General features: G+C 69.5%; 41 protein-coding genes, 2 pseudogenes and 1 riboswitch (2 of these 44 running past the window's edge). Of the genes and pseudogenes, 14 read left to right on the forward strand and 29 right to left on the reverse strand.

Translation table 11 applies throughout. The annotated features are described in order from the left end of the window. Positions 1–3888, forward strand: the 3' portion of a protein-coding gene (locus EJC77_RS01690; RefSeq protein WP_125609845.1) for an endo-alpha-N-acetylgalactosaminidase family protein. The gene continues 729 nt to the left of window position 1, outside the view; only the last 3888 of its 4617 coding nucleotides appear in the window; its start codon lies beyond the left edge, outside the window; the stop codon is at positions 3886–3888. Positions 3889–4072: 184 nt separating this feature from the next. On the opposite strand, the gene hutI is transcribed toward EJC77_RS01690, so the two are convergent. After that, positions 4073–5284, reverse strand: a complete 1212-nt coding sequence (hutI, locus tag EJC77_RS01695; RefSeq protein ID WP_125609846.1) for an imidazolonepropionase — start codon at positions 5282–5284, stop codon at positions 4073–4075. Positions 5285–5443: 159 nt separating this feature from the next. On the opposite strand from hutI, the gene EJC77_RS01700 reads away from it, so the two are divergent. After that, complete coding sequence (locus EJC77_RS01700; RefSeq protein WP_125609847.1) at positions 5444–6085, forward strand: LysE family translocator; 642 nt, start codon at positions 5444–5446, stop codon at positions 6083–6085. A gap of 77 nt (positions 6086–6162) precedes the next feature. Here EJC77_RS01700 and EJC77_RS01705 read toward each other — a convergent pair whose 3' ends face one another. The 12 genes from EJC77_RS01705 to tdh all read right to left on the reverse strand — a co-directional run bounded on the left by EJC77_RS01705 (position 6163) and on the right by tdh (position 22946). Beyond that, entirely contained in the window at positions 6163–6789 is a 627-nt protein-coding gene (locus tag EJC77_RS01705) for a hypothetical protein (protein WP_125609848.1), read from the reverse strand. A gap of 135 nt (positions 6790–6924) precedes the next feature. Further along, positions 6925–8073: an o-succinylbenzoate synthase gene (menC, locus tag EJC77_RS01710; protein WP_125609849.1), complete on the reverse strand. Its 1149-nt coding sequence runs from the start codon at positions 8071–8073 to the stop codon at positions 6925–6927. Further along, entirely contained in the window at positions 8063–8869 is an 807-nt protein-coding gene (locus EJC77_RS01715) for a GNAT family N-acetyltransferase (RefSeq protein WP_205786759.1), read from the reverse strand. Before EJC77_RS01715 ends, menC begins: the two co-directional genes overlap by 11 nt. Then, positions 8866–10053, reverse strand: a complete 1188-nt coding sequence (locus tag EJC77_RS01720; protein WP_205786761.1) for a M20 family metallopeptidase — start codon at positions 10051–10053, stop codon at positions 8866–8868. The genes EJC77_RS01715 and EJC77_RS01720 overlap by 4 nt, the downstream gene beginning before the upstream one ends. Beyond that, entirely contained in the window at positions 10043–13405 is a 3363-nt protein-coding gene (locus tag EJC77_RS01725) for a serine hydrolase (RefSeq protein ID WP_125609850.1), read from the reverse strand. Before EJC77_RS01725 ends, EJC77_RS01720 begins: the two co-directional genes overlap by 11 nt. Then, entirely contained in the window at positions 13402–14232 is an 831-nt protein-coding gene (locus EJC77_RS01730) for an ABC transporter ATP-binding protein (protein WP_125609851.1), read from the reverse strand. Before EJC77_RS01730 ends, EJC77_RS01725 begins: the two co-directional genes overlap by 4 nt. Next, entirely contained in the window at positions 14229–16010 is a 1782-nt protein-coding gene (locus tag EJC77_RS01735) for a dipeptide/oligopeptide/nickel ABC transporter permease/ATP-binding protein (protein ID WP_125609852.1), read from the reverse strand. The genes EJC77_RS01730 and EJC77_RS01735 overlap by 4 nt, the downstream gene beginning before the upstream one ends. Position 16011: 1 nt before the next feature. Beyond that, the gene (locus EJC77_RS01740) at positions 16012–17025 is read right to left on the reverse strand and encodes an ABC transporter permease (protein ID WP_205786763.1); all 1014 of its coding nucleotides are present in this window, start codon (positions 17023–17025) and stop codon (positions 16012–16014) included. An 18-nt stretch (positions 17026–17043) separates the two neighbouring features. Next, entirely contained in the window at positions 17044–18648 is a 1605-nt protein-coding gene (locus EJC77_RS01745) for an ABC transporter substrate-binding protein (protein WP_125609853.1), read from the reverse strand. 270 nt (positions 18649–18918) lie between these two features. Continuing rightward, the gene (locus EJC77_RS01750) at positions 18919–20631 is read right to left on the reverse strand and encodes a PucR family transcriptional regulator (RefSeq protein ID WP_125609854.1); all 1713 of its coding nucleotides are present in this window, start codon (positions 20629–20631) and stop codon (positions 18919–18921) included. Positions 20632–20678: 47 nt separating this feature from the next. Next, positions 20679–21872 carry a glycine C-acetyltransferase gene (locus tag EJC77_RS01755; protein ID WP_125609855.1) on the reverse strand — a complete coding sequence of 398 codons (1194 nt, stop codon included), beginning with the start codon at positions 21870–21872 and terminating at the stop codon, positions 20679–20681. A 21-nt stretch (positions 21873–21893) separates the two neighbouring features. Then, on the reverse strand, positions 21894–22946 hold the full coding sequence (gene tdh / locus EJC77_RS01760; RefSeq protein WP_125609856.1) for an L-threonine 3-dehydrogenase: 1053 nt from the start codon (positions 22944–22946) through the stop codon (positions 21894–21896). 106 nt (positions 22947–23052) lie between these two features. Here tdh and EJC77_RS01765 point away from each other — a divergent pair, with 106 nt between their 5' ends. Beyond that, on the forward strand, positions 23053–23991 hold the full coding sequence (locus tag EJC77_RS01765; RefSeq protein ID WP_125609857.1) for a LysR family transcriptional regulator: 939 nt from the start codon (positions 23053–23055) through the stop codon (positions 23989–23991). A gap of 106 nt (positions 23992–24097) precedes the next feature. Here EJC77_RS01765 and EJC77_RS01770 read toward each other — a convergent pair whose 3' ends face one another. The 5 genes from EJC77_RS01770 to EJC77_RS01790 form a co-directional block, all read right to left on the reverse strand. Next, positions 24098–25264, reverse strand: a complete 1167-nt coding sequence (locus tag EJC77_RS01770) for a Gfo/Idh/MocA family protein (protein ID WP_125609911.1) — start codon at positions 25262–25264, stop codon at positions 24098–24100. 87 nt (positions 25265–25351) lie between these two features. Then, a complete protein-coding gene (locus EJC77_RS01775) occupies positions 25352–26422 on the reverse strand; it encodes a LacI family DNA-binding transcriptional regulator (protein ID WP_338069448.1) in 1071 nt (356 codons plus the stop codon). Positions 26423–26521: 99 nt separating this feature from the next. After that, complete coding sequence (locus EJC77_RS01780) at positions 26522–28159, reverse strand: twin-arginine translocation signal domain-containing protein (RefSeq protein WP_125609859.1); 1638 nt, start codon at positions 28157–28159, stop codon at positions 26522–26524. 65 nt (positions 28160–28224) lie between these two features. Further along, entirely contained in the window at positions 28225–29148 is a 924-nt protein-coding gene (locus EJC77_RS01785; RefSeq protein WP_125609860.1) for a carbohydrate ABC transporter permease, read from the reverse strand. A 27-nt stretch (positions 29149–29175) separates the two neighbouring features. Beyond that, complete coding sequence (locus EJC77_RS01790) at positions 29176–30054, reverse strand: ABC transporter permease (RefSeq protein WP_420820287.1); 879 nt, start codon at positions 30052–30054, stop codon at positions 29176–29178. Positions 30055–30509: 455 nt separating this feature from the next. On the opposite strand from EJC77_RS01790, the gene EJC77_RS01795 reads away from it, so the two are divergent. Continuing rightward, positions 30510–31523 carry a formylglycine-generating enzyme family protein gene (locus EJC77_RS01795; protein WP_240629646.1) on the forward strand — a complete coding sequence of 338 codons (1014 nt, stop codon included), beginning with the start codon at positions 30510–30512 and terminating at the stop codon, positions 31521–31523. Here the strand turns inward: EJC77_RS01795 and EJC77_RS01800 are convergent. Next, positions 31520–34672, reverse strand: coding sequence for a glycoside hydrolase domain-containing protein (locus EJC77_RS01800; RefSeq protein WP_125609863.1), 3153 nt, complete (start codon positions 34670–34672; stop codon positions 31520–31522). The genes EJC77_RS01795 and EJC77_RS01800 overlap by 4 nt on opposite strands. A 760-nt stretch (positions 34673–35432) precedes the next feature. Next, a complete protein-coding gene (locus tag EJC77_RS01805; RefSeq protein ID WP_125609864.1) occupies positions 35433–35624 on the reverse strand; it encodes a hypothetical protein in 192 nt (63 codons plus the stop codon). 279 nt (positions 35625–35903) lie between these two features. Between EJC77_RS01805 and EJC77_RS01810 the strand changes: the two genes are divergently transcribed. Beyond that, positions 35904–36317 carry a hypothetical protein gene (locus EJC77_RS01810; protein ID WP_125609865.1) on the forward strand — a complete coding sequence of 138 codons (414 nt, stop codon included), beginning with the start codon at positions 35904–35906 and terminating at the stop codon, positions 36315–36317. A gap of 9 nt (positions 36318–36326) precedes the next feature. Here the strand turns inward: EJC77_RS01810 and EJC77_RS01815 are convergent, their stop codons facing one another. Continuing rightward, positions 36327–38483, reverse strand: coding sequence for a sensor domain-containing protein (locus EJC77_RS01815; RefSeq protein ID WP_164520276.1), 2157 nt, complete (start codon positions 38481–38483; stop codon positions 36327–36329). A gap of 379 nt (positions 38484–38862) precedes the next feature. Continuing rightward, a riboswitch (glycine riboswitch) is annotated at positions 38863–38960 on the forward strand. Positions 38961–39188: 228 nt separating this feature from the next. On the opposite strand from EJC77_RS01815, the gene gcvP reads away from it, so the two are divergent. The 9 genes and pseudogenes from gcvP to EJC77_RS20840 form a co-directional block, all read left to right on the forward strand. Continuing rightward, positions 39189–42023: an aminomethyl-transferring glycine dehydrogenase gene (gene gcvP, locus EJC77_RS01820; RefSeq protein ID WP_420820288.1), complete on the forward strand. Its 2835-nt coding sequence runs from the start codon at positions 39189–39191 to the stop codon at positions 42021–42023. A 14-nt stretch (positions 42024–42037) separates the two neighbouring features. Further along, the gene (gene gcvT / locus EJC77_RS01825) at positions 42038–43201 is read left to right on the forward strand and encodes a glycine cleavage system aminomethyltransferase GcvT (RefSeq protein ID WP_125609868.1); all 1164 of its coding nucleotides are present in this window, start codon (positions 42038–42040) and stop codon (positions 43199–43201) included. A gap of 115 nt (positions 43202–43316) precedes the next feature. Further along, on the forward strand, positions 43317–43700 hold the full coding sequence (gene gcvH / locus EJC77_RS01830; protein WP_125609869.1) for a glycine cleavage system protein GcvH: 384 nt from the start codon (positions 43317–43319) through the stop codon (positions 43698–43700). 5 nt (positions 43701–43705) lie between these two features. After that, the gene (gene glyA, locus EJC77_RS01835) at positions 43706–45025 is read left to right on the forward strand and encodes a serine hydroxymethyltransferase (protein WP_125609912.1); all 1320 of its coding nucleotides are present in this window, start codon (positions 43706–43708) and stop codon (positions 45023–45025) included. 109 nt (positions 45026–45134) lie between these two features. Then, the gene (locus EJC77_RS01840; protein WP_125609870.1) at positions 45135–46532 is read left to right on the forward strand and encodes an L-serine ammonia-lyase; all 1398 of its coding nucleotides are present in this window, start codon (positions 45135–45137) and stop codon (positions 46530–46532) included. A gap of 31 nt (positions 46533–46563) precedes the next feature. Continuing rightward, positions 46564–47489, forward strand: a pseudogene (locus EJC77_RS01845) (lipoyl synthase); the annotation flags it as partial. Between the two features lie 37 nt (positions 47490–47526). Then, a complete protein-coding gene (locus tag EJC77_RS01850) occupies positions 47527–48360 on the forward strand; it encodes a methylenetetrahydrofolate reductase (protein WP_125609871.1) in 834 nt (277 codons plus the stop codon). Next, positions 48350–49801: a D-serine/D-alanine/glycine transporter gene (gene cycA, locus EJC77_RS01855; protein ID WP_125609872.1), complete on the forward strand. Its 1452-nt coding sequence runs from the start codon at positions 48350–48352 to the stop codon at positions 49799–49801. The genes EJC77_RS01850 and cycA overlap by 11 nt, the downstream gene beginning before the upstream one ends. A gap of 118 nt (positions 49802–49919) precedes the next feature. Further along, positions 49920–50189 (forward strand): annotated as a pseudogene (locus EJC77_RS20840) (formyltetrahydrofolate deformylase); the annotation flags it as partial. 143 nt (positions 50190–50332) lie between these two features. Here the strand turns inward: EJC77_RS20840 and gatB are convergent. The 8 genes from gatB to ligA form a co-directional block, all read right to left on the reverse strand. Continuing rightward, complete coding sequence (gene gatB / locus EJC77_RS01865; RefSeq protein WP_125609873.1) at positions 50333–51841, reverse strand: Asp-tRNA(Asn)/Glu-tRNA(Gln) amidotransferase subunit GatB; 1509 nt, start codon at positions 51839–51841, stop codon at positions 50333–50335. Further along, positions 51841–53427 (reverse strand): Asp-tRNA(Asn)/Glu-tRNA(Gln) amidotransferase subunit GatA, encoded by a 1587-nt coding sequence (gene gatA / locus EJC77_RS01870; RefSeq protein ID WP_125609874.1) that lies wholly within the window; start codon positions 53425–53427, stop codon positions 51841–51843. Before gatA ends, gatB begins: the two co-directional genes overlap by 1 nt. A 2-nt stretch (positions 53428–53429) precedes the next feature. After that, positions 53430–53726, reverse strand: a complete 297-nt coding sequence (gene gatC / locus EJC77_RS01875; RefSeq protein WP_125609875.1) for an Asp-tRNA(Asn)/Glu-tRNA(Gln) amidotransferase subunit GatC — start codon at positions 53724–53726, stop codon at positions 53430–53432. A 41-nt stretch (positions 53727–53767) separates the two neighbouring features. Next, complete coding sequence (locus tag EJC77_RS01880; RefSeq protein ID WP_125609876.1) at positions 53768–54307, reverse strand: GNAT family N-acetyltransferase; 540 nt, start codon at positions 54305–54307, stop codon at positions 53768–53770. A gap of 286 nt (positions 54308–54593) precedes the next feature. Continuing rightward, on the reverse strand, positions 54594–56027 hold the full coding sequence (locus EJC77_RS01885) for a CoA transferase (RefSeq protein WP_125609877.1): 1434 nt from the start codon (positions 56025–56027) through the stop codon (positions 54594–54596). 4 nt (positions 56028–56031) lie between these two features. Then, positions 56032–56541: a DUF2087 domain-containing protein gene (locus tag EJC77_RS01890; protein ID WP_125609878.1), complete on the reverse strand. Its 510-nt coding sequence runs from the start codon at positions 56539–56541 to the stop codon at positions 56032–56034. After that, positions 56538–57365, reverse strand: coding sequence for an inositol monophosphatase family protein (locus EJC77_RS01895; RefSeq protein ID WP_125609879.1), 828 nt, complete (start codon positions 57363–57365; stop codon positions 56538–56540). The genes EJC77_RS01890 and EJC77_RS01895 overlap by 4 nt, the downstream gene beginning before the upstream one ends. After that, positions 57362–57671 carry the 3' end of an NAD-dependent DNA ligase LigA gene (gene ligA / locus EJC77_RS01900; protein WP_240629647.1) on the reverse strand. It continues 1946 nt past the right edge of the window, so 310 of the gene's 2256 nt are visible here — the last part of the coding sequence; its start codon lies beyond the right edge, outside the window; the stop codon is at positions 57362–57364. Before ligA ends, EJC77_RS01895 begins: the two co-directional genes overlap by 4 nt.

A 57671-nucleotide genomic window follows, 5' to 3' on the forward strand; every position in this document is an offset into this window, starting at 1 on the left:
AAAATCAGCAACGGCAAGGGCCTGGATGTCCTGGTGGGCAAGGAATTCCCGCAGGTAATCTCCTACTCCCTGGGCGGCAAGTCGCTGGCCGGCCAGGCGGACAAGCTGAAGGACTTCACGCTCAACGGCAAGAACCACGCGGCCGCCACCACCATGACGGCCACGCCCACTGCGGCCACGTACACGTCAACGTTCGCGGACTTCCCGAACCTGGCCATCGAGTCCTCGCTCACCGTCACCCCCAAGAACACGGTGGAATTCGCCGTCACCAAGATTTCCGGCAGCGCCGCCACCACGCTGGACCAGCTCGCCATCCCCAACCAATCCCTGGTATCGGTTGACTCGGCCGACCCGCGGGCCCAGCTGGCCCGCACCAGGATCTCCACCGACTCCACCACCACGGCCGACCAGTTCGTCTCCGTCACCGGCACCACGAAAACAGACGCGGCCGACGTCGGCACCCCCTACGGTTTTGTCAGCAACTCCCAGCTCTCCGCCGGCCTGATGACGAACGCCACGGACGACTCCGCCCAGGACTCCAACGTCAACTGGAACACGCGCCTGCAGTCGAGGATCGTCGATGCCGGCAACGGGGCCAAGCGGGCCGAACTGTCCGTGGGCAACTACACGTACGCGGCGGCCGGGGCCACCGACCCGCGCGTGCTGTTCTACCAGCTGCCCAAGACCACCGTGGTGCTCTCCGCCGACGCCAACAACGACGGCAAGGTCACCTGGGAGGACGGCGCCATCGCGTTCCGCAACGCCATGACAGCGCCGCTGGGCGCAAGCCGCGTCCCGGAACGCGTGGTGCAGCACATCCCGTTCAACTTCGCCTCCGAGGCCGCCAACCCGTTCCTGAAGACCCTGGACAACGTCAAGCGGATCTCGCAATCCACGGACGACCTGGGCCAGTGGGTGCTGGAAAAGGGCTACGCCAATGAAGGGCACGACTCCGGGCACCCAGACTACGGCGGGGACTACAACACACGCGCCGGCGGCCTGACGGACCTGAACACCTTGGCCTCCAAGGGCGCGGCGTACAACGCCGACCTGGCCGTGCACGTCAACGTCACCGAGGCGTACCCGCAGGCCAAGAGCTTCAGCTCCGGCATGATCTCCGGCCAGGCCAACGGCTGGGACTGGCTGAACCAGTCCTACCACATCGACCAGCGCAAGGACCTCGGCACCGGGGCCATCCTGGACCGCTTCGCCGAGCTCCACAAGGAAGCCCCCGGCATCAAGACGGTCTACATCGACGCCTACTACTCCAGCGGGTGGCTGGCCGACCAGCTCGCCACCCAGCTGCACAAGATGGGCTTCGAGGTGGCCTCCGAATGGGCGTACAAGTTCGAAGGCAACTCGATCTGGTCGCACTGGGCCAATGACAAGAACTACGGCGGTGCCACGAACAAGGGCATCAACTCCAGCATTGTCCGCTTCATCGCCAACACCCAGCGCGACGTCTGGAACACCGACCCGCTGCTCGGCGGCGCCCAGCTCAAGGAATTCGAGGGCTGGACCGGCCAGGACGACTGGAACGCCTTCTACAACAACATCTGGGTCAACAACCTGCCCACCAAGTTCCTCCAGCACTTTGACGTCACCAACTGGGACTTTGGCAAGTCGGCCACGCTGACCGGCGGGGTCGCCATCAACATGGTCAACGGCCAGCGCCAGATCAGCATGGGCAACGCCGTGGTCCTGGACGGCGGGACGTACCTGCTGCCGTGGCAGGACGCCGTGGACAACAGCAAGACCACCTCCCCGCTGCAGGCCGACAAGATGTACTTCTACTCGGCCACGGGCGGCACCACCACGTTCACGCTGACCAGCCAGTTCGCCAACACGCGCAACTTCACGCTGTACAAGCTCAGGGACCAGGGCCGCACCAAGGTGGCCGACGTCATCAACACCAACGGCACCGTCACCCTGACCGGCGACAAGGGCGTCCCCTACGTGCTGGCTCCCAACGGCGACAAGCCGGTCAACAAGGACGCTGGCTACGGCGACGGTTCCATGCTGGTTGACCCCGGCTTCAACGCCGGCAACCTCGACGCCTGGAACCCGAGCGGTGGCGCCGCCATCTCGCGCACCGCGACAGGCGACAATGTAGCGGTCCTGGGGACCTCGGCGTCGTCCATCTCCCAAACCGTGAAGAAGCTGGAGAAGGGCAAGAAGTACACGCTCAGCGCCAACGTGGAAATCACTGCCGGCAACCGCCGCGCCGTCACCCTCGGCGTCACCGGCAAGGGCGTGGACGCCTCCAACACCTTCGACATCACCCCCGCCAAGAACCAGGTGGCCGCCGATGCCAAGCAGGGCACGTACTCCCAGCGGGCCTCGGTGCAGTTCACCGCTCCCGTCAACCAGAAGGTGGACGTGTTCATCAGCGCCGTGGCCGGATCCGCGGCCGTGACGCTGGACGACGTGCGCATCATGGAGGACACCACGACGCCGGTGGCCGGTGCGCCGGATGGTCCCGGGACGCTGGTGGCCAGCGCCAACTTCGAAGGCAACCAGCCCGGCTGGGGCCCGTTTGTGAAAGGTGACGCCGGCGGCGCCACCGATCCGCGCACCAGCATCAGCAACCTCCACGCCCCTTACTCACAGAAGGAATGGAAGAACACGTACAGCCCCTACAACTCCGGGACGCTGAACGGCCAGGCGGTCGATGACGTGCTGGACGGCAACAACTCGCTGAAGTCGCACGAGGAGAACACCGGCCTGGTGTACCGGACGGTGCCGGCCACGATCCCGTTCACGGCCGGCCACTCCTACGCGGTGTCCTTCAAGTACCAAACGAACATCGCCGGTCAGTGGCAGTGGGTGACCGGTGCCGACACCGTTTCCGGCGGCACCGTGACGTCCCGCGACCTCAAGGACGAAGCCATGGCCCCGGCCCTGAACACCGCCACGTACTCACGGACGTTCACCGCCGGCTGTGGCGACAACTGGGTGGGCCTGCGCAAGACCGGGGCGGCCAACGGCGCCGACTTTGTCATTGACGACTTCACCGTCACCGACCTCGGCGTCGTGACCGGCGGCGCAGCCTGCGCCTCCGTGGCAGGGCCCGCCAACGCCGACCTGAACCCGGGCACCACGAACAGCTTCGTGACCACGTTCACCAACAACGAGGCCACCGAAGCGACCAACGTGGCGATGTCGCTGGGCACCCTGCCCGCCGGCTGGTCCGCGCAGGTCGCGGCCAAGGACGGCAACCTGGCGGGCACCGTGAAGCCAGGTGCCACGGCCAAGACCACGTGGATCATCACCACCCCGGCCGGCGCCGCGGGCACCACCACGGTGATCCACCCGGCCGCGACGTATTTCAACAACTGCGCCACCAAGACCGTGGATTCGGACTCGAACCTGGCGGTCAGCAGCCAGGCGATGGTGCCGACGTCGGCCATGACGGCGACGGCGGACTCGGAGAACCTGGACTCCGGTCCGGGTGAAGGCCCTGCGGCCAACGTGCTCGACGGCGACCCCAGCACCATCTGGCACACCCAGTACGACCCCACCATCACCAACTACCCGCACTGGCTGCAGCTGAACCTCAACAGCACGTACACCGTCAACGGCTTTGGCTACCAGGGACGGCAGTCCGGCGGCCAAAACGGCAAGGTGAAGGGCTACACCATCTTCACCTCGATGGACGGGACAACGTGGACCCAGGTGGCCACCGGAAACCTGGTCGACACGACCGCGATGCAGAACATCACGTTCCCCGCCGTCCAGGCCAAGTTCGTGAAGTTCCAGGCGAACAGCGCCATCAACGGGCTGCAGTTCGCTGCGGCCGCGGAGATGCGGGTGTACGGCACCGGCGGGACCGCGCTGGCCGGGTTCGACCCGTCGCCGCGGCCCGCGGACACGGCCTGCACGCCGTAACCTGACGGCGTTCGCGACCTCGGTGGTCGAGCTCGTCGAGACCCGGTGGTCGAGCTTGTCAGACCTTGATACCAACGATCTCGACGGGCTCGATCACCGGCCGTCCCGGTGGTCGAGCCTGTCGAGACCTGATTTCGACGGGCTCAATCACCGACGGGCTCGATCACCGGCCGGCCCCTGCTCGTTACACCGCCCGCACGCCCGCCCGCCACACGGCCGCCGTCAGCGGGATGCCGGGCCGGTAGGCCAGGTGCGTGGCGGACGGCGCCTTGAGCAGGTGCAGGTCGGCCCGGTGGCCGACGGCGATGGACCCGACGGCGCGTCGGTCGTCCGCGTCCGTCCCGGCCTCCCGCCCCAGCGCGAGCGCCCCGCCGTACGTCGCCGCACGCACCGCCTCGTGCACGGACAGGCCCATCTGCAGCACGGCCGTCGTGACGCAGTACGCCATGGACGACGTGTACGACGTCCCCGGGTTGCAGTTCGAGGCGATGGCGACCTGCACGCCGGCGTCCAGCAGCCGGCGCGCCGGCGCCAGCGGCTGGCGCGTGGACAGGTCGCAGGCGGGCAGGACGGTCGCGACGGTCCCCCGTTGCGAACCGACGGCGGCCGCATCCCAACCGGACCATGACTGCGCAAGGCGCGCGACGTCGTCGTCCGTCAGGTAATTCACGTGGTCCACGCTCGCGGCACCGAACTCGACGGCGAGCGCCACCCCCTCCCCCGGGCCCAGCTGGTTGCCGTGCACGCGCAGGCCCAGCCCGGCGTCGCGGCAGGCGGCCAGCACGCGGCGTGACTGCTCGGGGGTGAACGCGCCGCGCTCGCAGAACACGTCGGCCCAGCGCGCGTAGGGCCGGACGGCGGCGAGCATGGGGCCGCAGACCAGGTCCGTGTATTCCTCGGGATCGGAGCCGGCCGGGACCAGGTGGGCGCCCAGGTACGTGACCTCGTCGGCGATGGTGGACGCGATGCGGGCGCTGCGGGCCTCCTGCTCGACGTCCAGCCCGTAACCGGTCTTCGTCTCCAGGTACGTGGTGCCCTGCGACACCGCCTCGGCGACACGGCCCAGGCCCAGCCGGGTCAGCTCGAAGTCGGTGGCGGCCCGGGTGGCCTCCATGGTCACGCCGATGCCGCCGGCGCTGTACTGCTGGCCGGCCATGCGGGCCTCGAATTCGGCCGTCCGGTCGCCGGCGAACACCAGGTGCGTGTGCGAGTCGACCCAGCCGGGCAGCACGGCACGGCCCTCCGCGTCGGTGCGGGTGTCGGCGGCGGGCGCGTGCACGGCGTCGCCGATCCACGCGATCCGCTCTCCCTCGATCACGACGGCCGCATTGCGCCGGGTCCCCTGCTCGCGGTCCTGGGTCATCAGTTCGCCGATGTTCGTGATCAGTTCGCTCATGGCCCCAGCGTACGACGGCGGCGGGCCGGGTGGCGCGGGTCGGTGCCAGTTGCGTCTCGGATGCCAGATAGGGGTCTCGACAAGCTCGACCACCGGTGGTCGAGCTTGTCGAGACCCCGAGCTTGTCGAGACCCCCAGCGGACCCGGACAATGGCCTGTATGACGCTTCTTTCGCTGCTGGCCTTCGCCGGCCTCTGCCTGGTCCTCTCCCTCACGCCGGGGCCGGACACGTTCCTGGTGCTGCGCATCGCGATGAACCGGGTGGGCGCGGGAGTCGCCGCGGCCACCGGGTCCGCCGTCGCCGCACTGCTCTGGGCGGCGCTGGTGGGCGTGGGTCTGGCCGCGATCCTCGAGCAGTCGGCGGAGGTGTTCCGCTGGATCAAGATCGCCGGCGGGCTGTACCTGCTGTATCTGGGCGTGTCCTCGTTCCTGAAGGCCCGCAAGGCCGCCAAGGAGGGCGTGGCCGCCCCCGACGGCGAGGCGCCGCTGGGCTACGGGCTGTGGCAGGGCTTCGGTGCGGGCGCGCTGTCCACCATCCTGAACCCCAAGGTGGGCCTGTTCTACCTGGCCGTGGTCCCGCAGTTCATCCCGCACGGCGGCAACACCCTGGGCACGGCCATGATTCTGGGCTCGATCGAGGCCGTCATCGCCTTCTCGTACCTGGCCGTCGTGGCGCTCGTGGCGTTCAAGGCCATGCAATGGCTGCGCCGGCCGCGCGTGAAGAATGTCATGGAGCGCGGCAGCAGCGGCATCATCGCGGCCCTCGGCGTGGGCGTGCTCGCCTCCGGCGCCGCCAGCTGACCCAACTCCGGTGCAGAAGCGCACCCTTTTGGGCCGTTCCGGGCCGTTCCATGCCTGGAAACGTGCTCTTCCGCACCTCAGTTTCGCGGACCTGGCCAGCCACGTTCCGTCAGCGCACGGCGGATTTCGCCACGGCGACACAGTATGGCCGGAACGACTGGTCCGGTGTGCGCACGATGCCCGGACTGAGCCGGACGGGCATATTGATCTCCGGTTCCGGCAGCCCGGCCCGGGATTCCTGGGCCGAGGCCGAGCCGACCCGCGCCAGTTTCCGATGCCAGGCGCGCCTTCCGGATCCCCGGCGTCCCCTTGTGCCGGTCCAGCAGCGCGGCCAGCTGCTCCAGCGTGGCGTACGGTTCGCTCCGCCCCTCGAACTCGGGCCGGGGTATGCGCACCAGGTGGTCGGCCATGACCACCAACTCCTCGACCGACATCCGGCGCGCGCGGGTGGTCAGCCACAAGCCGTCGATGAACACGACTTCGTCATTCCAGGACTGGGTCTTGTGCCCGATGACCCCGCGACGGCGTGGCATCTTGTGTGGATCCTGGTGGGAGATGTGGATGGCGGGGGCGCCGACGTCGGGATGGAAGCCCGGGAAGCCCCGGATCTCGAACGGGGTGGCATGCGATGCGGCGGAGTGACCGGCGATGACGGTGAAGGGGACGGAGCGCAACGGTGCGGGGAAATTCTCTGCATGGAACATCCCCTCATAACCGATTCGGGCCGAGGCCGCAGATGTTATCCACCGGCCCCTGCCCGCAGCCCAACTGGGGTGCGGGAGCGCACCAGTTCGCGCCATTCCGGGCCGGTTTCCGTGCTTTTCAGCACCACAGTTGGGTCAGGAGGGCGTGAGGACCTCGGAACCCGTGGTGAACGAGGCCAGCACGTCCGGGATCGGCTCCACGCCGATGCCCGGCCCCTGCGGAATGTCGATCCGCCCGTCCCGGAGCACGAACGGCTCCGTGATGTCCTGCGCGTAGAACCGGTCCGAGGCGGAGATGTCGCCCGGCAGCGTGAACCCGTCCAAGCCGGCCAGCGCGGCGTTCGCGGCCCGGCCCAGCCCGGTCTCCAGCATGCCGCCGCACCACACCGCCTTGCCGTGCGCCTTGGCGAGGTCGTGGATGCGCCGGGCCTCCAGGTACCCGCCCACCCGGCCGGGCTTGATGTTGATGACATCCACGGCACCCAGCGAGATCGCGTCCGCCGCGGACTTCGCGCTCGTGATGGACTCATCCAGGCACATCGGGGTGGTCATGAGCTTGGCCAGCTGGGCGTGCTGGAACACGTCGTCCTCGCCCAGCGGCTGCTCGATCAGCAGCAGGTTAAACGCGTCGAGCCGGCGCAGCAGCGGCGCGTCGACCAGCGTGTAGGCGGCGTTGGCGTCCACCTGCAGCAGCAGCTCGTCGCCGAACCGCTCGCGCACGGCCCGCACCGGGGCCAGGTCCCAGCCCGGCTTGATCTTCAGCTTGATCCGCACATACCCCTGCTCCACGTAGCCGGCCACGGCATCCAGCAGTTCCGGCACGGTGTCCATGATGCCCACCGACACGCCGGACGGCACGGACGTGCGCACAGCACCGAAGTAGTGCGCCAGCGATTCGCCCCGGGCCCGCAGCTGGGCGTCCAGCACGGCCATCTCCACGGCCGACTTCGCCATCGGCTGGCCCACGATGTGCCGCAGCAGGTACCCCACGGTCTCGGCCGTGACGTCGGTTCCCGCGTCCTGGGCGGCGTACAGCGTCGGCAGCAAGTACCGCTTGATGACGTCGGCGCAGCCGTCGATGTACTCGGGCGAATAGAACGGGTCGGCCAGCGCCACGCACTCCGCCCACCCCGTCACCGACGCCAGCGCGCCGGACGCGTCGGCGGCCGTACCGTCCAGGCGCAGCACCAGGGCGTGCCGCCGGGTCTGGGTGCTGAACGACGTGGTGAACGGGCTCACCAGCGGCAACTCCACGTGGCGCAGCTCAACGGACTCAATCCTCATGCGTGGGACCCTCCAAAAGGTAGAAACCTGACTTGTCGAAACCCGTGATCCGCCACCCCGCCGCCAGCCGCGGCGCCAGCGCCTCCCGCAGTGCCAGCCGCCAGCGTCTGGCCAGGACGGGATCGGATGCCCGCACCGCCTCGATGTCGTGCGGGAGGCCCAGTGCCAGCGGTGAAGCATGGACGACGGCGGTGACCGGCTCCCCCTCCCGGCCCACCGCCAGCGCGCACGGCAGCCCGGCCGCCGAACCGGATGAGGGCGTGGGTGCGTCGACGGACCAGCTGGCCAGCATTCGGTCGCTGGGCTGTCCGGCGTTGACCAGGTCGGCCATCTCCCCATAGAAGTCCACCAGGTACGTCACGCCGGCGGCGCCGAGCCGGGCGATGTTGAAGTAGGCGTTGCGGGCCACGAGGGGGTCGAACGTCCACGTGATGGTGGCTATGCCGCGCTCGCGGCACCACTGCCGCTGGTGCTCCTTCAGGAGCCGGCCCAGGCCGAGCCCGGCATGGTCGGTGCGGACGCCGGCGATATGCGAGTGCAGCACCGCCCCGGCCGGGGCGGCGAAGAAGCCGACGCACACGCCCACCATCTCGGCGCCGTCGTACAGGCCCACCACATAGTTGCCGGCGTGGGCCAGCGCCATCAGCAGGGCCGGGTCGAAGTGGCTGTTGGGTTCGGAGCGCCAGATCGAGTCCAACACGGCGTTGGCCTGGACCATCTGTTTCATGGTGTGCAGGTCCTCGAACCGCAGCCCGGCGGCCTCCGGCGGGAGCGCGTGGGCGAGTTGGGCGGTCATGGGTGCGCCCCGTCCGCCAGCAGGTCGACCACTAGGGCGGCCACCAGGGCGGTGCGCTCGGCCATCGTGTCCAGCAGCACGTACTCGCCGCGGGCGTGCGCGCCGCCGCCCACGGCCCCCAGCCCGTCGAGCGTGGGCACGCCGAGCCCGGCCGCGAAGTTGCCGTCCGAACCGCCTCCCACGCGCAGGGCACCGGGCGCGTCCAGGCCCAGCGACCCGGCCGCGGCCACGCACCGGGCGTACAGCGGAGCGGCCATGGCTTCCTCCAGCGGCGGCCGGTTGACGCCGCCGGTCACGGCCAGGGCGGCCCCGGCCAGCACCGGCTCCAGCGCACGCAGCGCCGCATCAACGCGGGCCTGTTCGGCCGCGCTCCACGCGCGCACGTCGACGTCGAGCGTGCCGGCCGCGGCCACCGTGTTGATGGTGGTCCCGGCCGCGGCGACCGTGGGCGTGAGCGTGGTCCCGGCGGCCGGGTCCGCGAGCGCGGCCACGGCCATCACCTGGTGGGCCAGTTCCACGACGGCGTTGACCCCCTTCTCCGGTTCCAGCCCGGCATGGGCGGCCCGGCCGGTGATCTCCACCCGGTACATCGACACCCCCTTCCGTGCCGTCTTCAACGCCCCGCCGTCGGCGGAGGCCTCCAGCACCAGCACGGCGGCGCAGCCGGCCGCCTCCGCCTCGATGAGGGCCCGCGACGACGCCGATCCGGTCTCCTCGTCGCCGGTCACCAGCACGCTGATACCGTCCAACGCTACGCCCTGCGCCCGCAGCAACGACAGGGCGTGAAGGCCCTGCACCAGCCCGGCCAGCATGTCGAACGTGCCCGGCCCGGTCAGCGCCGCCCGCCCGTCCACCTGCGTCGGCGTGCACACCGGGGCCGGGCCCCAGGAGCCGAGAGGCCACACCGTGTCGTGGTGACACAACAGCAGCAGCCGCGATCCGGGGTCGTCGGCGTGCTCCCGGTCCCGCACACCGAGCCGCCAGCGCAGGTGGCTGACACCGTCCACCGTGATGCGTTCCGGCGCCGTGCCGAGCAGCCGCTCGCCCAGCACGGCCACGGCGTCGGCGCTGCGGGCCACGGCGGCGAGGTCCGCCGTGGGCGATTCCACCTCCACGAGCGTGCGCAGGTCGGCCTCCAGCCCGGCCTGCCGCGCCCGGGCGGCCGCCAGCAAGTCAGCGGCCACGGCCGGTCACCTGCGGGTAGGCGCGCGTGCCGAAGTGCAGCAGCGGCGCCCCGTCCACCGTCTCGAAGCTGAGCCGCACCCAGTCCTTGGCGTCCGGCAGCGCCGCGCCGAACTCGCCGTCGGGGCCCGGGACCAGCGCGAACACCCGCTCCTCGCCGTCCGTGACCAGCCCGCTGGTGTCGGTGGTGACGGCCTGCCAGGACGGCGCATCCGGATCGGGCCCGGCCGGCGCCGGCCGGACGTCGATGCGCAGCCCGGCCGCCTCATACACGCCGGCGTACTCATGCAGCCTCTCCGGGGCAAGGGAAGGCGCTGCGGGCGCGTAGGCCGCCGGCATACGGGCCCCGGCCAGCAGTAGCGCCGCCTCGGTGAACAGCTCGCGGTGGATGGCCTCCGCCCGGCCGCCGTTGACGGACAGGAACAGCACCAGGCCCTGCTCCGGGAACAGGCGCAGGTAGGAGTTCTGCCCGAACGTGGCCCCGTTGTGGTTGACCGTGGGCACGCCGTCCCAGTCCTGCAGGCACCAGCCCAGCGCCCACGCGTCGGCGATCGTGCAGGCATGGCCCATGGCGACCTGCGGGCTGAGCATCCGCGCCAGCCAGGGCTGCGGCAGCAACCCCTCCCCGCCGGGCAGGAAGCTGCGCGCGTACGTCAGCGCGTCGTCGGCGGAGGCCGTGACAAGCCCGGCCGGACCGGCACTGCGCGGAATGAGGAACGACGGCGTCACCCGGGTTTCGCCGCCGGCGCCCAGATGGCCCACGGCGAACCGGTGCAGTGCGGTTTGCTCCGGCAGGGTCGTCGTCTCGGTGAGGCCCAGCGGTTTCAGGATGTGCTCGGCCAGGGCGGCGTCCCAGCTCATGCCGCGCAGCACCTCCACGACGCGCCCGGCGATGACCAGGCCCGTGTTGCAGTACGACCACGTCTGCCCGGGCGCGAACACCTGCCCGGCGTCGGCCAGGGACGCCACGTACCGCTCCACGCAGTCGTCGCCGCGGCCGGTGTCCGTGAAGATGTCCCCGTCCAGGCCGCTGGTGTGCGTGAGCAGGTGGCGCATGGTGATGGTGGCGCTCGCGTGCGCGTCGGCCACCCGGAAGTCGGCCAGCACGTCCCGGATCGGCGCGTCCAGGTCCAGTTTGCCCTCCGCGGCCAGTTGCAGCACCAGCGTGGCCGTCCACGTCTTGCCGATGGAGCCGAGCTGGACCAGCGTGTCGGCCGTGAACGCCTCTCCGGTGGCCAGGTTGGTGACGCCGGCGGCTGCGACGACGCGTTCCTCGCCGCCGCCTGCGGCGGTGCGCAGCATGCCGAACACGGCGCCGGGGACGCCGTACTTGGCCGCCAGCGTGTCGAGCCGGTGCCGCCAGTGCGCGGCGTCCAGCGCCGGGACGGCCGCCCGGGTGGCGGGCACGTGCCGCTCCAGCCAGTCGACGACCCGGTTGCTGTAGTCGATCCGGTGGCGCAGCGGGCCGTCCAGCACGAACGGGTGGCCCTGCCCGGGGTAGAGCACCAGCCGGGTGTCCACGCCGGCCAGTCGCAGCGCCGCGAACCACTGCTCGGCCTGGTTGACCGGGCAGCGCTGGTCGTCGGCGCCGTGCAGCACCAGGGTCGGGGTGCGTACCCGGTCCGCCCGGGTGATCGGCGAGAGGCGGGCGGCCGTGTCCGGATCGGTGTCCGCGCACAGTTCGGTGTGGGCCAGGAACACGCCCTGGTCGCTGGCGCCGGGGAAGTTGCGCAGGTCGCAGACCAGCCCGCCGGCGACGGCCGCCGCGAACCGGTTCGTGCGGCTGGTCATCGAGCAGGTGGCGAACCCGCCGTAGCTGTAGCCGGCCACGGCCAGCCGGGCCGGGTCGGCCAGGCCCTCGGCGACCAGCTGGTCCAGCGGTTCCATCCAGTCGGCGTGATCGGCCTCGCCCCATGCGTTGTGGACCCCGCGCAGGAACGCCTCGCCGTAGCCGTCGCTGCCGCGTACGTTCAGCAGCAGGATGGTCCAGCCCTTGGCCGCGAGCATCTGGTGGTAGGGGTGCATGGCGTCGGCCGTGCCGGTCCAGGCATTGTGCGGGCCGCCGTGCACGTCCAGCAGGACCGGGCCGGGTCCGGTCGTGGTGGCGGCGCGGATGAGCCAGCCGGGGACGGTGCCGCCGTCGGAGACGGTGAACGTGCGCGGCGCGGCGGCCACCAGCTCCACGTCCGGCAGCGCGTCGGCGCTCAGCGTGGTCAGGATTTTCAGGGTGCCGTCGGCGGCGACGACGCCGACCTCGCCAAAGCTGTGTTGGCCGGCCACGACGACGGCGATCGTCCCGGCCGCCGCCGACAGGCCCGACACCACGCGATGCCCGCCGGTCAGCACGGGCCGGCACACGCCGTCGGTGCCGGCGCGGTACACGTGCGTGTTGCCGCCCTCGCGCAGGCAGAACAGCACGTCGCCGCCGGGCAGCACCCGGGCACGGCCGCCCGGGTAGCCGGGACCGCCGGGCATGACGTTGCGGTCCAGTCCGGTCGTCAGCGACGCATCCGGCACGGCCGGGTCCAGCGCCAACCGCCACAGCGCCGCATTGCGGATGTCCATGCGCGCCAGCCCGGTGGCGATGACGGCGGACCCGTCGGCCAGCCATTCGACCGGGCCGGTCACGGCATCGGCGTGGCCGATCCGGCGCGCCGGTTGCGTGTCGTCGGCCAGGTCCACGTACCAGGCCTGGCTGGTCTGGGTGAGGTCGCGGTCGGCGTCCCGGGCGGCCGTGAACGCCAGCTTCGTCCCGTCCGGGGACACGGCCGGCTCGCCGGCGTCCCAGTCACCGTCGGTCAGGCGGCGGGAGGCGCCCGTCGCCGTGTCCAGCGCCACGAGGTGGCGGCGCAGGCTGCCCGCGTAACCGCCGTCGTCGCTCTTGTAGTCCAGCCGGTCCGCGACGATCGGCGCGGCGCCAGGCAAGGCAGGCGCGTCATCGCCCCCGGGCGGGGGCGCGGCAATGTCCACGGGGGCGCTGAAGTACACGGTGCGGCCGTCCGCCGCCCAGGCGGGCGTGCCGGCGCCGTGCGGGAAACCGGCCGGCGTGGTGAGCGGTTCCGGCTCGCCGCCGTCGGCCGGCACCAGCCACAGCTGGGCGGCTCCGCCGTCGACGGAGCGCAGGAACGCCAGCGCCGCGCCGTCGGGCCGCCACACGGGCGAGCCGTCCCGCCCGGGTCGGGTGAGCGGGAGCGGCGTGCCCCCGGCCGCGGACGCCAGCCACAGTGCCGAGCGGGCGGCGCCGCCCTCCGTGGTGGCCAGCGTGTAGGCGATCCGGGTGCCGTCCGGGCTGACCGCCGGCTCGGCGGGCAGGGCCAGGGCGGCCAGGTCGGTGGCGTTGAATGTGCGGCTCATCGTGCTCCTTCACTGATCTGGATCATGCCGGTGGCCGGTGCGAACAGCGGTTCGCCGATGCGCGGGACGGCCTGCAACAGGGTCTTCGTGTAGTCCTGGCGGGGATGGTCCAGCACAGTCATTGTCTCCCCGTGTTCGACGAGCCGGCCGGACTGCATGACCGCCACCTCGTCGCACAGGTAGCGGACCACGGCCAGGTTGTGGCTGACGAACAGGATGCCCAGGCCCAGCTCGCGCTGGATGTGCCGGAGCAGGTTCAGCACGGACCCCTGGACGGAGACGTCAAGGGCCGAGGTGATCTCATCGGCCAGAATGACGCCCGGCGCCGCGGCCAGGGCACGGGCCAGGGCCACGCGCTGGCGCTGGCCGCCGGACAAGGCCGCCGGCAGGTCCGCGGCGCGGGCGGCCGGCAACTGCACGGATTCGAGCAGGCGGGCCGTCTCGGCGGCGCGCTGCGCCCGCCCCGTCCGGGTGCCGGCGCGTTTCGCGGCCGCGTCGAGGGCCTCCGCCACGGACTGGCCGATGGTCAGCTTGGGGTTCAGGCACGACGATGGGTCCTGGAAGATCATCTGGATGCGCTGACGCAGCCGGGCGTTGGCGCCGCGGGCGTGGGATACCTGGACGCCGTCGAGCAGGACGCTGCCCGCCGACGGTTCGCAGAGTCCGACGGCGGCGCGCGCCAGTGTTGACTTGCCGGAGCCGGACTCCCCCACGAGTCCGACGATCTTCCCGGCCGGGACGCTCAGCGACACGTCGTCGACGGCGACGAACCGCCGCGGCCCGTGCCCGAACGCCACGCTGACGTTCCGGAATTCAAGGTGGTTCATGCCGGCACCTCCGCGATGGTGGCCATGGGTTGGGAGCGGTCCGTGTCCATGGTGGGCACGGCGGCCAGCAGGGCCCGGGTGTACGGGTGCCGGGCCCGCCCGGCCACCAGGTCCGCGGTGGCGATCTCCTCCACGATTTCCCCCTGGTACATGACCAGCACGCGGCTGCACAGGCCGGTGACCACGGCGATGTCATGGGAGATCAGCAGGATCGCCGCCGCGGAGTCAACCTGCACGTCGTGGAGCACGGAGAGCACCTCGCGCTGGACCGTGACGTCCAGGGCCGTGGTGGGCTCGTCGGCGATGATGAGCGCAGGGTTGCCCATGAGGCCCATGGCGATCATCGCCCGTTGGCGCATGCCGCCGGACAGCTCGTGCGGGTGTTGGCGCGCCCGGCGGGCGGGGTCGGGGATCTTCACGTCCGCGAGCCGCCGCACGGCCTTCGCCCACGCCTGCCGCCGGGTCAGCCCGCCATGGATGAATCCGGCCTCGGCGACCTGGCCGCCCACCCGCAGCGACGGGTTCAGCGAGGACATCGGGTCCTGGAAGACCATGGCCATCCGGGTGCCCAGCAGCCTCTCGACCGCCCGGGCGGATACGCCGGCAGGGCGGTGTTCCCCGCGCAGGGTTTCCACGCCGTCGAACACGATGGTGTCGGCGGTGACCTTCAGCGGGAAGTCGGTCAGCCCGGCCACGGACAGGCAGCTGAGCGACTTGCCCGAACCGGATTCGCCGACGATGCCCACCACCTCGCCGCGTCCGACGTCGAAGCTGACGCCCTTGACCGGCTCGCGCCAGCCGTCGGCGTGGGGCACGGCGACGCGCAGGTTGCGCACGCGCAGCACGGCGTCACCCGACGCGTTGCCAGACACATCGTCCAGCACGTTGCCGGCCGGGAGCGCCGGGCGCGGGATCCAGCGCGGCAGCCTGTGCGTCAGGCCCGGGTTGACGCCGGTGGCCCGGGCCAGGGTCTCCCCCGCCAGGGTGAAGACGATGCCGGCCAGCACGACGGCGATGCCGGGCGCCAGGGCCGTGGCCGGGTTCACGAAGATCTTGCTCAGGCCCTCGTTGAGCATCCGGCCCCAGTCGAACTCCGGCGGCTGGACGCCCAGGCCCAGGAAGGACAGGCTGGCGAAGGCGATCAACGCCCCACCGGCCGTGACGGACGCATTGACGATCAGTGGGCCGGCGATGTTCGGCAGGATGTGCCGGGCCACCACGCGCACCTTGCCCACGCCCAGGATGCGTGCGGCGGCCACGAAGTCGCGCCCGCCCACGGAGGAGGAGAGCGTGTGGGTGAGCCGGGCGTACACGGGGATGATCGACACGCCGATGGCGAACAGCGCACCCGTGGCGCCCTGGCCGAAGATGACGGACAGGAAGATGGTCAGCAGCAGGCCCGGGAACGCGATGGCGAAGTTGAAGATCGACACCACCGCCCGGCCCAGCCGCGGCGGCATCACTGAGGGCAGCGAACCGACCACCACGCCGCACAGCACGCCGAACACGCTGGCCGCCAACGCCATGAGCACGGACAGGCGGGCCGCCGTCATGGTCCGGGCCAGCACGTCACGCCCGCCGGCGTCGGTGCCGAACAGGTGCACGGCGCCGGGCGGCTGCGACAGCGACAACGGGTCGGCGGTCGTCGCGTCGGCCCCCCAGATGACGGGCCCGAAGATGACCAGGAGGACGAGCACGGCCAGGCCGGCGGCGGCGGCCAGGCCCGTGGGCGCCAGCAGCGCGGTGCGCCAGGGCGAGCCGGTGGAACGGGCGGCCATCTCAGCTCTCCTTGATGGTTGAGCGGGGGTCGAGGATGGCCAGCAGCACGTCCACGACCAGGTTGATGCCGAGCACGATCGCACCGTAGACCACCACGAGCGTCTGCGCCAGCGGGTAGTCCTTGCTGCGGATCGAATCGACGATCGTCATGCCCAGCCCCGGCCAGGCGAAGATGCTCTCCACCAGCACGGTCCCGGCGATCAGTGAGCCCAGGAACAGCCCGGCGATCGTCAGGGTGGAGGTCATCAGGTTCGGCAGCGCATGGCGCAGGTAGAGCCGGATGGCCGGCATCCGCTTGGCGCGGGCCGTGCGGATGTAGTCGTTGCCGAGGACGCCCAGCGCCTCGGCGCGCACGATCCTGGCCAGCGCCGCGGTGCTGCCGATCGACAGGGCTGCGACGGGCAGCACGTACGACGTCGGGCCGCCGCGCCCGGCCACCGGCAGCAGCTGGGTGGACACGGCGAACAGGTAGACCAGCCCGACGCCCATGAGGAACTCGGGGACCACCGAGAAGAAACCGGTGACGGATGTGAAGCCCAGCTCCAGGCCACGACGGCGCCCCCCGCGCGTCAGCGCGGCGGCGAGCAACCCGAGCGGGATGGCCAGCACCAGGACCACGACCAGCGTGATGACGGCCAGTTCGGCCGTTGCCGGGAACCGCGAGCCGATGACGTCCGCCACCGGCATGCGCAGCGTGATGGACGTGCCCGGGTGGCCGGTCAGCAACCCGCCCCAAAACCGGAAGTACTGCACCCACAACGGCTGGTCCAGGCCCAGTTCATGCCGGCGCAGGTTCACGGCCTCCACGGGTGCCGTGGCCCCGACCGATTCGCGCGCCGGGTCGCCCGGAATCAGTTGCAGCATCAGGAACGCCGCCGTCACCAGCACCACGATGGCCACCAGGAAGCGGCCGCCGCGGCGCACCGCGAACAGGCTCCAGCTGCCCGGTGCGAACCAGCCGGTGGCCGGGCGGCGCGGCGCCCGGGCCGGGAGCGCGGACATGGTCGTGGTCATGGTGTCGCCTTCCGCCTGCTACTTCAGTACCCGGATGCTGGGGCCGGTGAGGGATCCCGCCAGCGCCAGGGCCGCCTTGTTGAGGTACATGGAGGTGGGCTGGCTGGCGAAGGGAACCACGTCGGCCGTGCGGAACAGCGCCGTCTCCGCCTCACCCCAGGCCGCACAGGCCGGCTCGCCGACCAGCGCGGAGGCCTTCGCGACCGCGGCATCGTAGCCGGCGTTCGAGATCGAGGCGAAGTTGGCGCCCTCGGCGGGCGCCGGGCCGGAGACCAGCGGCACGATGGTGCTGGGGGTGCTGATGTTCACCGGTTCCCAGGCCACGTCCCAGTCGCCGTTGTTCGCCCCGCCGAGCAGCTTGGTGCCGACCGTGTTGGAATCACCGCCGTTGAGCGCCACCGTGACGCCCAGCTTGGCCCACTGCTGCTGCGTGTATTCCGCCGCGGCCGTGGTGGTGTCGTTGAGGATCTCGTACAGCAGGGTCAGCTTGAGCGGCTTGCCGTCCTTGCTGCGCTTGCCGTCGGCACCCAGCCGCCAGCCGGCGTCGTCCAACTTCTTCGCTGCAGCAGCGGCGTCGAACCCGGGCAGCGCCTTGGTGGTGTCGAGCTGGCAGGCCAGCGGCGCGACGCCGGACAGCTGGGTGGAGCGGGTGCCCTTGCCGGCCGTCATGATCTTCGTGACGTTGTCCAGGTCGAGGCCGGCCGTCAACGCCTCGCGCACGGCCGGGTCCGCCGTGGGCTTGCCGGCCAGCTGGTTGTAGAACATCTCGCCGACGGGTCGCTGCTTGGTAAAGGGCGTGAGGTTCGCCGCCTTCACCCGTGCCTCGTCCGGGCCGTTGACGGGGGCCGCGTTCAGGGCGCCGGAGAGCAGCAGGTTGGCGGCAGTGCTCTCATTGGCGACGATCTTGAACGTGATCGTGGCCGGGACACCGGGGGTCTCGGACGTGGTCTTGCCGTCCGGACCCCAGGTGTAACCGGCGCGCCGGACCAGCGTGTAGTGGTCGTTGGCGACCGCCTCCTTGAGCGTGAACAGGCCCGACCCGATGGACGCGGCGTCCGCGGCCTTGGGGTTCTTCAGGGCAGCCTCGCACACGATGTTCAGATTGGAGGCGTTGGCCAGCAGAAACGGGGACGGTTTGGGCGTGGCCAGCGTGACCTTGCCGGTGGCAACGTCGGCCGTGGCCTTCACGTTGCCGGGCACCCAGGCGCCGCGCAACGGGGAGTTGTTGGCCTTGTCGGCCACGAAGTTGAAGTTGTCGGCCACCGTCTGCGCATCCAGCTTGGAACCGTCCGAGCACGTGATGCCGGGCTTGAGCGTGAACGTGACCTCGTTCGGCTTCTCCGTCCAGGAAGCAGCCAGCCAGGGCTTGAACTGGCCGGTGACCGGGTCCTGGAACGTCATGCGGTCGTACAGGAAGTTCACCACTTGGCGGGCGTCGCTGCTGACGGTCATGAGTGGGCTCAGGCTGCCCGGGTCACTGACCATCGAGGCCGTGAACGTGCCGTCCGTGGCGTAGTCGGCCGCCGATGGCGTCCTCGCCGCATTCCCGCCGCCACCGCACGCGGACAGCGCGAGCGCCGTGCCGGCGGCGAGCGCCAAGGCGGCCTGCATTTTCCTTGACATTGGTCCTCCACACCGTAGGGCGGGACCGGGCGGCCCGCGACGTTCGGCCCGTCCGGTGTCCGGGCCGGGTCACTTACCAGCGTCGCAGCACGGGTAAGGCCGGTCATCGTCGGAAACAACGAAAGTTGGCGTGGCACTGGTCGGTTTCAACAATTGAGGCGAGAAGGGGCCGCCACCGGCGCGCCCGTGACAACCCGGCTACGGTGCACAAGCGCACCGAAACGGGCCGAAACAGGCCCGGAATGGTGCGCTTGTGCACCGCAATTGGGTTCAGCGTGCCCCGCCGAACAGCCGCAGCTGCAACAGCAGAGCGAAGCGCTGGTCCGGGTCGGTGGGGTCGATGCCGCCGATCTCGCACAGCTTCCGCAACCGGTACCGGAACGTGTTCTGGTGCACGTGCACGGCCGCGGCCGCCGCGGTCACGTCGCCGAACGCATCGAGCCAGGCGGCCAGGGTGGCCACCAGGTCCCCGGCGTGGTCGCGGTCGTGGGCGGCCAGCACGGCCAGCGGCCCACTCACCTCCTCCCGGCCGGCGGCCAGCATGTCGGCCAGGCGCATCATGAGCGCCTCTACCTGCACGTCGGCCCCGGCGGCCACCCGGGTGCGGGCCGGCCCGGGTGACCTGGCCAGCAACACGCGCAGCGCCGAATCGGCCTCGGCACGTGAACGGTTCAGCCGTCCGGCAGAGGACACCACCGCACCCAGCCCCACGGCCAGCGTGTCACGGCCCAACCGTGCCACCAGGTTCTCCGCCGCCCGCCGCACCGGATCGGCGCCGTGCTCCGCGGCGGGCGGCCCCTCGGATCGGGCGCCGGCCGGCCCCGCTGCGGCCCCGGTCCGGGTGCCGAAGCCGCGGCGGGGCACGGGCAGCACGCCGTAAACCCGGCCGCCGATCCGCGCCGTGACGGACAGCGGATTGACGGTGTCCAGGTGCAGGCCCATCGCCCCGGCCACCCGGTCCAGCTCGGCCTCGCCCTCGGCCGTGCCGGCGTCCACGCCGTGGAGCCCGGCCGCCAACACGGCCACGCCGTGCGCCGCGAACCCGATCCGGGCCGCGGCCTCCTCCGCGGGCGCGCCGCCCTCGAGCAGCATCACGACCAGTCCGTAGCGCAGCCGGGCGGCGGCGTCGGCGGCCGTGCGGACGCGCAACATGCTCAACGCCACCATATCCGCGGCCTCGGTCAGGGCTCGGTCACGGTGCGGGTCCAGGGGCGCGTCGACGACAGCCCAGATGGAGCCGACCGTCTCGCTGCCGGCACGGATACGCATGCCCACGCGGGGACGGATGCCGGGGCCGATTGAGGGCAGGAACACGGGGGTGGACGAATCGTAGATGGCCTTGAACGCCCCCTGGGAGCGCAGGAGGCGCGAATACTCGGCCGGCACCTGGTGACCGAGCACCGACTGCTTGCGGGCCTCGTCGGCGGCGGCCTGGTCGGCGGAGAAGGCCAGGATGCGCGAATCAAGGTTCTCGATCGTGACCGGGCCGCCGATGATCGCGGCCACCGAGTTGGCTACGTCGAACAGGTCGGGCGCCACGCCCTCCGGCGCATCCGCGCCCGGCCCCGCCTCGCCCACCGTGACGCTCTGCAGCACGGCGGCCAGTCGCAGCCACGACGCCCCCTCGGCCAGTCCCAGCACCGCCACCCCGGCGGCCAGCGTGCGCTCCAGCAGCGCCGGGTCCGGCCTCACCGACGCGTGCAGGACGACGCCGGCCGCCCTCGCGCGGGCGAGATCCGCCAGCAGCCGGTCCAGTTCGGCGGCCTCCGGCCGCCCGGGCGCCAGCACCAGCATGCCCTCGGCCAAGTCCGCCAGCGGGCCACCCCCCGATTCGGCCAGCCACACGCCGGTGACGGTACGCGGCGCGGCCGGCAGCGGCGCGTCGAAGCGCAGCAGCGTGGCGCCCAGCCGCCGCTGCAGCCCGGCCAGCGTGGCCCCGGCCCCGGCGGTGTGGCCGGGCAGGGGCGGATGGGTCGCTCTCATGCCACCAACCTATCGGGTCGCGCGGGGCTGCCGGCGCCCGCCGCGGGTCAGTCTCCTACTGTCGCCGCGCGGGCGGCGACGAAGGCACGCACGCACGTTTCGACGTCGTCCGTGCTGTGCGCGGCGGAGAGCTGGACGCGGATCCGGGCGGCGCCGCGCGGCACCACCGGGAAGCTGAACGCCGTCACGTACACGCCATGGGCCAGCATCTCATCGGCGATCCGGGCCGCCACGACGGCATCACCGAACATGACGGGGACGATCGCGTGCTCGCCGTCCAGCAGGTCGAAGCCCTCGTCCTGCATGCGGCGGCGGAACAGGGCGGCGTTCTCGAACAGCTTGCTCCGCAGCTCGCCGGAGCCGGCCACCAGGTCCAGGGCGGTCAGCGTGGCCGCGACGATGGCCGGGGCCAGCGAGTTGGAGAACAGGTAAGGGCGCGCCTTCTGCCGCAGCATGGCCACGATCTCGGCCCGGCCGGACACGTACCCGCCGGACGCGCCGCCCAGGGCCTTGCCGAACGTGCCGGTGTAGATGTCCACGCGGTCGGAGACGCCGGCGTGCTCGGGCGTGCCGGCGCCGGTGGCCCCCATGAAGCCGACGGCGTGCGAGTCGTCCACCATGACGAGCGCGTCGTACGCCTCGGCCAGGTCGCAGATGGCGGCCAGCGGGGCCAGGTAGCCGTCCATGGAGAACACGCCGTCCGTGACGACGACCCTGCGCCGGGCGCCGGCGGCCGCCTTCAGCTGGGCCTCGAGGTCGGCCATGTCCTGGTTCGCGTACCGGTACCGGGCGGCCTTCGACAGCCGGATCCCGTCGATGATCGAGGCATGGTTGAGGGCATCGGAGATGATGGCGTCCTCCGGGCCGAACAGGGACTCGAATACGCCGCCGTTGGCGTCGAAGCAGGACGAGAACAAGATGGTGTCCTCGGTGCCCAGGAATTCGGCGACCCGCCGCTCCAGGGCCAGGTGCAGGTCCTGGGTGCCACAGATGAATCGCACGCTGGCCATGCCGAAGCCGCGCGCATCCATGGCGGCCTTGGCCGAGGCGATGATGTCCGGATGGTCGGCCAGGCCCAGGTAGTTGTTGGCGCAGAAGTTCAGGACGGGCACGCCCTCGTGGTCCCCGGCCCGGACGTGGCTAGACTGCGGGGAGGTGATGCGCCGCTCGGTCTTGAACAGGCCGGACGCGCGGATCTCGTCCAGTTCCGCGGCGAGCTGGTCCTTCATGGCGGTGTACATGGTGCTCCTTTGTTCTGGCGATCAGGCGGAAAAGACGGACCAGTCCAGCACGACCTTGCCGCCGCGGCCGGACTTCGCGATCTCGAAGCCGCACTCCCAGTCCGTGGCCGGCAGCGTGTCCGTGACGACGGAGGAGATGGCCGCGTGCAGCACCGGGTTGGAGGACAGCATGGCACTCATGGCGTACCAGGTCTCGAACATCTCCCGGCCGTAGATGCCCTTGAGCGTGAGCATATGCGTGACCACCTTCCCCCAGTTGATGTCGATCGGCTCGCTGGGCAGCCCCAGCATGGCGATGCGCCCGCCATGGTTCATGTTGTCGATCATCTCCGGCAGCGCGCCCGGGTGGCCGGACATCTCCAATCCCACGTCGAAGCCCTCGCGCATGCCCAGTTCCCGCTGGGCTTCCCGCAGCCGCGTGGTGGCGACGTTGACGGCCAGGTCGGCGCCCATCGCGGCGGCCATCGCCAGCCGGGGTTCGGAGACGTCGGTGATGACGATATGCCGGGCCCCGGCGTGCCGGGCGACGGCGGCGGCCATCAGCCCGATGGGGCCGGCGCCGGTGATGAGCACGTCCTCGCCGACGAGTCCGTAGCTGAGCGCCGTGTGGACGGCGTTGCCGAAGGGGTCGAAGATGGCGCCGAGCTCGGGTGTGACGGACGGGTCATGGTGCACCCACACGTTCGTTTCGGGGATGACCACGTATTCGGCGAACGCCCCGTCACGCTGGACGCCGACGGAGACGGTGTTGATGCACATCTGCCGCCGCCCGGCCCGGCAGTTGCGGCACATGCCGCACACCACATGGCCCTCGCCGGAGACCTTGTCACCGACCCTGATGTTGCCCACCTCGTCGCCGACCGCCACGACCTCGCCGTAGAACTCGTGGCCGGCGATCAGCGGGGCGTTGATGTTCTCCGCAGCCCACGCGTCCCAGGCCTGGATGTGCAGGTCGGTGCCGCAGATGCCGGTGGCGCGGACGCGGATGAGCACGTCGGCGCGGCCGGGGGCCGGTTCGGGGCGGTCGACGAGCTCGAAGCCGGCGTGCGGGCCGGACTTGTACAGTGCCTTCAATGGTCCAGTGCCTTCATGGCTTCCATTACAGCCCCGATTACCATTTAGCACAATTGAAAATTCCTCCATCTTCAAATTAGCCGAGACTAACTGGTAGCGTGGGCGGGTGGAGATCCACCAACTGCAGATGCTGCGCGAACTTGGCGAGCTCGGCAGTGTCAAGGCCGTGGCCGAGGCACTGTCCGTCACCCCGTCCGCCGTCTCCCAGCAGCTGGCGGTGCTGCAGCGCGGCATCGACACGCCGCTGACGCGCAAGGACGGGCGGAACCTGGTGCTCACCGAGGCCGGCCAGGTGCTCGCGGACGCCGGCGCCCAGGTCATCAGTGCCATGGCCGGGGCGCGCGCCGCGATCGGCAATTACGAGCAGGACCGCCTGGGCACGGTCACCATCAGCGGCTTCCACAGCGCCGGGCAGGCCCTGTTCGGCCCCCTGGTGCGCGAGCTCGCCGCCCAGCGCGCGGCGCCGGCGGACGACGACGGCGCGGGCGGCGCGCCGCAGGTCCGGTTGAGCGACGAGGACGTGGCGCAGCACGACTTTCCCGCGCTCACGGCCCGCTACGACCTGGTCCTCGCCCACCGCATGGACCACAGCCCCGCCTGGCCGGCGTCGAAGGTGCACGTCATCCCCCTGGCCCACGAACCGCTGGACGTCGCCCTGTCCGTCCACCACCCGCTGGCGGGCCAAACGGCCCTGTCTCCCGCCGACGTCGTCGATCAACCGTGGGTCACGAGCCGCGCCGGCTACTCCCCCGCCGACGTGCTGGCGGCCATTGGCGCCATGGCGAGCCGGCCGGTCAACGTGGTGCACCGGATCAACGACTATTCGACCGTCGCGGCGCTGGTGGCGACCGGCGACGTCGTCGGGCTGCTGCCGCGCTACACGTCGGCGCCCGCGCTTGACCCGGGGGTGGTGCTGCGCCCGTTGAGCGGCATCAGCACGCGCCGGCGCATCGACCTGCTCGCCCGGCCGGAGAGCCTCAAGCGGGCATCGGTGCTGATCGTCGCCGAGGCGCTGCAACACGTCATGGCGCGGCTGGCGGCCTGATTCCGCCCCGGTGGTCGAGCTTGTCGAGACCCGGGATTTCGGCAGGCTCAATCACCGAACCGGTGGTCGAGCTTGTCGAGACCCCCGCGGATTTCGGCAGGCTCAATCACCGGGCGGGCTGGCCGGCCTCGAAGTAGGCGATGAGGTCCTGGGGCAGGGCCGGGACATCCAGCGACCCCCCGCCGGTGCGCAGGGACTGTGCCGCCAGGACGCCGGCCGCCACAGAGGCGCGGGCCGCAACCGGGGAGGTCGCGGTGGCACCACCCTCGCGGGCAAAGCGGAGGAATTCGGCAATCAGCAGCGGATCCGCCCCGCCATGGCCGCCGTCACCGTCGCGAATCTCCACCTTCTCATCCGGCTCCACCAGGCCACCCTGGGAACGGGTGGTCCACACATGGATGAAATCGCCGGGCCCGTCGCCAAAGTTCTCAATCCGGCCCTTGGTGCCAATGACCGTGTAGTTGCGCCAATAGTCAGGCGTGAAGTGGCACTGCTGGTACGAGGCCAGGGCCCCGTTGTCCAGCACCATCTGCATCATCGAAATGTCCTCGACGTCGATGACCGGGTTGAGGTCCGTCTGCTCCGTGGGCGGCCAGTTGTCCAGCGAGAACCAGTCACCCATGCGCCGGTCCGAGTTGTCCCTGCGGCTGGTGACGTCGCCGTAAACGGCCAGGCCACCGATAGCCGAGACCCGCTTGGAATAGCCGCCGGCGAGCCAGTGGATCACGTCAATGTCATGGGCGCCCTTTTGCAGCAGCAGACTGGTGGTGTTGGCGCGCTCGGCGTGCCAGTCCTTGAAGTAGTAGTCCCCGCCGTTGCCCACAAAGTGGCGGCACCAGACGGCCTTCACCTCTCCGATCGCCCCGGAGGCGATCAGCTCACGCATCTGCACCACCACCGGCATGTGGCGCATGTTGTGCCCCACATACAGCCGCGTCCCCGTTTCGAAGGCGGTGGCCAGGACGGCGTCGGCCGCCTCCAAGGTCACGTCCAGGGGCTTCTCGCAGAACGTGGGAATCCCCGCTTTCAACGTCCGGACCGCGATCTCGGCATGGCGGTTGTCCGGGGTCAGCACCAAAACCGCATCCAGCCCGGCACCCAACAGATCCTCCAGGTCAGCGGTGACAACCGCCGTCGGGAGCTTCTCCGCCGCGTCGGCCCGGCCGCGCTCCGAAGTGTCGCACACCATGACCACCTCAGACCCCTCACCGGGCTTGTGCACATGACGCCACAGCGACGCCCGCAAACCGAAACCCACAATCCCCACACGCATGTCACGCGTGGCCCCGGCCTGCTCAGGCACGGCCTCTACCAAATCAGTCACAACACTTCTTCTCTCTATTTCTTCAATCTCAAAAAGTCAGGGGGCGGCCGGCGCGGTGTCGCGCACCAAAAGCTGCCAGGGAAATTCCAGGACCTGCGGCGGGCCGGACTGGTCCTTCGCCCGGCGCACCAGGAAGTCGGCCAGCCTGTCAAAGAAGCCGGACGGGCCAACGCTGGTCAGTGACGGCGCCATCGCCTCGCCCTGCAGGGTGTTGCCAATGCCCACCACCGCCAGGTCCCCAGGCACGTCCAGCCGCAGCCGCTGGGCCGCATGCACCGCGGCAATGGCCACGAAGTCAGAGGTGGCGAAGATGGCCGTGGGCGGGTCGGGCTGCCGCAGCAGGGTGACGGCAGCTTCATAGGCGCTGATTTCGTCGCCGTCGAACGTCGCCACGTAGTTCTCGCGCAGCTCGAGGCCCGCTCGTTCCAGCCCCCGCACGTACGCGCCGTACCGGACCGAGTTCAAGGACCTCAGGCTGTTCGCAGACGTCAGGCACGCCACCTTGGTGTGGACTGCCGTCAGGTGGTCCATGGCCTGGTCCATGGACGTTCCCGCCAGGGAACGGACTACGTCGAAGCCGTTGGGTTCAAGGGTTTCGCTGAAGACGACGAGCCGGTTGCTCCGGGCGAGTTCGGCCAGGAGTTGGGCGTCCCCTTCCTCATCCGCGGCATCGATGAAGACAACATCGGCCCCCTGCCGCTTGATGGCGGTGCGCCAGTCGGTGTCGGCGAGGATCATGGGCGTGATGCCGGCCGGGGCAACAGCAGCGCCCACCGCCTTGCTGACGGACAGGGACCACGGGTCGGAAAGCATGGTCAGTGAAAGCATCATCAGGTTCGACTTGCCGGTCCGGATGGTCCGGGCCGCCTGGTTGGGGCGGTAGCCCAGCCCCAGCGCAGCCTCCCTCACCCGCAGCTCCGTTTCGGTGGACACCCCGGGGGCATCGGTCCGTCCCGACCGGCCGGAAAGGACATAGGAAACCGTCGCCGTGGAGACTCCCGCCGCCTGGGCGACAGTACGAATGGTGGCACGCCGTGGCGACACACTTGCCGAATTCATTGAACTCCCCTGCTTTCCTTCCAATGGTCCGTGCAAAGCAATCCTCATGAAGTGCCTGACGGCGCATTGCTTGAGCCTATAGGCGCCGTTGCGGCCGCATCCTGCTGCCGCCACGGCGCCTGTGGCCCAAGACCCGAACTTACAGTCTTACACCAGCGCCTTCTGGTACTCCTCGCGCATTTTGTCGCCGCCGCCGCTCTTCCACTTCGCCACTGCCGCATCCCAGGTGTCCACGCCGGCACGGCCGGTGAGGATGTCGGTGGCGGTGTCCCGGGCGGAGGTGGTGAGCTTGGCGCCCACCTTGGAGCTGGTGTCCGAGTACGTGCCTGCGGTGGGGTTCCGGCTGGCGTACTGCAGCAGCTGCTTGGAGGCGTCGTAAATGGCCTGGGTGTCTTCGGTGAAGGAGGCGCTGTAGATCGGATTCTCCGGGCTGGACATGATTTGCAGCGCACTGACCAGACCGGGGGCGTTGGTGTTTCCGGCCTTGGTGAACACGGGGTTGCCGTTCTTGTCGAACGTGAAGTCCTGGCCCTCGGTGCCGAAGTTCTTCTGCAGGTACTCTGCGCTGCCAAAGGGCGCGGCCATCCAGTTGTAGAAGTCCAGGATCTCGCGGATCCGCTTTTCGTCCGTGGTTTTCTTCAATGGCGTGAAGCCGACGGTGCCGTAGCCCATGTCATAGACCGGCGTGGCCTTGCCGTCATGGCCGAAGGGGATCAATACTTCGCCGTGGCGGGTGGGGTCGGCCGCGCGGACCTCGCTGATGCCGGTGGGGCCCACCGAGACGTAGGCGGCCAGCTTGTTGGCCACGAACGGCGCGTTGAAACTGGAGAGCGTGGTGTCCGGGTTGAAGAAGCCTGCCTTGAACACCTTGGCGGCAAATGCCAGCATGGCCTTGTATTCGGGGGTCTCATACATGTGGGTCAGGGTGCGGTCCTTGTTCAGGCGCCAGCCGGTGGGCACACCGAACCATTCGCCAAACATGTGCATCTCATTGATGTAGTCGCTGCCCAGCACAAAGCTTCCGGGGAAGGCTTTGAGCACTTCGGCTCCCTTGGCCATGAAGTCGTCGGTTGAGGTGAACTTGAAGCCGCCCACCTTGCTCCACATCTCCGGATTGCCGATCATGACCTGGCCCATGGGGGTGGACGGAATCGGGGCTCCCCAGATTTTGCCGTTGACGACGGCGGTTTTCCAAGAGTCCGGCTTCAGCGCGGCCAGATTGGGGTACTGAAGCACAGCATCACCGGAGAGGTACTTGGTCATGTCGGTGAACTTGGCTTCCAGCATGGGCCCGACGTTGGGAATGCCCTGGTTCGGCGGCAGCCACATCAGGTCCGGCAGGTCGCCGCTGGCCAGCATGGTGGCAAACTTGTCCGGGTAGCCCGGGTCAGTGCCGATGGTCAGGTTCAGCTTGGCGCCCAGGGCAGTGTTCAGCCGCTGCCAGAACGGGTTCGAGTCCATGCCGGGCGGCGGCGTGGCGAACGTCTCCGTGTACGCCGACAGGTCCTGCGTCAAAGGCGCCTTGGAGGTCGTCTTGACGAAGCTCTTGGGCATCGAGAGGAATGCCGGCTGGAGGCCTTGGGCGTTGCCCGGCAGATCGGGCTTGATGCCTGTGAATTCCTTGTAGGTGGGCAGCTTGACCGCGGCCGAGGCGGCAGCGTTGCCGCCCGATCCGGACGAGCTGCACGCCGACAATGAGGTGCCTATGGCAAGGGTTGCCGCGCCGACACCGAGCATGCCCAGGAATCCCCGCCGGCTGAAACCGGCAGTTGTGGCTGAAGACATGGTGCGTCCTTTCGTTGGTGATTTTTGTAGTTTTGGCTATTTGGTTCAGGAAAGTCGGGAGGGTTTCACCCCTTGACGGCACCGGTGATGACGCCCTTGGTGAAGTGCCGCTGAAGGAATGGGTAGACGAGCAGGATCGGCACCAGGGCGATGACCACCACCGCCATTTGCAGCGATTGCGGCTGGGTCTGCACGGCAACTCCCAGCTGGTCAGCCGTCATCGACTTCCCCTGCAGGACATAGGAGCGCAGCACCACCTGGACGGGCCACTTGGACGTGTCGTTGAGGTAGAGCAGCGCGTTGAAGAACGCGTTCCAGATGCCCACCGCATAGAACAGCCCGACGACGGCGGTGACAGCCTTGGACAGCGGCAGCACCATGGTCCACAGGATCTTCCAGTCGCTCGCGCCGTCGATGCGCGCGCTCTCAAGCAGCTCGGCCGGGATGTTCATAAAGAACGAGCGCATGACAACAAAGTTGAAGCCGCCCAGGGCACCGGGAAGGATCAGCGCCCAGAGGCTGTCGATCAGCCCCAGCTGCTTGATCATCAGGTACATGGGGATGATGCCGGCGCTGAAGAGCATGGTGAACAGCACGGCCAGCACCACGGGGCGGCCGAAGAGCACCGGACGGCTGGTGGCATAGGCCAGCAGGATGGTGACGAACAAGGCAATGGCGGTGCCGACGATGGTGATGAAGGCACTGACCCCCAGCGCCCGGATCATCAGGGTTCCCGAGAACAGTGTCCGGTACGCGTCAAGGTTCGGGTGCGTGGGCCACAGGACGTAGCCGCCGGACTGCAGGATCTGGGTGTTGTCGGCGAACGACGTCGAGAACACAATCAGCACCGGCAGGCCGATGCAGACGGTCACGCCGACGACGATCAGCGCCTTCATCGCCGAATAGAGCGCGGAGGGCTTCTCCTTCCAGGCGGGCCTGTTCGAGGAGTAGGTCAGTCCGGGAACCTTTTTGGATTTCAACAAAGTCATGAGAGTTCTCCTTGCGGCCGGCGGAGCCTAGCCGACCTTCTTCTGGAAGAGCCCGGCCTCGCCGAACTTGTGAGCCAGGGAGTTCGCCCCCCAGATGAGCAATGCGCTGATGACGCCCTTGGCGAGGCCGGCGGCAGCGCCGGCACTCCAGTCGCCGCCGATGACGCCCGAGTAATAGACGTAGGTGTCGAGGACCTCGGCGGCGCCCGGGCCGACATTGTCCCGTTGCAGGATGAACTGCTCGAACCCGACGCTGAGGATGTCGCCGATGCGCAGGATGAGCAGCAGGATGATCACCGGGCGCAGCGAGGGCAAGGTGACGTGCCACAGCCGGCGCCACCGCCCGGCACCGTCGGCAGCCGCGGCCTCGTAGAGGGAGACGTCGACGGTGGACAACGCCGCCAGGAAGATGATCATGGCCCATCCGGCGTCCTTCCAGACGAGCTGGATGGTGGCCATGAGAGGGAACGTGGCAGGGTCGGTCATGAACGGGATGGTGCCCAGCCCCATCAGCTTGAGCGTGTTGTTGATGAAGCCGGCGCCTCCCAGAAACTCCTGGAAGAAGGTGATCACCAGAACCCAGGACAGGAAGTGCGGCAAGTAGACGATCGACTGGAAGACCTTGCGGACGCGCCCGTTCGACAGTGAATCAACCACCAGGGCCAGGATGATCGGGATCGGGAAGAAGAGCACCAGCTGGGTGGTGGCCAGCACCATGGTGTTGCGGAATGCGCCGAGGAAGTCCGGGTCGTCGAACAACCCCACGAACTTCTCAATCCCCACGAACGGCGCCTCAAAGATGCTCAGGTAGGGCTGGTAGTCCTGGAACGCGATCACGTTTCCAAGGATGGGGATGTAGGCGAAAAGGAGCATGACCACCACGCCGGGAACCATCATGAGGACCATCTGCCAATCCCTGCGCCAGCGGACCTTGAACGGAACGTGGTGCACGGCGGTTTTGCGCCTGGCCGGCTTGCCGCGGTGACCTGCGGATGGGCGGGTGGAACGTGCGCCGGACTGCACGGTGGCAGCCGACGTCTCCAGGGTTTCCTGACGTGTCGTCGGGCTCATGGGTGCTCCTGGTGGTGGGTTCTGGGGATGCGGCGGCGCCGTGGCGGATAGCACGGATTGTGAGGCCCGCCACATGTTGTTAACCGTTTAACAACCATAGGTTACGCACCGACTCCGTGCAAGATCTTGATTCAAATTTCCCAAATACGTCATGTTCTCTCATGGGTGCGGGGTGGAGGCAACAGTCGCCGGGCGCGGGATTGCGGCCACAGCCGCACCGTGCGCCACAATTGAGGCAAGCCACGGCAGGGATCGGTGACTGTCCCCACCGCATCCGCGAAGGAGTAGTTGTGTCCAGTTGTTGCAGCCCGGAAGGCCGCCCTGCGTCCGCGCCGGCGCGCGCAGACGTCGCCGCCGATGCGCAGGCGGCGGGCGCCCCCGGGGCGTTCACCCCGGCAGATCCGGCGCCGGGTGCGGGTGCCGTCCATGACGACGTCGCCGTCCCGGCCGGGACCTTTGCCATGGGCGACCCCTTCGGCGAGGGCTATCCCGCCGACGGCGAAACGCCCGTCCATGAGGTCAGCGTCTCCGCCTTCCGGATCGATGCCACGGCCGTGAGCAACGCCCAGTTCGCCGCCTTCATCGATGCCACCGGGTACCGCACCGAATCCGAGGTCTACGGCACCTCGGCCGTGTTCCACCTCGCCGTGCAGGCAGACAAGGCGGACATCCTGGGCACGGCGGCCGGCACCCCGTGGTGGCTGAATGTGCGCGACGCGGACTGGGCGCACCCCGCCGGGCCGCTTTCGAGCTGGGAGGACATCCCTGACCACCCGGTGGTGCAGGTCTCGCACTCCGACGCGCTGGCATACTGCGCCTGGGCCGGGCGTACCCTGCCCACGGAGGCGCAGTGGGAGTATGCCGCACGCGGCGGGTTGGCGCAGGCGCGCTATCCGTGGGGCAACGAGCTGCACGGGGTGGCGGCGGACGGCACCGACGTCCACCGCTGCAATATTTGGCAGGGCACCTTCCCCACGGAAAACACGTGCGACGACGGCTTCCTCACCACCGCGCCCGTGCGCACCTTCGAGCCAAACGCCTACGGGCTGTTCCAGACCAGCGGCAACGTGTGGGAATGGTGCGCCGACTGGTTCCTGCCCAAGTACTACAAGTCATGCCTGGCCAAGGGCACCGTGGAGGATCCCCCCGGACCAACCATCGGCCGGGGCCGGGTCATGCGCGGCGGCTCCTACCTGTGCCACGACTCTTATTGCAACCGCTACCGGCTCGCCGCGCGCAGCTCCAACTCCCCCGAATCGGCGAGCGGCAACTGCGGCTTCAGGACGGTCGCCCCCAGCCGTTAGGCCCGCCGGACACCCCGGCCGTTAACCACCAGCACGGCACCCCGCCCGGGTTCCACCGTGATGGCGTCCCCGGACTGGTAGACGGCGCCGGGCTGGAAACCCGCAATCGGTGCAGCGACAACCGCCGATTCGGCCAAGTGCCCGAACCCGGTCGCAAACTCCAGGGTCACAGAGACGGTCTCCGGCGCCCAGCTCGCCAAGGCCGTGACCAGCCCCGACGGCGTGATCCACGATGTCGCCAGCACGTCGGAGTGGCTCGTCCGCACCGGCGCACCCGGATCCCAGTGCCCCACCATCGGCGCCGCGTCCAGCCCGTGTGTGGCCCAAAAGTCCCACAGCGGCCTATTGTCCACCCGCGGTGCCCGGCCGGTCATGCCGAACACCAGCCCCCGCCACGGGTTGCCTCCGCCTTCGAGCATCTCTCCCATGAGCCCGAACGGGATGCCGGAAACTTCCACGAGCCAGTACGCCGGGTCGGTGCCGTCGTAGTCGAAGTATTCGCCCAGCCACAGCCGGTCCGTGTAGGGCAAGTGCTCCAGGTACATGTTGGCCGAGGAGGCGAAGCCGTCCTTCGCGTTGAACTGGTTGGCCGAGTGGAGGTCGATTTCCGGGTCCGCGCACCGCCGCTGGAGCACCTTGCGGACCCGCTTCATGGCGTGCCGGTCGAAGGCGATGTCGTCGAGGTAGATGCCGTCCGCGCCGGTCCGGCGCAGCAGCTCGTCCAGCCCGCGGATGTACCAGTTCTGCAGGCGCGACTCCCCCGTCGTGACCACCGCGACGTCGTCGACGTTGGGCGCGTACCAGGCGGAAACGTAGTTCTGCCCTGCGTGTTCCTGCGGCCAGATGTGCCCTGCGCCCGGCCCGGGGCTGAAGATCTCTCCGTCCAGCGACAGCAAGGGCAAGATGTCCGGGCTGTGCGCGGTCAGCTCCCGCACGGTGTCGTACACCTTGACCTTCAGCCCGGCCGCATGGGCCTCTTCCACGTAGCCGGCCAGCGCGGCGCTGCTCAGCAGGGGGTCGTTGATGTAGGGCGCCAGGGCCGTGGCGTGATGGACGTTGACCACGGTGGCACCGGTGGCCGCAATCTCCGCCACGCTGCCTTGGTCATGGAAGTACCTGTTGGCCAGCTGGCGTTGCGGATTGATCGGCTTGAAGGGGGTCAGCAGCAGCCGGAAGCCATAGTTGAGCCCGTCCCCGGGCGCCATGGTCCGCGGCCCGCTGAAGGCCTCAAGCACGACGCCTGTTCCTCCCTCCGCAGCCCCGTCCCGAAGCGTGACCCCCGCGGCACCGGGGGTGTCCGGATTGGCCCAGGACGTTGGCGCATTCAGCGGCTTTTCACGGTAGAAGTTCGTGTTCAGCGGGCGCGCGTAGTTGTCGTCCCGCAGGACCAGCTGCACCCCGATGTTGGCATCGCCGAGCCAGAGCGCGTCCTGGTTGCGGGCGGCCACGTCCCAGTCCCAGTCGAGGCGCTTGGGACGCAGGCCGCCGGGCACGCCCAGGCCCATGGCATACGGCACGGCAGCCGCGTCCAGGGCCATCGCCAGCCGCACGTCGTCCAGCTCCATGTCGTCACCGACGCCGCCGGGAAGGTGCAGCCGAACGGCGAAGTCCGCGGCGCCGTCGGCCTCCAGCTGCCCCTCGACGGTGACCACCAGGGATGTGACGGGGCTGGTCCACGTGCATTCCCAGCCGATTCGGGCCGGCCCGTGAATGGTGAACCGAACAGGCGAGTGGTCCCAGCGGACGGGGCCGGCGCTGAATTGCGGTTCCACTGACAGTGGACGCCGCAGAAGCCTGCGATCCGGGCCATCGGTGTCGGTCACCGCGGCCGTGAAGGAGGACGAAAGCTGGGCCGGCAGGCCGTTGGCGGCAAGCACCATGGTCCGTCCGAGGATGCCCAGGGTCCGGGTGCCCTCGTCGAGGGTCACGGGTGTGAAGGGGCGGACGAGTTCGTCGTCCTGGGCCAGTGTGGAATCGAGCCACGCGAGACGGTGCAGCGACCCGGGGTCGCTGTCGGCGGCACCATCCGGTTCCGCGCAATCCGTGTCGGCGGCGGCCACCTCCAGACCAAGCGCCACAGCGGCGCTGCCGGCCGGCCCGGCCACGGTGACGACGGCCTCAAGCGTGGTTCCTGCAGCCTCCCCGGGGACCGGCACCACCACGTAAAGGGCCTGGACGGAGCCGTCGGCCAGCACCAGCGTTTTGGTGAACGGGCGGCCGAGCCGGTCCACGCCGGCCGTGTTCACACAGCGTGCCCCGGCCTGCCCGCCGGGGACGTGTACGGACACGCCGATGCCGTCCAGATCCGCCAGCGCATACAGACCCAGCTGCAGCACGTAGTCCTCGCCGGGCCGCGCCTGCGCGGTCAGGCGCCCCGCGGGGGCGTCCGGCGATGCCGCGGCGACGGGTCCCTCCAACGCCCAGTGCGCCGGTATGGCGGAGCGCATCGACACCGGGTGCAGCCGGTCCTGGGCGAAAAGCAGGAACGGCGCGCCGGGATGTTGTGCACGCAGCGCTGACAGCTCGCCCGCTGTCGCGGTGAAGTTCATCGGGGCGAAGGAATCCCAATCACTGGCGGCCTCGTACCGCACGGCCCTCGCCTCGGAGTACCCATGGTCGGCGGGCCACACGCCGCCGGCGATGTCCCGCACCCAGGCTGGATCCGCCGTCGGGCGGGCCGGCAGGTATTGGGCCTGGGGATAGTGCGCGGGCCCCACCAGGGCGTAGGGCAGGTAGTAAAAGTAGTACGTGCCGCCGCCGTCCACGGGTTCAAAGGTGAAGTGGCCGGCGGCGGCGCTCTGCGGGCCGGCCACCACATTGTGCACGCGCGTGCCGGTGGCCGCGGACACCACGATCACGTCCACCGCGGCGGGATCGGGGTCCTGCCTGCGCCAGGGCAGGGTGACGGTGTTGGCGCGGGGACCGGCTGCACCCTCCGGGACGCCGGGCGCCACCACCACGATCCTGTGGTTGCCGTACAGGAGCTTGTCCCACTCCCCCGTTCCGCAGTCAAGCTCCGGGTGCAGGCGCGATGGCGGCGCGATCGGGCGGGCGGCGGGCATTACGGTGGCGGGGTTGTGCATGCGGTTCAGCTCCAGGGCGGTTCGGCTCCACTGCGGTTCGGACGGCAGTGACAATGGCACATCCATGCTTTCGTGATTCTTGATGATCGGAAAGCAGTATTGTGATTCTCAATCACTCATATTACGGACATTGGGAGGTCACCTCACCACGCCGGCACCTCGGCGAGGGACCTCCCCCTCTCATCGTGCGGAAGGGAGCCGGAGCGCCAGCCAGTGGAGCAGGGCGTCGGCCTCCCGTCGCTGAAACGCGCGTTAGCGTAGGGATCCCCGGACGGAGTGGGGTGGCGCGACATGTCCATGAAGTAGCCGGCGAAACCGGCGAGGACGGCGCCCACATCCGGTGCGCTCACCCCAGCGAATACGGGATGATTCGCCAGGTGCAGCTCCGGCTTACTTTCCCCATCCAGAGTCTCGGCATTCATCAACACGCCAAGCGCACCTACCCACGGGGCCCCGACGGCGGCCCGCCGTTCAGGTTCGCTGCAACGCACGGATCGATTTCCTCGAAGGGCCGCTTGAGCAGTTTCTCCCTCCCCCGGAACGCCGCCCTGATCGAGTCTTCATAGCGCGGCAAGCCAGGGGCTCCTGCCAGGCCGACACGCCCATGACGGCGAGCGTGTCCAGCACGTGCACCAGCTCCGCGTCCCGCCATGGTTCACCCGGGTGCCGACCGTCAACGTCGGTGAGGGCCAGGGCAACCCGGGTTCCGCACAGTGGCAGCTTGGCGTCGCCACAAAGTGCCCGAAAAGTGAGGAAGCGTCACCGGCAAGTGCCCCTAACTGAGGGAGCGTTGGTGGAAAACGACCCATTGCTGAGGGAGCGTCGCTCAGAGGGCCGGGGCCAGGGCCAGTACGGTGGCGTCGTCGGCGTCCTCGCCGATCCACGCCTGTTTGCGGCGCAGCGCGGCCATCAGGTCCAGGGCGCCAACGGGCGTGCTGACGCGATCCAAGAACTCCTCGGCGGACTCGACCAGGCCCAGGTCGACGGCCCGCCACGCCCCGTCCGTGGCGAGGACCACGATTTGTGGGCGGTCCAGCTGGACGACGAGGGCGTGGTCGGCGGCCTCGGGCTCGCGCCGGGCGACCCACAGGTTGCCGTCCGTGTTGCGCAGCTCCCGATCACGGCGAAGCAGGGCCAGGCGTTCCCCGTCGTCGTCGGTGCGCCGGGGCGTCTGGGGCCACGGCCGCGAGGGGGCCCCGGCCGAGCCTGCGAGGTTGGGGAGCGGTGTCTGGGGCCCCGGCCGCGAGGGGGCCCCGGCCGAGCNTGGGGATCGACCCGCGCGTCGGCGAGCTCGGCCATGACGACGTGCGTGCCGCCGTCGTGCGTTTGCACCACGACGCGACAGTCGGCCAACGACGCGACCTGCACGCCGTCGTCGTTCAACTGGGCGATGGAGATCGCGGCGCTCGGAAACCGTGTGAGCTCGTCACCGACCAACTGCCGCGCGGCCCCGTCGACGGCCGCCAGCGCCGAGGCAAGCCGGGCCCGCACGCCGGTGCGCCCGGCCGTTTCGACGCAGGGACCGGCCAACAGCATGGACAGCGACTGCGCAAGCCATTGCGGATCCGAGGCGGCCGGCAGCCCCAGCGGGTCGAGCAGCGTCGTGGCGCCGTCGATGATCCACGCGTTCGGGCCGGCGAACCCGCAGGCGTCCTCCTGGACGTGCGCGTCCCCCTCGGATTGCACGCGTGAGCGTATCTCCCAGCCGTGAGTCATGGACTCATCCTGCCACGCGCCCCGCCGACGAAGGCACCGAGTCCGGCCGGTTGGCCTCGCCTGCGGACGTGTTCTGTTCCGTGAGATGGCGTCGAAGATCGGCCGCGGGCATCGGCCGGTTGAGAAGAAATCCCTGGACGGCGTCGCAGCCCAGTTCGCGTAGTTGGGAGAGCTGGGCGGAGGTCTCGACCCCTTCCGCGATGACGCGCAGGCCCATGCCGTGGGCCATGGCCACGACGGCGTTGATGATGATGTCCTTCGTATCGGTGTCGGTGAGTTCGTCGACGAAGGATTTATCGATCTTGAGCGTGGTGAAGGGGAGGTTGCGTAGCCGGCCGAGCGAGGAGTGTCCGGTGCCGAAGTCATCGACCGCCAGCTTCACGCCGAGGGCGCGCAACTCCCGCAGTTGGGCGGCGATGGCGGCATCGGGCCCGGCGAGCAGGCTCTCGGTCACTTCCAGCGTGAGGCGATGGGCGGGCATCCCCGCTTGGTCGAGGGCGTGGGTGACGATGTCGATGAATCCAGGTTCGGCGAGTTGCCTGATGGACAGGTTCACCGAGACCGTGATCTCGCCTGCGACGGCAGGCATCCGGGCGATCTGGCGGCATGCTTCGGCGAGTACCCAGGCGCCGATGGGCACGATCAGCCCAGTCTGTTCGGCAAGCGGGATGAACTCCGCTGGAGAGATGGGGCCGAGGGTGGGGTGCTGCCAGCGCAGCAGGGCCTCCACGGCGCGGGTCCGGCCGCTGGCGAGCTCGCAGATGGGCTGGTAGTGCACTGCGAACTGGCCGGCCTCCAGGGCGGTGCGCAGGTCGGCCTCAAGTTGCACCCGCGCGGTGAGCGCGTGGTGCATGCCGGGCTCAAAGGCGCACCAGTGGGCTTTGCCCGCTGTTTTGGCCGCATACATGGCCAGGTCGGCGTTGCGGAGCATTTCCTCAGGGCTGACCGGGTGCGTCGCGTCGGTCGCGGCGAGCCCGATGCTGGCGCGGGGGATGATGCGCCGGCCGCCGATCTCCACCGGTCTGGCCAGCGTGTCCACGATCCGCTGAGCCAGCCTTTGGCCGTGATCGGCCGAGGTCTGCTCGGCGAGGACCGCGAACTCGTCGCCGCCGAGTCGGGCCACGGTATCACCGGCTCGAACGATCGCACCCAGCCGTTCGGCGATCTCACAGAGCAGCTGGTCGCCGATGTTGTGCCCAAGGGTGTCGTTGACGAACTTGAAGTCATCGACGTCGATCATCAAAAGCGTAATGGTGGTGCCGACGCGCCCGGCTTGTGCCAGCGCCAGGCCGAGCCGGTTCATCAACAACGCCCGGTTCGCGATCCCGGTCAGTGGGTCATGAAAGGCCCTGTGCTCCATCTCGGTGGCCTGCCGGGCCAAGACGTCCTTGGTTTCGCGCAGCCGCCGATCGACGGCCTTGGCGGCGGTGATGTCGCGCCCTACATAGGCCAGCCGCAGCACCGTTCCGGCCGAATCGCGTACAGGCGAGATCGTCAGCGACACGTCCACCGTTGTGCCGTCGGCTCGCAGCCGGACGGTCTCCAGCTGTTCGACCCGCCGCCCCGCGGCCACCTGGGCCAGGATGTGCTCGAACTGGGCCGACAGGTCCGCCGGCACCAGCCGTGCGAACGAATGACCGATCATGTCGGCCGCCGCGTAGCCATAAATCTGCTCCGCGCCGGGGTTCCAGGTCCGAATCGTGCCGTCCAGATCGGTGCTGATGATCGCATCGGACGAGGCCATGACAATGGCCGCGAGCTGTCCGGCGGACTCCGTCGCGGCGACCCGTTCGCTGACGTCGCGCAGGAACGCATACAGGGACACTCCGCCAGGTTCGTCCTGGGCCCAGATCGTCAGATCGATCGGGAATTCACGGCCCTCTCGGTGCCGGGCGGTGACCTGCACCGGGCGGCCCACCAGCCGGGCCTGGCCGGTGTCCAGGAACCGGCGCAGTCCTGCCTCGTGCGCGGCCCGGTCCTGTTCACGCATGATCAGCTCGCTCACGGTACGCCCGACGGCCTCGCCTTTGGTGTAGCCGAACAGGTCCTCGGCCGCCCGATTCCAGTCGGTCACCACCCCGCCGCCGTCCATCCCCACGAAACCATCGGCCGCGGTGTTGATTATCCGCTCCGCACGGGAATCTACCTCCAGCTGGGTCACCGGCATCTCTCCTCGAGGCATTTCTCCGCGCAGGCGGCGGTTTCTGGTCGGGTCGAACTGGCGAACAGCCGCAGTTCGAGGCCGGGTGGCGGCAACGTCAGACGTATCTATCGGTCGCCGAACGTCCGTCGTTAGGGAAACGCCTGACAAGCCCGGACCACCCGCGGCGCACATCGCCCGGCTCGCGGAACCCACCATTCATCAGGCGCCCTGGCCTCGATGAAAAGGGTTGCCGGGGTTGTTGTGGTGTCGGCGGTGCAGGCTTGCGGGAGCTGGAAAGGATAAGGACCCGGATCACTTTCAACGTGGTTCCCTTGCATGCAGGCCAGACAACCGCTAGTCTGTGAGGCGTGTCTCACTGACAAGTGACACATGCTTACGATCTGTGGCGGGAGAGTCCTGCCGGTACGTTCGGCAGGCGCCGTAGGAGCAAATCCTCCCCAGGAATCTCTCAGGCCCCCGTACCGCCACGGCGAGGCAACTCTGGAAAGCAGTCCGGTAACCGGACTCACCGACGGTGCAAGCGGTTCCCCTCACGGGTGCCGCGGAATCTCTCAGGTCCAATACAGAGCGGGGAGGAACCCGGTCCGCTCCGGCGCATTCAGCGCCGGCCATACCCTGGAGTTCCTCTTGACAGTCCAAGCAACCCCCGCCGCCTTCATTGACCGCCACATCGGTGCGCGCCGCCAGGCCGACATTGACACCATGCTCAAGTCCATCGGCTATGACACGCTGGAATCCCTGGTGGACACGGCCGTGCCCGGCGACATCCGCCACGACACCCCCCTGGCCTTGCAGCGGGCCCTGAGCGAGGTCGAGGTGCTGGCCGAGCTGCGCAAGCTGGCCGCCAAGAACACCACGGCCGTGCAGATGATCGGCCAGGGCTACCACGACACCGTGACTCCCCCGGTGATCCGCCGCAACATCCTCGAATCCCCCGCCTGGTACACCGCGTACACCCCCTACCAGCCGGAAATCTCCCAGGGCCGCCTTGAGGCCCTGCTGAACTTCCAGACCATGGTCCAGGACCTGGTGGGCCTGCCCATCGCCAACGCCTCCCTGCTGGACGAAGCCACCGCCGTGGCCGAGGCCGTCCTGCTGATGCGCCGCGCCAACAAGAACAAGACGGCCGTCGACGGCAAGACCGTCCTGGATGCGGACTTGCTGCCGCAGACCATCGCCGTCGTCCGGGGCCGCGCCGAAGCCCTCGGCTTCGAGGTCGAGGTTGCCGACCTGTCCCAGGGCCTGCCCGACGGCGACATCAACGGCGTCGTGCTGCAGCAGCCGGGCGTGTCCGGCCGGGTGTTCGACCACGCCGGCGTGATCGCCGCCGCCAAGGAGCGCGGTGCCCTGGTCACGGTGGCCGCCGACCTGCTGGCCCTGACCCTGATCACCCCGCCCGGTGAGCAGGGCGCGGACATCGCCGTCGGTACCGCCCAGCGCTTCGGTGTCCCGCTGTTCTTCGGCGGCCCGCACGCCGCCTACATGGCCGTCCGCCAAGGCCTGGAACGGTCCCTGCCCGGCCGCATCGTCGGTGTGTCCAAGGACAACACCGGTGTCCCGGCCTACCGTCTGGCCCTGCAGACCCGCGAGCAGCACATCCGCCGCGAGAAGGCCACGTCCAATATCTGCACCGCGCAGGCGCTGTTGGCCATCGTCTCCTCCATGTACGCCGTCTACCACGGCCCGGAGGGCCTGAAGGCGATCGCCGAGACCGCCCACGGCCACGCCCGCACGCTGGCGTCCGCCCTGGCCGCTTCCGGCAACGAGGTGCTGCACACCTCGTTCTTCGACACCCTGACGGTCCGGGTCCCGGGCCGTGCCGCGGCCATCATCGCCCGGGCCGCCGGCCGTGGGATCAACCTGCGCCCCATCGACGCCGACCACGTCGGCATCTCTGTCGATGAAACCACGACGGCGGACATCGTCGCCCGCGTGGCCGAGGCGTTTGGCGCCTCTGCTGCCGGGGACGGCATGGACACGGTTGGCACCGGCACCGCCGGGTCCGCATTCGGCCTGGCCGCGGGCGTGGAGCGCACCTCCGACTACCTGCAGCACCCGGTGTTCAACACCCACCGCTCCGAAACCCAGCTGCTGCGCTACATCCGCAGGCTCAGCGACCGCGACCTGGCGCTGGACCGCACCATGATCCCGCTGGGGTCGTGCACCATGAAGCTCAACGCCACCGCGGAGATGGAGGCCATCTCCTGGCCGGAGTTCGCCTCGATCCACCCCTTCGCCCCCGATTCCCAGACCGAGGGCTGGCGCGAGCTGATCGGTGGCCTGGAGGCCGATCTGGCGGAGATCACCGGCTACGACCAGGTCTCCCTCCAGCCCAACGCCGGGTCCCAGGGCGAACTCGCCGGCCTTTTGGCGATCCGCGGCTACCACCACTCCCGCGGCGAGGCCCAGCGCACCGTCTGCCTCATCCCGGCCTCGGCGCACGGCACCAACGCCGCCTCGGCGGTGCTGGCCGGCATGAAGGTTGTTGTCGTGGCCACCGCGGCCGATGGCACCATCGACCACGCGGACCTGAACGCCAAGATCGAGGCCCACCGGGACGTCCTCTCCGCGATCATGATCACCTACCCGTCCACGCATGGGGTGTACGACGCCGATGTGCGCGAGGTTTGCGACGCCGTGCACGCCGCGGGCGGCCAGGTGTACATCGACGGCGCCAACCTCAACGCGCTGGTGGGCCTGGCCAAGCCGGGCAAGTTCGGCGGCGACGTCAGCCACCTGAACCTGCACAAGACCTTCTGCATCCCGCACGGCGGCGGCGGCCCGGGCGTCGGCCCGGTGGCGGCCAAGGCGCACCTGGCACCGTTCATGCCCGGCGACGCCGCTGCCCCGGTGGTCGAGCTTGTCGAGACCGGGGTCTCGACAAGCTCGACCACCGGCGTCCCGATCTCCGCCTCGCGCTTCGGCTCCGCCGGCGTGCTCCCGATCTCCTGGGCGTATGTGAAGCTGATGGGCGGTGCGGGTCTGACCGAGGCCACGAAGTCCGCGCTGCTGGCCGCGAACTACATCGCCTCCCGCCTGAACGAGCACTTCCCCGTCCTGTACACGGGCGCCGGGGACCTGGTGGCGCACGAATGCATCCTGGACCTGCGCGAGCTGACCTCCCGCACGGGCGTGACGGCCGAGGACGTGGCCAAGCGCCTGATCGACTACGGCTTCCACGCCCCCACCCTGGCGTTCCCGGTGGCCGGCACGCTGATGGTGGAGCCCACCGAGTCCGAGGACCTGGCGGAGATCGACCGGTTCATCACCGCCATGATCACCATCCGGGCCGAGATCGAGCAGGTCGCCGCCGGCGACTTCACCGTGGAGGACTCCCCGCTGCGCAACGCACCGCACACCGCGGCCGCCGTCGTGTCCTCCGACTGGAACCGCGAGTACCCGCGCGAGCAGGCCGTCTTCCCCGTCCACACACTCAAGCAGGACAAGTACTTCCCGCCGGTGGGCCGGATCGACGGCGCCGCCGGGGACCGCAACCTTGTCTGCTCCTGCCCGCCCATCTCCGAGTTCGAGAACTAAGGACTGTTTCGACAATGACTGAGAACCACACCGCGCTCTACGAGCAGCACAAGAAGGCCGGCGCCTCCTTCACCGATTTCGGCGGCTGGCAGATGCCGCTGAAGTACTCCTCCGAGCTGGCCGAGCACCACGCCGTGCGCCGGTCGGCCGGACTGTTCGACCTATCCCACATGGGCGAGGTCTGGGTCACCGGCCCGGACGCCGCGGCCTTCCTGGACTACGCCCTGGCCGGAAAGCTCTCCGCGATCGCCGTGGGCAAGGCCAAGTACTCGCTGATCTGCCAGGAGGACGGCGGCATCATCGACGACCTCATCACCTACCGCCGTCCGTCGTCGGAAGAGGGCAGCGAGAAGTTCCTGGTGGTCCCCAACGCCGGCAACGCCCCCGTGGTGGCCGCGGCCCTCGCCGAGCGCGCCCGTTCCGGCAAAGCGGGAGGCTTCGACGTCGTCGTGGAGGATGCCTCCGCCGAGACCTCGCTGATCGCCGTCCAGGGCCCCAACGCCGAGGAGATCCTGCTGACCCTGGTCCCGGCCGAGGCGCACGCCCTGGTCACCGGGCTGAAGTACTACGCCGCCGTCGAGGTGGGGATCACAGTCAACGGCACTGCCCAGGACCTGCTGCTGGCCCGCACCGGGTACACGGGCGAGGACGGCTTCGAGATCTACATCCCGAACGAGGACGCCGCAGGCCTGTGGGATGCACTGCTCGAGACCGGCGCGATCCGCGGGCTCATCCCCGCCGGCCTGGCGGCCCGTGACTCGCTCCGCCTGGAGGCCGGCATGCCGCTCTACGGCAACGAGCTCTCCCGCGAAGGCAACGCCTACGCCGCAGGCCTGGGCCCGGTGGTGTCGCTGGCCAAGGAAAGCGACTTCGTCGGCAAGGCCGCCCTGACCGAGATCAAGTCCGCCGGCGCAGGCACAACCACCCGCCGCAAGCTGGTCGGCCTGAAGGGCCTCGGCCGCCGTGCGGCTCGCGGTCACTACCCGGTCCTCAAGGACGGGGCCGTGATCGGCGAAGTCACGTCCGGCCAGCCGAGCCCGACCCTGGGCTACCCGGTGGCGCTGGCGTACGTCGACGTCGAGCACGCCGCCTTGGGCACCGTCCTGGACATCGACCTGCGCGGCAAGACCGAGCCCTTTGAGGTCGTCGCCCTGCCGTTCTACAAACGCGACAAGTAAGTGCCTTGGTCTCGACAGGCTCGACCAGCGGTGGTCGAGCCCGTCGAGACCCCACTTGAACTCGACAAGCTCGACCAACGCTCCCGCAAACCCACCAGACCCCAAGGAAGCACACATGGCACAAATAGCACCCGAACTGAAGTACTCCGCAGAACACGAATGGATTGCTGCTGACGGCGCCGGGCCGGCCACGATCGGCGTCTCCGCCGTCGCCGCGGACGCCCTGGGCGACATCGTCTACGTCGACCTGCCCGAGGTCGGTGCGGCCGTCACTGCCGGGGAAACCTGCGGCGAGGTTGAGTCCACCAAGTCCGTCTCCGACCTGTACTCCCCGGTGACGGGCGAGGTTGTCGAGGTCAATGACGTCGTGGTAACTGAACCGGCCGTGATCAACTCCGACCCCTACGGTGCCGGCTGGCTGTTCAAGGTCGCCGTGACACAAGAGGGCCCGCTGATGTCCGCCGAAGAGTATGCGGCAGCCAATGGCGGCGAGCTGTGAGCCCCGTGGTAGGCACTGTCGGTGCCGCGTTCGAGCAGGTCGTCTCCCCCAGCCTCGACGCGCAGCTGGCCGAGCTGGACCCGGACATCGCGGCGGCGATCGACGCCGAACTGGCCCGCCAACGGCACGGCCTGGAAATGATCGCCTCGGAAAACCACACCGCCACCGCCGTGATGGCGGCGCAGGGCTCGGTCCTGACGAACAAGTACGCCGAGGGCTACCCCGGCCGGCGCTACTACGGCGGCTGCGAGCACGTGGACGTCATCGAGCAGCTGGCCATCGACCGTCTCAAGGCCCTCTTCGGCGCCGGCTACGCGAACGTGCAGCCGCACTCCGGCGCCCAGGCGAATGCCTCGGTGATGCACGCGCTCATCAAGCCGGGCGACACCATCATGGGCCTGAACCTGGCCCACGGCGGACACCTGACGCACGGCATGAAGATCAACTTCTCCGGCAAGCTCTACAACGTCGTCCCGTACCAGGTGCGCGAAGACACTCACCGGGTGGACATGGCCGAGGTCGAGCGGCTGGCCTTGGAGCACAAGCCTGCGCTTATCGTGGCAGGCTGGTCCGCCTACGCCCGGCAGCTGGATTTTGCCGAATTCCGCCGCATCGCAGACCTCGTGGGCGCCTACCTGATGGTGGACATGGCCCACTTCGCCGGGCTGGTGGCCGCGGGCCTGCACCCGTCCCCGGTGCCGCACGCCCACGTCACCACCTCCACCACGCACAAGACCCTGGCCGGTCCGCGCGGCGGCATCATCCTGACCAACGACGCCGACATCGCCAAGAAGATCAACTCGGCGGTGTTCCCCGGCCAGCAGGGCGGTCCGCTGGAGCATGTGATCGCGGGCAAGGCCGTGGCCTTCAAAATCGCCGCGTCGCCCGAATTCAAGGAACGCCAGGAGCGTGTGCTGGCCGGTGCCCGCATCCTGGCCGAACGCCTGGTCCAGCCCGACGTCGCGGCCAAGGGGATCTCCGTGATCTCCGGCGGCACCGACGTGCACCTAGTGCTGGTGGACCTGCGGCACTGCGAGCTGGACGGCCAGCAGGCCGAGGACCGGTTGGCCGCGATTGACATCACCGTCAACCGCAACGCCGTGCCGTTCGACCCGCGCCCGCCGATGGTCACATCGGGCCTGCGCATCGGCACGCCCGCACTGGCCACCCGCGGTTTCGCGGAGGCCGCGTTCGTCGAGGTTGCCGACATCATCGCCGAGGCCCTGATGGCCGACGCCGATGCTGACCTTTCCGGTCTCCGTCACCGTGTGGAGGCACTCGCCGACGCACACCCGCTGTACCCCGGCATGGCAGACCTGTCCTAAGCCGGGATTGACTCCCGCTTCCGGGCGGCCGCTGCCAGCAGCCGCCCGGAAGCAACCACCTGGCCCGCGCATGCCGGACCATTCATACTTCCGTTAGTGAGGAACAGCCATGGCTGTTGGTGTTTTTGATTTGTTTTCGGTGGGTATCGGTCCGTCGAGTTCGCATACCGTGGGACCGATGCGGGCTGCTGCGGTGTTTGCGGCTGAGTTGGTGACTGCCGGTGTGGTGGAGGTTGTGGCCTCGGTGCGGGTTGATTTGTATGGGTCCCTGGCGGCGACGGGTCGCGGGCATGGGACGATGACGGCGGTGTTGTTGGGGTTGGAGGGCCGGGAGCCGGAGTTGATCCTGCCGGCCGAGGTCGAGGAGAGGTTGGCGGCGTTCGCGGCCGGGGCGCCGTTGCTGCTGGCCGGGCGGGTGCCGCTGGCCTATGGGGCCGATGACATCATCTTGCACCCGCTGACGATCCTGCCCCGGCATACGAACGGGGTGAAGTTCAGTGTCAGTGACGCCGGCGGGGTGGTGCTGGCGGAGGCGACGTTTTATTCGGTCGGGGGCGGGTTCATCGTCCGTGAGGGTGAGGTCGAGGCGGCGGCCGCGGCGCTGGAGGATTCCAAGAAGTCCCTGCCGTACCCGTTCCGGACCGCGGCCGAACTGCTGGGTCACTGCCGCGCGGCCGGGTTGACCTTTAGCGGGGTCATGCTCGCCAACGAGCTCGTTGAGCGCAGCGAGGCCCAGGTCCGGGACGGGTTGTTGCACATCCGGGATGTGATGGAGGAGTGCAAGAACGCCTCCCTCACCCGCACCGGGCTGCTGCCCGGCGGGCTGGGCGTGCGCCGCCGCGCCCCCGCCTGGCATGCCCGGCTGCGGGCGGAGGATCCGGACCGGGATCCGAAGTTTTGGCAGGAATGGGTGAACCTGGTCGCGCTGGCCGTGAATGAGGAGAACGCCTCGGGCGGGCGGGTCGTGACGGCCCCGACGAACGGGGCCGCCGGGATCATCCCGGCCGTCATGTTCTACGCCACCCACTACACGGCCGGCATGGCCGACGCCAGCCAGGAACAAGTCGATGATGTGGTGGTGAGGTTCCTGCTCGCCGCCGGGGCCGTGGGCGTGTTGTATAAGGAGCAGGCGTCGATTTCCGGGGCCGAGGTCGGCTGCCAGGGCGAGGTCGGGTCCGCGTCCTCGATGGCCGCCGCCGGCCTGGCCGAGGTCATGGGCGGCACCCCCGAGCAGGTGGAGAACGCCGCGGAGATCGCGATGGAACACAATTTGGGCCTGACCTGCGACCCGATCGGCGGACTCGTGCAGGTCCCCTGCATCGAACGCAACGCGATCGCGGCCGCGAAGGCGATCAACGCCGCGAAAATGGCGCTCTGGGGCGACGGCCAGCACCGGGTCTCCCTCGACGAAGTCATCATCACCATGCGCGAAACCGGCAAGGACATGTCCGCCAAATACAAGGAAACCGCCCTCGGCGGCCTCGCCGTCAACGTCGTCGAATGCTAACAGCAGCACCAAAAATCGAAGGAGTTCTCCCGTGACCTTGGCACCCGAGGGCCGGCGGCTGCTGCGTGTTGAACAGCGCAACAGGGCCGTCCCGGTCGAGCGCAAGCCCGAGTGGATGAAGGCGAGGGTCTCCCTGGGTCCCGAGTACATCGGGATGAAGAACCTGGTCCGGGGGGCGGGCCTGCACACCGTGTGCGAGGAGGCCGGCTGCCCGAACATCTTCGAATGCTGGGAGGACAAGGAGGCGACGTTCCTGATCGGCGGGTCCGAGTGCACCCGCCGCTGCGACTTCTGCCAGATCGACACCGGCAAGCCGTCCCCGCTGGACCGGTTCGAGNCGGCGATGGCCCTGCGCTACGCGACCGTGACCGGGGTGGCCCGCGACGACCTCGAGGACGAGGGCGTGTGGCTCTATGCGGAGACGGTGCGCANCACTGAACCCGGGCACCGGGGTCGAGCTGCTCATCCCGGACTTCTCCGGCAAGCCGGAGCACATCGCCGCGATCTGCGAGTCCGCCCCCGAGGTGTTCGCGCACAATGTGGAGACCGTGCCGCGGATCTTCAAGCGGATCCGGCCCGCGTTCCGGTACGAGCGCTCCCTGGACGTCATCAGCCAGGGCCGGGCGGCGGGCATGGTGACCAAGTCCAACCTNGGCGGAGATCTCGCAGGCGCTGGCCGACCTGCACGACGCCGGCACCGACCTGGTCACCATCACCCAGTACCTGCGCCCCTCCGACCGGCACCTGCCGGTGGACCGCTGGGTCAAGCCGGCCGAATTCGTCGAGCTGGCCGCCGAGGCCGAGCAGATCGGCTTCCTCGGCGTCATGTCCGGGCCGCTGGTGCGCTCCTCCTACCGGGCCGGCCGGCTCTGGGCCACCGCCATNCCCACCTCGCCCACATCGCCGAGGGCATCGAGGACGCCGGCCACACCCGCCAGGAAGCCGCCACCGTCGTCGCCAGTCACTAACCGCCCGATACCCAAGAGGACCAACGATGCTCCCCACACGCATAGAGATCATCCCTTCGGAGGGAATCGCCAAGAAGGTCCAGGCCGAAGTGCCCTTCACGACGACGCTGACCATCACGTGCCTTCCCCATCACGGCATTGCAAGGACCATGCGCACGGCCGTCCAGCTGACCCAGGCCGGCTACACCGTGGTTCCGCACGTCGCGGCCAAGGCCCTCAGCAACCGCTCCCAGCTCTCCGGCATCCTCCGGGACTGCGCGGCGGCCGGCATCACTGAGGTCTTTGCCATCGGCGGCGACCCCCAGCAAGCTGCCGGCCCGTATCACTCAAGCCTTCCGCTCCTGGAAGACATCGCCCAATACTCGGGCGGCACCATCACGGCAGGCCTCGCCGGATACCCCGAGGGCCACCCGTCAATCAACGAGCTCGACCTGCTGGATGCCCTGCTGGCCAAACAACACTTGGCCTCCCATATGGTCACGCAGATGTGCTTCTCCGCACCGCAGATCCTCGACTACGTGGGGCTCCTGCGCCGCGAAGGCGTGGACCTGCCGGTTTGGGCCGGAGTTGCCGGCACCGTCCCCAGAACCAAGCTGGTCTCCCTGGCCACCCAAATCGGCGTCGGCGCCTCCCTGAAATTCCTCAGCCGCAAAGGCCCCCTGGCCCGTCGGCTGTTGATCGGAGGCCGGTACTCGCCCGAAAGCCTGGTTTCCGAACTCGCGGCGCACCCGAACAAGATCTCAGGCATCCATCTCTACAGCTTCAACAACCTGGAAACAGATCCTGGTGAACCAAACCGAATGTCAATCCCAGCGGCCATAGAGCCCGTGTCATTTCGAGGAGCAGCACGTGAAAACTGAAACTGTCAATGCGAAACAGGTGCCGCATCTTGAGCGTCAGCTCAGCAACCGGCACATCCAGCTGATCGCGATCGGCGGCGCCATCGGCACCGGCCTGTTCATGGGCTCCGGCAAGACCATCTCGGTGGCGGGCCCCTCCGTCATCTTCGTCTACATGATCATCGGCTTCATGCTGTTCTTCGTCATGCGGGCGATGGGCGAGTTGCTGCTCTCCAACCTGCACTACAAGTCCTTCAGCGACTTCGCCGGCGACCTCCTGGGCCCCTGGGCCGGCTTCTTCACCGGCTGGACCTACTGGTTCTGCTGGGTGATCACCGGAATCGCGGACGTCATCGCCATCGCCGGCTACGCCAACGAGCTCTGGCCGGGGCTCCCGCTGTGGGTCCCGGGCCTGGCCACCATCGCCATCCTGCTCCTGCTGAACCTCACCACGGTGAAGGCCTTCGGCGAGACCGAATTCTGGTTCGCCCTCATCAAGATCATTGCCATCGCGGCCCTGATCATTGTCGGCCTGTTCATGATCTTCAGCGGCTTCCACTCGGACGCCGGACCGGCCAGCTTCACCAACCTGTGGAGCCACGGCGGCTTCTTCCCCAAGGAGTTCATGGGCTTCGTGGCCGGCTTCCAGATCGCGGTGTTCGCCTTCGTCGGCATCGAACTGGTGGGCACCACGGCGGCGGAAGCCAAGGACCCGGAGAAGAACCTGCCCAAAGCCATCAACTCCATCCCGGTCCGTGTGCTGCTCTTCTACGTGGGCGCCCTCATCATCCTCATGTCCGTCACGCCGTGGACCGAGTTCAGGGCGGGGCACAGCCCGTTCATCGCCATGTTCTCCCTGGCCGGCCTGGGCATCGCGGCCACCGTGGTCAACCTCGTGGTGCTGACCAGCGCCATGTCCAGCGCCAACTCGGGCATCTACTCCACCTCACGCATGGTCTATGGCCTGGCCCAAGAGGGCGACGCCCCCGCGCTGTTCAGCCGCCTGTCCAGCCGCAAGGTGCCCAGCAACGCCCTCTTCCTCTCCTGCGTGCTGCTGCTCTCCGGCGTCGTGCTCATGTACGCGGGCAAGGACATTGGCAAGGCCTTCGACATGGTGACCACCGTATCCGCGGTCTGCTTCATGTTTGTCTGGTCCATCATCCTGGCCAGCTACCTGGCCTTCCGCAGGCGCCGCGCGCACCTGCACTCCGCGTCCAAGTTCAAGATGCCCGGCGGCATCCCCATGGTGTGGGCGGTCTTCGCGTTCTTCGCCTTCGTGCTCTGGGCACTGACCACCCAGCCGGACACGCTCATGGCCCTGCTGGTCACCCCGGTCTGGTTCATCATGCTCGGCATCGCTTGGTTCTTCCTACGCCGCCGTCCGGCCCACCTGGCACGCTACGCGACGTTCCAGACCGAACTCGCCCAGGACATGCAAGGGTCAGCCACCCAGCGCCCCTGACCGCGGGTCTGCGCGCCCGCATCAACTGGATTTTCATACCGGCGGAACATACCGCCATGGCCGAGCATGTGCTGACGCTGGACTGCGCCGCGTCGCCCGGCACAGTACGGGGGACCAGCGCCGCGACTTCACACCCCTGGCGGACAAATGGGCGATGAGCTGGCAGCTGGAGCCGCACGGGCGCAAACGCCGCGTCCTGGTCATGGTGTCCAAGATGGGCCACTGCCTCAACGACCTGCTGTTCAGGGCACGCACCGGAGATCTTCCGATCGAGATCGTGGCCGTGGTGTCCAATCACCGTGACCAGGAGGACCTGGTGCAGTGGCATGGCATCCCGTTCTTCCACCTGCCGGTCATGCGAGACGGCAACCCGGCGGCCGAAGCCCGGCGGCAAACCAAACAGGAGCGCCCGCCGAACCCCGAACGGGATTCGACGGGCGCCGGGCCTCACTCCCCAGCCGCTCCCATTGCTCGCAAGCTCGCAACGGGCCCCTCGCGGCCGTGGGCCCAAGCTCGACCACCGGAGCGGAGCTACCCCTCGACGCCGAGCGTCTTGAGGATCAGTTCGCGTACGCGGCCGGGGTCGGCCTGGCCCTTCGTGACCTTCATGACCCCGCCGACGATCGCGCCGATGGCCTGGAGCTTGCCGCCGCGGATCTTCTCAGCCACGTCCGGCTGGGCGGCCAGGGCCGTGTCGATCGCGGCCTGCAGCGCGCCGTCGTCGGACACGACGGCCAGGCCGCGCGCATCGACGACCTCGGCCGGGCCGCCCTCGCCGGCGAGCACGCCGTCGAGCACCTCGCGGGCCAGTTTGTCGTTGATCGCCCCGGAGGCGATGAGCCTGTCGAGTTCGACGACGACGGCGGGCGTGACACCCAGCGCGGCGGGGTCGACGTCGGCCAGCTTGGCGCGGCGGGCGATCTCGCCCATCCACCACTTGCGGGCGACGGCGGGGGTGGCACCCGCGGCGACGGTCTCCTCGATCTCGCCCATGACGCCGGCGTTGACGACGTCGCGGAACTCCAGGTCCGTGTAACCCCAGTCGGCCTGCAGGCGCTTGCGGCGCTCGGCCGGCGGCTCGGGCAGGCGGGCGCGCAGCTCCTCGACCCATTCGGGGGTGGAGACGATCGGCACCAGGTCCGGTTCCGGGAAGTAGCGGTAGTCGTCGGCGTCGGACTTGGGCCGCCCGGACGTCGTGGACTTCGTGTCCTCGTGCCAGTGCCGCGTCTCCTGCACCACCGACTCGCCCGCGTCCAAAATGGCGGCGTGGCGCTGGATCTCGAACCGGACGGCGTGCTCGATGGCGCGCAGCGAGTTCACGTTCTTGGTCTCAGAACGCAAGCCGAACTTTTCCCGCCCGTACGGGCGCAGCGAGACGTTGGCGTCGCAGCGGACGTTGCCGCGCTCCATGCGGGCCTCGGAAACACCCAGGTTCTTCACGATCTCGCGGACCGCGGCCACATACGCCTTGGCCAGCTCGGGGGCGCGCGAGCCGGCACCCTCGATCGGCTTGGTGACGATCTCCACGAGTGGCACGCCGGCCCGGTTGTAGTCGACCAGGGAGAAGTCGGCGCCCTGGATGCGCCCGGCCGCGCCGCCCATGTGGGTCAGCTTGCCGGCGTCCTCCTCCATGTGGGCGCGCTCGATCTCCACACGGAACACCGTCCCGTCCTCCAGTTCCACGTCGAGGTACCCGTCGTACGCGATCGGGTCCTCGTACTGGGACGTCTGGAAGTTCTTCGGCGTGTCCGGGTAGAAGTACTGCTTGCGCGCGAACGTGCAGTGCTCGGCGATCTTGCAGTTCAGCGCCAGCCCGATCAGGATCGACGACTCGACGGCCTTGCGGTTCACCACGGGCAGCACGCCGGGCAGGCCCAGGTCCACTTCGTTGACGTTCGTGTTCGGCTCGTCGCCGAACACGTTCGGGGCGGAGGAGAACATCTTGGTGGCGGTGTTCAGCTCCACGTGGACCTCGAAGCCGAGGACCGGGTCGTACTTGGCCATGGCCTCGTCGAAGCCCAGGATCGTGTCACCGCTCATCAGTTTGCCTCCTTGGTTGCAAGGGTCTCGACAGGCTCGACCAACGGTGATTGAGCTTGTCGAAATCCGACAGGCTCGACCAACGACGGCGCCTTGTCCAGCAGGGGTCCGCCCCACCGGTCCTCGAGCAGGGATTCGAGCACGGCGCCCACGCGGTACAGGCGGGCGTCCTCGCGGGCCGGGGCCAGCAGCTGGATGCCGACGGGCAGCCCGTCCTCGTCGGCCAAGCCGCCGGGCAGGGTCAGCCCGGGCACGCCGGCCAGGTTCGCCGGGATGGTGGCCACGTCGTTGAGGTACATGGCCAGCGGGTCGTTGAGCTTCTCGCCCAGCTTGAACGCCGTGGTGGGCGCCGTCGGGGAGATCAGCACGTCGACCTGGCCGAAGGCGGCGGCGAAGTCGCGCTGGATCAGCGTGCGCACCTTCTGCGCGGAGCCGTAGTAGGCGTCGTAGTAGCCGGCGGACAGCGCGTACGTGCCCAGGATGATGCGGCGCTTGACCTCGGCGCCGAACCCGGCGGCACGCGTGGCGGCCATGACCCGCTCAATGGTGACGGGTCCGTCGTCGGGCATCTTGCGCAGGCCGAAGCGGACGCCGTCGAACTTGGCCAGGTTGGAGGAGGCCTCGGACGGCATGATCAGGTAGTAGGCGCCCAGCGCGTAGCCGAAGTTCGGGCAGGAGACCTCGACGATCGTGGCTCCCGCCGCGCGCAGCAGGTCCAGCGACTCGTTGAACCGGTTCTCGACGCCGGCCTGGTAGCCCTCGCCGTGCAGTTCCTTGATGATGCCGATCCGCAGGCCCGCCACGTTGCCCACGCGGGCGGCCGCGGCCAGGCCGGTGGACGGGTCGGTCAGCGACGTGGAGTCGAACGGGTCGTGCCCGCCGATGACCTCCTGCAGCAGGGCGGAGTCGAGCACGGTCCGCGAGACCGGGCCGATCTGGTCCAGCGAGGACGCCATGGCGATGGCGCCGTACCGGGAGACGGCGCCGTAGGTGGGCTTGACGCCGACGGTGCCGGTGACGGCGCCGGGCTGGCGGATCGAGCCACCCGTGTCCGTGCCCAGGGCCAGGGGCGCCTCGAACGCGGCCACGGCGGCCGCGGAACCGCCGCCGGAACCGCCGGGGATGCGGTCCAGGTCCCACGGGTTGCGGGTGGGGCCGTAGGCGGAGTGCTCCGTGGAGGAGCCCATGGCAAATTCGTCCAGGTTCGTCTTGCCGAGGATCGGCATGCGGGCGGCGCGCAGCTTCTTCACGACGGTGGCGTCGTAGGGGCTCATCCAGCCCTCGAGGATCTTCGAGCCGGCCGTGGTCGGCTGGCCGATCGTGACGATCAGGTCCTTGACGGCGATCGGGACGCCGGCCAGTTCGTGCAGCGCCTCCCCGGCGGCGCGGCGGGCGTCGACCTCGGCGGCCACGGCCAGTGCCTCATCGGTGTTGACATGTAGGAAGGCGTTGATGCCGCGCTCCCCGCCGTCAACCTCGGCGATGCGGTCCAGGTGCGCCTGGACGACCTCGACGGCGGTGACGTCCCGGGCGGCCAGCTTGGCGGCGAGATCGGCGGCGCTGGAGCGGATCAGTTCGTCGGTCATGGTCAGTCCTCCTCCAGGATCGCGGGAACCTTGAAGCGGCCGTCCTCGGTGTCCGGGGCACCCGAGAGCGCCTGCTCGGCGGTCAGCACGTGGCCCACGACGTCGTCGCGCATCACATTCGCGAGCGGAATCGGATGCGAGGTCGCGGGAACGTCGGCCCCGGCGGCCTCGCTGACGCTCTTGACGGAATCGACGATGACGGCCAGCTCCCCGGCCATCTTGTCGAGTTCGGCGTCACTCATCTCAATGTGAGCCAGTTGCGCCAGATGCGCCACGTCGTCACGGTTGATCGCAGCCATGGATCTCCCCTGCGTAAAAGAAAAATTGTGTCGCCACCAGCTTATCGGTCTTGGCCCGCCGGCCGGGCACGGGGTGGCTGGACGGCCATCCGGTACACGCGCAGCATGGCTCCTGTTTCCGGGATCGGCCAGTCGCGCTCCGGGACGCGGCTGAAGCCCAGCTTGCGGTACAGCGCGTGCGCGCCGTGCCATTCGTCGCCCGTGGTGAGTGAGACGGCGTCGATCCCGGCCATGCCCCGCGCCCGGTCCAGGATCGCCTCGACCATGGCCCGGCCGGCGCCGCTGCGCTGGACCGCGGGGTCGACGACGAGCAGCCGGAACTCCAGTTCACCGGCGTCGGCGATGTCGGCCCATTCGTCCCCGGCCACGGCGAGCGTCACGGAGCCGATCACCGCCCCATCGCGTTCGGCCACGAGGATGGGGGCCACGGCGGCACGCTCGGCGACCTGCAGGATCTTGCGCACGTACGGGTGTTCGGCGCTGTCGAAATAGCCGGCCCGCAGATACGCGTCCGCCGTGATGCGGGCAATGGCGTCGAAATCGGCGGCGGTGGCGGGGCGGACGGTGACGTCGCGGCTCATGGCGGGGGTTGCTCCTGTAGGTTGCGGCCGGTTTTCAACGGCGGGGTACGACGGCGGCACGCGCCCTCATATTCTCCCGCGCCGGAGTGCCGCGCGGGTGCCCGCAAGCCCCCGTTGTCCCGAACATCACACTCCCCCGGTGGTCGAGCCCGCCGAGACCCGGTGGTCGGTGATTTCGACAGGCTCAATCACCGGTGGTCGAGCTCGTCGAGACCCGGTGGTCGGTGATTTCGACAGGCTCAATCACCGGTGGTCGAGCTCGTCGAGACCGGGGATTTCGACAAGCTCAATCACCGGAGGTGCTGGGCCACTTCGCGGGTGCCGACCCGTAGCCGCGTGCCGGCAGGCTCGTCCCGGCCTCGACGCCGGGGACGTCCACCGGCCACGGCAACCGCCGCCCGGGACCCCAGGCCGTCTGCTCCGCCGGCCAGTCGTCCGGTGGGCTGGGAGGCACGGGCGCAGTCACGGCCTCCGCCGCGGCCCGTCCAGCATCCCCATCCGGGGTGCCCCCACCCTCGCCGGCAAGCGTCGAGGGCCCGGTGCGCAGCAGTTCGACGGCCGTCCGCGCCAGCGACAGCCGGGAGGAGCGGACGGACCCGTCCAGCCGTTCCCGCCATGCGTGCACCGCGGCGGCCGCGACCAGGTAACCGGTGGCGTGGTCGAGTGCCTGCACGGGCAACGGGTGCGGCGCGTCCGACCCGTAGTGGTCCATGCCGGCCTGCGCGATCCCGCAGCTCATCTGCACGAGCGAGTCGAAGCCGCGCCGGGCGGCCCAGGGGCCGGACCAGCCGTACGCATCCAACGCCACGTCGACGAGCCCCGGATACCGCCCGGCCAGGGCGTCCGCGCCGAGGCCGAGCCGGTCCAGCGCGTCGGGCCGGTAGCCGTGGACGAACAGGTCGGCGCCGGCCAGCAGCTCGTGCAGCCGGGCGATGCCGTCCGTCGTTTTCAGGTCAAGCCGTGCGCAGGTCTTGCCCACCGTCATCTCGGGTTCGAGCGCCGGCTCATGCCAGTCCGGCGGGTCGATGCGCAGCACCTCGGCCCCGTACATGGCCAAAAAGCGGGTGGCGACGGGGCCGGCGATGACCCGTGTCAGGTCAAGGACACGCACCCCGGCCAGCGGCCGTGCGGCCGTGGCGAGCCGCGCGCGTTCGCGCGTGCCGCCGTCGTCCATCACGGTGTGCCCGGCACCCCAGGCAACCAGCGGTTCGGACGCCACGGCAGCGCCCTGCGGGTGGGCCTCCCACTGCGGGTGCGTGCGCATGAGCGCCGCGCAGCCATTCGCGGTGACGATGGCCGCTTCGAGCTCCTCCCCCGCCCGGGACGCCGTCGCTGCGGCCACCTCGTCGCGGGGGGCGTCCACGGGTAGCCCGAGGACGGCGAGCGCGGCGGCCCGGTGATGCGGGGCGTTGGTGTGCAGGCGGATCCAGCCGTCCGCGCACGGGTAGTCGCCGGCGATGGCGTCCCAGGCCGGCGGCAGGTCCCAGCCGTCCGGGCGGAAGGACATCCCGAACCACAGCGAGGCCAGGTCCCGGTCCACGGTCACGGCCCCGCGCACGCCGCCGAGCCGTTCGGCCAGCTCGGCCACGGCGTTCCCGGCCGCGGCGATCGACGCGACGGCCAGGCCGGAGACGTCAAAGGCCGAGTCGAGCGTGCCGCGGCCCGTCACCTCGACGCCATCGGGGACGGTGAAGGTGCCGGTCACGGCGTTCACATCCATGGAATCAGGCTACGCCCGGTGACCGGTCCTGGTCAGAGGGGCGCACGTAACTGCTGCCGTCCGGCGTGCGCTCGAGGAGCCCATGGTCGACGAGGGCCCGGCGCAGCGTGGGGACGTCGCCGGTGACCGTGGCCAGCAGCCGGTTGATCTCCACTTCGGTCAGCATGGTCTCGGCGGGGATGAGGCGCCGCGCCAGATGTTTGAGCACCTCGGCGCGCGACCCCGGGCTCGCGGGGAGCTGTACGAGCATGCCCTGGCTGAAGTACTTGTCGACGCCCTCCGGCCTGGGCGTGGCATTGGCGGCCAGCAGGGCGGCGAACGCACCGTCGGCCACGGTCCCCTCGGCGGTGAGCAGCCCGACGGCCACCAGCCGGCGGATCTCCTGCTCGGTGGCGGGCTTGTCGCTTGCCTCCTGGGTGCCCAGCACCCGCGCGGCGTAGACGCGCCGCAGCCGGTCGTTGGCCAGGGCGGCGACGACGGGCTGCCAGGCGGTGCCCTCGGGGCCGGTGCTCACGGCGTGAACCGTTCCGCCAGTTCGGGGATCGAGGCCGCCGTCCAGCTGGCCAGTGTCTCGCTGTGCGGGGGCAGCCCGTCCAGCGCGGAGCTCAGCTTCGGCCGGCGCACCCAGGCCCCGGCCTCCTCGGCGATCAGCGCGCCGGCGGCGAAGTCGTGTTCGAACAGGCCGTATTCGAGGTAGGCGTCCACGCCGCCCTCGGCGACGGCGCACAGCTCCAGCGCCGCGGACCCGAGCCGGCGGAAGTCGCTGACCAGATCCATCCGGCCGTCCAGCTCCGAGATCAGCCGGCGCCGCACCTCCGGGCTGTACGTCAGCGACGTGGCCAGCAGCCGGCCGTTGCGCGGCTCGGTCGGCCCGTGCAATTGCCGGGTGCCGTCGCGCCCGTCGGCCCGGGTCTCCTCCACCCACGCACCGCCGCCGCGCGACGCGAAGTAGGTGCGCCGCAGCGCCGGTGCGGCGACGACGCCGGCCAGCCACTCGCCGTCGGGCCCGGCCACGGCGACCGACGTGCCGTAGTAGGCGATGTTGCGGATGAAGTTCATGGTCCCGTCCAGCGGGTCGATGCTCCACCGGTAGCCGGACGCGTGCGCGGGCACGGCCGGGGCCAGCTCCTCCCCGGTGACGACGTCATCCGGGCGGGCCCGCGCCAACACGTCCCGCACGGCGCGCTCGGCGGCCAGGTCGAAGGTCGTGACCCAGTCGGCGTCGGACCACTTCTCCGTGGCGCCGAACCCGGCCGGGTCCCGGCCCGCCAGCACGGCGGCACCCGCGGCCGCCGCGCGCAGGGCGACCTCGAGCAGCTCGTCCACCGGGGTGCTCATGCGGGGGCGTCCATGTCGGCGGCCGGGACGGTTTCCGGCGCGTCAGCCGGTTCGGGGCCGGTCTCGAGCAGCCGGACGAATCCCTCCTCGTCGAGGACGGCCAGCCCCAGCGACGCGGCCTTGTCCAGTTTGGTTCCCGCGTTCTCGCCCGCCACCACGTACGACGTGTTTTTCGAGACGGACCCCGCGGCCTTGCCGCCGCGGCTGATGATGGCCTCCTTCGCCTCGTCGCGGCTGAAATTCGGCAGCGTCCCGGTCACGACGATGGTCAGTCCCTCCAGGGTGCGCGGCGTGGACTCGTCGACG

Origin of the sequence: Specibacter cremeus (assembly GCF_003946885.1) — a bacterium.
In the GTDB taxonomy this organism is placed as follows: domain Bacteria; phylum Actinomycetota; class Actinomycetes; order Actinomycetales; family Micrococcaceae; genus Specibacter; species Specibacter cremeus.

Excerpts from the sequence above, each read along its gene's own strand:
- EJC77_RS01735 (WP_125609852.1), bottom strand. The coding sequence starts at position 16,010 with ATGGCCGCCCGTTCCACCGGCTCGCCCTGGCGCACCGCGCTGCTGGCG.
- EJC77_RS01785 (WP_125609860.1), bottom strand. The coding sequence starts at position 29,148 with ATGACTTTGTTGAAATCCAAAAAGGTTCCCGGACTGACCTACTCCTCG.
- EJC77_RS01850 (WP_125609871.1), top strand. The coding sequence starts at position 47,527 with ATGCTCCCCACACGCATAGAGATCATCCCTTCGGAGGGAATCGCCAAG.
- EJC77_RS01885 (WP_125609877.1), bottom strand. The coding sequence starts at position 56,027 with ATGGATGTGAACGCCGTGACCGGCACCTTCACCGTCCCCGATGGCGTC.
- EJC77_RS01700 (WP_125609847.1), top strand. The coding sequence starts at position 5,444 with ATGACGCTTCTTTCGCTGCTGGCCTTCGCCGGCCTCTGCCTGGTCCTC.
- EJC77_RS01715 (WP_205786759.1), bottom strand. The coding sequence starts at position 8,869 with ATGACCGCCCAACTCGCCCACGCGCTCCCGCCGGAGGCCGCCGGGCTG.
- gatC (WP_125609875.1), bottom strand. The coding sequence starts at position 53,726 with ATGGCTGCGATCAACCGTGACGACGTGGCGCATCTGGCGCAACTGGCT.
- EJC77_RS01790 (WP_420820287.1), bottom strand. The coding sequence starts at position 30,054 with ATGGTCCTCATGATGGTTCCCGGCGTGGTGGTCATGCTCCTTTTCGCC.
- hutI (WP_125609846.1), bottom strand. The coding sequence starts at position 5,284 with ATGAGCGAACTGATCACGAACATCGGCGAACTGATGACCCAGGACCGC.
- EJC77_RS01730 (WP_125609851.1), bottom strand. The coding sequence starts at position 14,232 with ATGAACCACCTTGAATTCCGGAACGTCAGCGTGGCGTTCGGGCACGGG.
- EJC77_RS01880 (WP_125609876.1), bottom strand. The coding sequence starts at position 54,307 with ATGAGCCGCGACGTCACCGTCCGCCCCGCCACCGCCGCCGATTTCGAC.
- EJC77_RS01755 (WP_125609855.1), bottom strand. The coding sequence starts at position 21,872 with ATGTACACCGCCATGAAGGACCAGCTCGCCGCGGAACTGGACGAGATC.
- EJC77_RS01810 (WP_125609865.1), top strand. The coding sequence starts at position 35,904 with ATGACGACGTGCGTGCCGCCGTCGTGCGTTTGCACCACGACGCGACAG.
- menC (WP_125609849.1), bottom strand. The coding sequence starts at position 8,073 with ATGAGGATTGAGTCCGTTGAGCTGCGCCACGTGGAGTTGCCGCTGGTG.
- EJC77_RS01770 (WP_125609911.1), bottom strand. The coding sequence starts at position 25,264 with ATGCGTGTGGGGATTGTGGGTTTCGGTTTGCGGGCGTCGCTGTGGCGT.
- EJC77_RS01745 (WP_125609853.1), bottom strand. The coding sequence starts at position 18,648 with ATGTCAAGGAAAATGCAGGCCGCCTTGGCGCTCGCCGCCGGCACGGCG.
- EJC77_RS01780 (WP_125609859.1), bottom strand. The coding sequence starts at position 28,159 with ATGTCTTCAGCCACAACTGCCGGTTTCAGCCGGCGGGGATTCCTGGGC.
- EJC77_RS01705 (WP_125609848.1), bottom strand. The coding sequence starts at position 6,789 with ATGTTCCATGCAGAGAATTTCCCCGCACCGTTGCGCTCCGTCCCCTTC.
- gcvH (WP_125609869.1), top strand. The coding sequence starts at position 43,317 with ATGGCACAAATAGCACCCGAACTGAAGTACTCCGCAGAACACGAATGG.
- gcvT (WP_125609868.1), top strand. The coding sequence starts at position 42,038 with ATGACTGAGAACCACACCGCGCTCTACGAGCAGCACAAGAAGGCCGGC.
- EJC77_RS01800 (WP_125609863.1), bottom strand. The coding sequence starts at position 34,672 with ATGGATGTGCCATTGTCACTGCCGTCCGAACCGCAGTGGAGCCGAACC.
- EJC77_RS01740 (WP_205786763.1), bottom strand. The coding sequence starts at position 17,025 with ATGACCACGACCATGTCCGCGCTCCCGGCCCGGGCGCCGCGCCGCCCG.
- gatA (WP_125609874.1), bottom strand. The coding sequence starts at position 53,427 with ATGACCGACGAACTGATCCGCTCCAGCGCCGCCGATCTCGCCGCCAAG.
- EJC77_RS01840 (WP_125609870.1), top strand. The coding sequence starts at position 45,135 with ATGGCTGTTGGTGTTTTTGATTTGTTTTCGGTGGGTATCGGTCCGTCG.
- EJC77_RS01725 (WP_125609850.1), bottom strand. The coding sequence starts at position 13,405 with ATGAGCCGCACATTCAACGCCACCGACCTGGCCGCCCTGGCCCTGCCC.
- EJC77_RS01750 (WP_125609854.1), bottom strand. The coding sequence starts at position 20,631 with ATGAGAGCGACCCATCCGCCCCTGCCCGGCCACACCGCCGGGGCCGGG.
- EJC77_RS01895 (WP_125609879.1), bottom strand. The coding sequence starts at position 57,365 with ATGAGCACCCCGGTGGACGAGCTGCTCGAGGTCGCCCTGCGCGCGGCG.
- gatB (WP_125609873.1), bottom strand. The coding sequence starts at position 51,841 with ATGAGCGGTGACACGATCCTGGGCTTCGACGAGGCCATGGCCAAGTAC.
- EJC77_RS01775 (WP_338069448.1), bottom strand. The coding sequence starts at position 26,422 with ATGAGGATTGCTTTGCACGGACCATTGGAAGGAAAGCAGGGGAGTTCA.
- gcvP (WP_420820288.1), top strand. The coding sequence starts at position 39,189 with ATGCTCAAGTCCATCGGCTATGACACGCTGGAATCCCTGGTGGACACG.